Source organism: Marinobacter persicus, assembly GCF_900114155.1.
GTDB lineage: Bacteria > Pseudomonadota > Gammaproteobacteria > Pseudomonadales > Oleiphilaceae > Marinobacter > Marinobacter persicus.
On sequence record NZ_FOSC01000001.1, the window covers coordinates 345,368 to 401,329 of the forward strand.

55 protein-coding genes and 3 pseudogenes (2 of these 58 only partly in view) are annotated in these 55,962 nt (G+C 60.0%); 25 read left to right on the top strand and 33 right to left on the bottom strand.

What is annotated here, in order from left to right; all coding sequences use genetic code 11:
* The 3 genes and pseudogenes from BMZ63_RS01605 to BMZ63_RS15275 form a co-directional block, all read left to right on the top strand.
* Positions 1 to 461: the 3' portion of a fumarylacetoacetate hydrolase family protein gene (locus BMZ63_RS01605; protein ID WP_091700714.1), read on the top strand. 202 nt of this gene lie to the left of the window's left edge; only the last 461 of its 663 coding nucleotides appear in the window; its start codon lies off the left edge, out of view; it ends in the stop codon at positions 459 to 461.
* Positions 462 to 519: 58 nt separating this feature from the next.
* A complete protein-coding gene (locus tag BMZ63_RS01610) occupies positions 520 to 1,830 on the top strand; it encodes an ABC1 kinase family protein (protein WP_091700717.1) in 1,311 nt (436 codons plus the stop codon).
* 525 nt (positions 1,831 to 2,355) lie between these two features.
* Positions 2,356 to 2,469 (top strand): annotated as a pseudogene (locus BMZ63_RS15275) (hypothetical protein); the annotation flags it as partial.
* Here the strand turns inward: BMZ63_RS15275 and BMZ63_RS01615 are convergent.
* A pseudogene (locus BMZ63_RS01615) lies at positions 2,418 to 2,828 on the bottom strand (Sir2 family NAD-dependent protein deacetylase); the annotation flags it as partial. The pseudogenes BMZ63_RS15275 and BMZ63_RS01615 overlap by 52 nt on opposite strands.
* The gene (locus tag BMZ63_RS01620; RefSeq protein ID WP_091700722.1) at positions 2,828 to 4,231 is read right to left on the bottom strand and encodes an FAD-binding oxidoreductase; all 1,404 of its coding nucleotides are present in this window, start codon (positions 4,229 to 4,231) and stop codon (positions 2,828 to 2,830) included. The gene BMZ63_RS01620 and the pseudogene BMZ63_RS01615, both read right to left, overlap by 1 nt.
* 185 nt (positions 4,232 to 4,416) lie before the next feature.
* Here BMZ63_RS01620 and serA point away from each other — a divergent pair, with 185 nt between their 5' ends.
* Positions 4,417 to 5,646, top strand: a complete 1,230-nt coding sequence (gene serA, locus BMZ63_RS01625; RefSeq protein ID WP_091700725.1) for a phosphoglycerate dehydrogenase — start codon at positions 4,417 to 4,419, stop codon at positions 5,644 to 5,646.
* Positions 5,647 to 5,736: 90 nt separating this feature from the next.
* Here serA and BMZ63_RS01630 read toward each other — a convergent pair whose 3' ends face one another.
* The 6 genes from BMZ63_RS01630 to BMZ63_RS01655 are packed head-to-tail and all read right to left on the bottom strand — an operon-like array spanning position 5,737 to position 11,530.
* Positions 5,737 to 6,396 carry a YiaD family glycine zipper/OmpA-like lipoprotein gene (locus tag BMZ63_RS01630; RefSeq protein WP_091700728.1) on the bottom strand — a complete coding sequence of 220 codons (660 nt, stop codon included), beginning with the start codon at positions 6,394 to 6,396 and terminating at the stop codon, positions 5,737 to 5,739.
* On the bottom strand, positions 6,393 to 7,406 hold the full coding sequence (locus BMZ63_RS01635) for an alpha/beta hydrolase (RefSeq protein WP_091700731.1): 1,014 nt from the start codon (positions 7,404 to 7,406) through the stop codon (positions 6,393 to 6,395). Before BMZ63_RS01635 ends, BMZ63_RS01630 begins: the two co-directional genes overlap by 4 nt.
* 46 nt (positions 7,407 to 7,452) lie before the next feature.
* Positions 7,453 to 7,731 carry a GIY-YIG nuclease family protein gene (locus BMZ63_RS01640; protein ID WP_091700736.1) on the bottom strand — a complete coding sequence of 93 codons (279 nt, stop codon included), beginning with the start codon at positions 7,729 to 7,731 and terminating at the stop codon, positions 7,453 to 7,455.
* A complete protein-coding gene (locus BMZ63_RS01645; RefSeq protein WP_091700739.1) occupies positions 7,724 to 8,638 on the bottom strand; it encodes a DMT family transporter in 915 nt (304 codons plus the stop codon). The genes BMZ63_RS01640 and BMZ63_RS01645 overlap by 8 nt, the downstream gene beginning before the upstream one ends.
* Entirely contained in the window at positions 8,631 to 10,010 is a 1,380-nt protein-coding gene (locus BMZ63_RS01650) for a sigma-54-dependent transcriptional regulator (RefSeq protein WP_091700742.1), read from the bottom strand. The genes BMZ63_RS01645 and BMZ63_RS01650 overlap by 8 nt, the downstream gene beginning before the upstream one ends.
* On the bottom strand, positions 10,007 to 11,530 hold the full coding sequence (locus BMZ63_RS01655) for an ATP-binding protein (RefSeq protein ID WP_091700744.1): 1,524 nt from the start codon (positions 11,528 to 11,530) through the stop codon (positions 10,007 to 10,009). The genes BMZ63_RS01650 and BMZ63_RS01655 overlap by 4 nt, the downstream gene beginning before the upstream one ends.
* A gap of 173 nt (positions 11,531 to 11,703) precedes the next feature.
* Between BMZ63_RS01655 and BMZ63_RS01660 the strand changes: the two genes are divergently transcribed.
* Entirely contained in the window at positions 11,704 to 12,111 is a 408-nt protein-coding gene (locus BMZ63_RS01660) for a DUF4168 domain-containing protein (RefSeq protein WP_227663648.1), read from the top strand.
* A gap of 111 nt (positions 12,112 to 12,222) precedes the next feature.
* Entirely contained in the window at positions 12,223 to 13,287 is a 1,065-nt protein-coding gene (gene dctP / locus BMZ63_RS01665; RefSeq protein WP_091700747.1) for a TRAP transporter substrate-binding protein DctP, read from the top strand.
* A 9-nt stretch (positions 13,288 to 13,296) separates the two neighbouring features.
* On the opposite strand, the gene BMZ63_RS01670 is transcribed toward dctP, so the two are convergent.
* Genes BMZ63_RS01670 through BMZ63_RS01680 form a run of 3 tightly spaced genes read right to left on the bottom strand, consistent with a single transcriptional unit; the run spans position 13,297 to position 16,189 of the window.
* Positions 13,297 to 14,094 (bottom strand): mechanosensitive ion channel family protein, encoded by a 798-nt coding sequence (locus tag BMZ63_RS01670; protein WP_091700749.1) that lies wholly within the window; start codon positions 14,092 to 14,094, stop codon positions 13,297 to 13,299.
* A gap of 3 nt (positions 14,095 to 14,097) precedes the next feature.
* Positions 14,098 to 15,327, bottom strand: coding sequence for a hypothetical protein (locus BMZ63_RS01675; protein ID WP_091700752.1), 1,230 nt, complete (start codon positions 15,325 to 15,327; stop codon positions 14,098 to 14,100).
* Between the two features lie 19 nt (positions 15,328 to 15,346).
* Entirely contained in the window at positions 15,347 to 16,189 is an 843-nt protein-coding gene (locus BMZ63_RS01680) for a 23S rRNA (adenine(2030)-N(6))-methyltransferase RlmJ (protein WP_091700755.1), read from the bottom strand.
* A gap of 446 nt (positions 16,190 to 16,635) precedes the next feature.
* Between BMZ63_RS01680 and BMZ63_RS01685 the strand changes: the two genes are divergently transcribed.
* The 5 genes from BMZ63_RS01685 (at position 16,636) to BMZ63_RS01705 (ending at position 23,119) form a co-directional block, all read left to right on the top strand.
* The gene (locus BMZ63_RS01685; protein WP_091700758.1) at positions 16,636 to 17,937 is read left to right on the top strand and encodes an imelysin family protein; all 1,302 of its coding nucleotides are present in this window, start codon (positions 16,636 to 16,638) and stop codon (positions 17,935 to 17,937) included.
* A gap of 159 nt (positions 17,938 to 18,096) precedes the next feature.
* Positions 18,097 to 19,506: a di-heme oxidoreductase family protein gene (locus BMZ63_RS01690; protein WP_091700761.1), complete on the top strand. Its 1,410-nt coding sequence runs from the start codon at positions 18,097 to 18,099 to the stop codon at positions 19,504 to 19,506.
* 9 nt (positions 19,507 to 19,515) lie between these two features.
* Positions 19,516 to 20,568 (top strand): imelysin family protein, encoded by a 1,053-nt coding sequence (locus BMZ63_RS01695; RefSeq protein WP_091700764.1) that lies wholly within the window; start codon positions 19,516 to 19,518, stop codon positions 20,566 to 20,568.
* A 10-nt stretch (positions 20,569 to 20,578) separates the two neighbouring features.
* Positions 20,579 to 21,676 (top strand): DUF1513 domain-containing protein, encoded by a 1,098-nt coding sequence (locus BMZ63_RS01700; RefSeq protein WP_227663647.1) that lies wholly within the window; start codon positions 20,579 to 20,581, stop codon positions 21,674 to 21,676.
* A gap of 114 nt (positions 21,677 to 21,790) precedes the next feature.
* A complete protein-coding gene (locus BMZ63_RS01705) occupies positions 21,791 to 23,119 on the top strand; it encodes an MFS transporter (RefSeq protein WP_091700766.1) in 1,329 nt (442 codons plus the stop codon).
* Between the two features lie 61 nt (positions 23,120 to 23,180).
* Here BMZ63_RS01705 and BMZ63_RS01710 read toward each other — a convergent pair whose 3' ends face one another.
* Entirely contained in the window at positions 23,181 to 24,821 is a 1,641-nt protein-coding gene (locus BMZ63_RS01710; protein ID WP_091700769.1) for a methyl-accepting chemotaxis protein, read from the bottom strand.
* 167 nt (positions 24,822 to 24,988) lie between these two features.
* Positions 24,989 to 25,687: pseudogene (locus tag BMZ63_RS01715) on the bottom strand (acyl-CoA dehydrogenase C-terminal domain-containing protein); the annotation flags it as partial.
* Positions 25,688 to 26,347: 660 nt separating this feature from the next.
* Between BMZ63_RS01715 and BMZ63_RS01720 the strand changes: the two are divergent.
* From BMZ63_RS01720 to BMZ63_RS01745, 6 genes are read left to right on the top strand one after another with little or no spacing between them, the layout of a single operon-like run.
* Complete coding sequence (locus BMZ63_RS01720; RefSeq protein WP_091700774.1) at positions 26,348 to 29,149, top strand: monovalent cation/H+ antiporter subunit A; 2,802 nt, start codon at positions 26,348 to 26,350, stop codon at positions 29,147 to 29,149.
* A complete protein-coding gene (locus BMZ63_RS01725; RefSeq protein WP_091700777.1) occupies positions 29,149 to 29,520 on the top strand; it encodes a Na+/H+ antiporter subunit C in 372 nt (123 codons plus the stop codon). Before BMZ63_RS01720 ends, BMZ63_RS01725 begins: the two co-directional genes overlap by 1 nt.
* Positions 29,517 to 31,034, top strand: a complete 1,518-nt coding sequence (locus BMZ63_RS01730; RefSeq protein WP_091700780.1) for a monovalent cation/H+ antiporter subunit D — start codon at positions 29,517 to 29,519, stop codon at positions 31,032 to 31,034. Before BMZ63_RS01725 ends, BMZ63_RS01730 begins: the two co-directional genes overlap by 4 nt.
* Positions 31,034 to 31,522 (top strand): Na+/H+ antiporter subunit E, encoded by a 489-nt coding sequence (locus BMZ63_RS01735; RefSeq protein WP_091700783.1) that lies wholly within the window; start codon positions 31,034 to 31,036, stop codon positions 31,520 to 31,522. The genes BMZ63_RS01730 and BMZ63_RS01735 overlap by 1 nt, the downstream gene beginning before the upstream one ends.
* Positions 31,519 to 31,788, top strand: coding sequence for a K+/H+ antiporter subunit F (locus BMZ63_RS01740; protein ID WP_091700785.1), 270 nt, complete (start codon positions 31,519 to 31,521; stop codon positions 31,786 to 31,788). Before BMZ63_RS01735 ends, BMZ63_RS01740 begins: the two co-directional genes overlap by 4 nt.
* A gap of 16 nt (positions 31,789 to 31,804) precedes the next feature.
* Positions 31,805 to 32,137 (top strand): Na+/H+ antiporter subunit G, encoded by a 333-nt coding sequence (locus BMZ63_RS01745; protein WP_091700788.1) that lies wholly within the window; start codon positions 31,805 to 31,807, stop codon positions 32,135 to 32,137.
* Between the two features lie 7 nt (positions 32,138 to 32,144).
* Here BMZ63_RS01745 and BMZ63_RS01750 read toward each other — a convergent pair whose 3' ends face one another.
* The 6 genes from BMZ63_RS01750 to BMZ63_RS01775 all read right to left on the bottom strand — a co-directional run bounded on the left by BMZ63_RS01750 (position 32,145) and on the right by BMZ63_RS01775 (position 37,103).
* A complete protein-coding gene (locus BMZ63_RS01750) occupies positions 32,145 to 33,398 on the bottom strand; it encodes a D-amino acid dehydrogenase (RefSeq protein ID WP_091700791.1) in 1,254 nt (417 codons plus the stop codon).
* Between the two features lie 33 nt (positions 33,399 to 33,431).
* On the bottom strand, positions 33,432 to 33,803 hold the full coding sequence (locus BMZ63_RS01755; RefSeq protein ID WP_373296720.1) for a translation initiation factor Sui1: 372 nt from the start codon (positions 33,801 to 33,803) through the stop codon (positions 33,432 to 33,434).
* A 4-nt stretch (positions 33,804 to 33,807) separates the two neighbouring features.
* Positions 33,808 to 34,335 (bottom strand): DUF4136 domain-containing protein, encoded by a 528-nt coding sequence (locus tag BMZ63_RS01760; RefSeq protein WP_091700797.1) that lies wholly within the window; start codon positions 34,333 to 34,335, stop codon positions 33,808 to 33,810.
* A 116-nt stretch (positions 34,336 to 34,451) separates the two neighbouring features.
* The gene (locus tag BMZ63_RS01765) at positions 34,452 to 35,057 is read right to left on the bottom strand and encodes a YigZ family protein (RefSeq protein WP_091700799.1); all 606 of its coding nucleotides are present in this window, start codon (positions 35,055 to 35,057) and stop codon (positions 34,452 to 34,454) included.
* Between the two features lie 5 nt (positions 35,058 to 35,062).
* Positions 35,063 to 36,382: a sensor histidine kinase gene (locus tag BMZ63_RS01770; protein WP_091700802.1), complete on the bottom strand. Its 1,320-nt coding sequence runs from the start codon at positions 36,380 to 36,382 to the stop codon at positions 35,063 to 35,065.
* 34 nt (positions 36,383 to 36,416) lie between these two features.
* Positions 36,417 to 37,103 carry a response regulator transcription factor gene (locus tag BMZ63_RS01775; protein ID WP_091700805.1) on the bottom strand — a complete coding sequence of 229 codons (687 nt, stop codon included), beginning with the start codon at positions 37,101 to 37,103 and terminating at the stop codon, positions 36,417 to 36,419.
* A gap of 163 nt (positions 37,104 to 37,266) precedes the next feature.
* Here BMZ63_RS01775 and BMZ63_RS01780 point away from each other — a divergent pair, with 163 nt between their 5' ends.
* Together BMZ63_RS01780 and BMZ63_RS01785 are read left to right on the top strand one after the other, a co-directional pair.
* Positions 37,267 to 37,632 carry a hypothetical protein gene (locus tag BMZ63_RS01780; RefSeq protein ID WP_091700808.1) on the top strand — a complete coding sequence of 122 codons (366 nt, stop codon included), beginning with the start codon at positions 37,267 to 37,269 and terminating at the stop codon, positions 37,630 to 37,632.
* Positions 37,633 to 37,689: 57 nt separating this feature from the next.
* Complete coding sequence (locus BMZ63_RS01785) at positions 37,690 to 38,850, top strand: GNAT family N-acetyltransferase (protein ID WP_091700810.1); 1,161 nt, start codon at positions 37,690 to 37,692, stop codon at positions 38,848 to 38,850.
* Between the two features lie 237 nt (positions 38,851 to 39,087).
* On the opposite strand, the gene BMZ63_RS01790 is transcribed toward BMZ63_RS01785, so the two are convergent.
* From BMZ63_RS01790 to BMZ63_RS01820, 7 genes are all read right to left on the bottom strand, one after another.
* On the bottom strand, positions 39,088 to 40,410 hold the full coding sequence (locus BMZ63_RS01790) for a hypothetical protein (protein ID WP_091700813.1): 1,323 nt from the start codon (positions 40,408 to 40,410) through the stop codon (positions 39,088 to 39,090).
* An 85-nt stretch (positions 40,411 to 40,495) separates the two neighbouring features.
* Positions 40,496 to 40,807 carry an AzlD family protein gene (locus BMZ63_RS01795; RefSeq protein ID WP_091700815.1) on the bottom strand — a complete coding sequence of 104 codons (312 nt, stop codon included), beginning with the start codon at positions 40,805 to 40,807 and terminating at the stop codon, positions 40,496 to 40,498.
* Positions 40,797 to 41,546, bottom strand: coding sequence for an AzlC family ABC transporter permease (locus BMZ63_RS01800; protein WP_091700818.1), 750 nt, complete (start codon positions 41,544 to 41,546; stop codon positions 40,797 to 40,799). The genes BMZ63_RS01795 and BMZ63_RS01800 overlap by 11 nt, the downstream gene beginning before the upstream one ends.
* 48 nt (positions 41,547 to 41,594) lie before the next feature.
* Positions 41,595 to 42,497, bottom strand: a complete 903-nt coding sequence (locus BMZ63_RS01805; RefSeq protein ID WP_091700820.1) for an NAD-dependent protein deacetylase — start codon at positions 42,495 to 42,497, stop codon at positions 41,595 to 41,597.
* A 15-nt stretch (positions 42,498 to 42,512) separates the two neighbouring features.
* Positions 42,513 to 43,244, bottom strand: coding sequence for a polyamine aminopropyltransferase (locus BMZ63_RS01810; protein ID WP_091700822.1), 732 nt, complete (start codon positions 43,242 to 43,244; stop codon positions 42,513 to 42,515).
* Positions 43,245 to 43,418: 174 nt separating this feature from the next.
* Positions 43,419 to 43,988, bottom strand: a complete 570-nt coding sequence (locus tag BMZ63_RS01815; RefSeq protein ID WP_091700825.1) for a DUF1415 domain-containing protein — start codon at positions 43,986 to 43,988, stop codon at positions 43,419 to 43,421.
* A gap of 193 nt (positions 43,989 to 44,181) precedes the next feature.
* A complete protein-coding gene (locus BMZ63_RS01820) occupies positions 44,182 to 45,768 on the bottom strand; it encodes an ABC-F family ATPase (RefSeq protein WP_091700828.1) in 1,587 nt (528 codons plus the stop codon).
* 181 nt (positions 45,769 to 45,949) lie between these two features.
* On the opposite strand from BMZ63_RS01820, the gene BMZ63_RS01825 reads away from it, so the two are divergent.
* Entirely contained in the window at positions 45,950 to 46,228 is a 279-nt protein-coding gene (locus BMZ63_RS01825; protein WP_091700830.1) for a peptidylprolyl isomerase, read from the top strand.
* Positions 46,229 to 46,244: 16 nt separating this feature from the next.
* Here BMZ63_RS01825 and BMZ63_RS01830 read toward each other — a convergent pair whose 3' ends face one another.
* Positions 46,245 to 47,429: a M24 family metallopeptidase gene (locus BMZ63_RS01830; RefSeq protein WP_091700833.1), complete on the bottom strand. Its 1,185-nt coding sequence runs from the start codon at positions 47,427 to 47,429 to the stop codon at positions 46,245 to 46,247.
* A gap of 126 nt (positions 47,430 to 47,555) precedes the next feature.
* The gene (locus BMZ63_RS01835; RefSeq protein WP_091700835.1) at positions 47,556 to 48,455 is read right to left on the bottom strand and encodes a LysR family transcriptional regulator; all 900 of its coding nucleotides are present in this window, start codon (positions 48,453 to 48,455) and stop codon (positions 47,556 to 47,558) included.
* Between the two features lie 128 nt (positions 48,456 to 48,583).
* Between BMZ63_RS01835 and BMZ63_RS01840 the strand changes: the two genes are divergently transcribed.
* A complete protein-coding gene (locus tag BMZ63_RS01840; protein ID WP_091700838.1) occupies positions 48,584 to 48,778 on the top strand; it encodes a hypothetical protein in 195 nt (64 codons plus the stop codon).
* An 8-nt stretch (positions 48,779 to 48,786) separates the two neighbouring features.
* Here BMZ63_RS01840 and BMZ63_RS01845 read toward each other — a convergent pair whose 3' ends face one another.
* Positions 48,787 to 49,446 (bottom strand): protein-L-isoaspartate(D-aspartate) O-methyltransferase, encoded by a 660-nt coding sequence (locus BMZ63_RS01845; protein WP_177187007.1) that lies wholly within the window; start codon positions 49,444 to 49,446, stop codon positions 48,787 to 48,789.
* 94 nt (positions 49,447 to 49,540) lie between these two features.
* Complete coding sequence (locus BMZ63_RS01850) at positions 49,541 to 50,317, bottom strand: TSUP family transporter (protein WP_091700840.1); 777 nt, start codon at positions 50,315 to 50,317, stop codon at positions 49,541 to 49,543.
* A 62-nt stretch (positions 50,318 to 50,379) separates the two neighbouring features.
* Between BMZ63_RS01850 and BMZ63_RS01855 the strand changes: the two genes are divergently transcribed.
* Together BMZ63_RS01855 and BMZ63_RS01860 are read left to right on the top strand one after the other, a co-directional pair.
* Complete coding sequence (locus BMZ63_RS01855; protein WP_091700964.1) at positions 50,380 to 50,670, top strand: Rdx family protein; 291 nt, start codon at positions 50,380 to 50,382, stop codon at positions 50,668 to 50,670.
* Between the two features lie 77 nt (positions 50,671 to 50,747).
* Positions 50,748 to 51,287: a LysE family translocator gene (locus BMZ63_RS01860; RefSeq protein WP_244888366.1), complete on the top strand. Its 540-nt coding sequence runs from the start codon at positions 50,748 to 50,750 to the stop codon at positions 51,285 to 51,287.
* A 1,544-nt stretch (positions 51,288 to 52,831) separates the two neighbouring features.
* On the opposite strand, the gene BMZ63_RS01870 is transcribed toward BMZ63_RS01860, so the two are convergent.
* Entirely contained in the window at positions 52,832 to 53,566 is a 735-nt protein-coding gene (locus tag BMZ63_RS01870; protein WP_091700843.1) for a TVP38/TMEM64 family protein, read from the bottom strand.
* 155 nt (positions 53,567 to 53,721) lie between these two features.
* Between BMZ63_RS01870 and BMZ63_RS01875 the strand changes: the two genes are divergently transcribed.
* Complete coding sequence (locus BMZ63_RS01875; RefSeq protein WP_091700845.1) at positions 53,722 to 54,417, top strand: pseudouridine synthase; 696 nt, start codon at positions 53,722 to 53,724, stop codon at positions 54,415 to 54,417.
* Positions 54,418 to 54,461: 44 nt separating this feature from the next.
* On the opposite strand, the gene BMZ63_RS01880 is transcribed toward BMZ63_RS01875, so the two are convergent.
* Positions 54,462 to 54,917, bottom strand: coding sequence for a host attachment protein (locus BMZ63_RS01880; RefSeq protein ID WP_091700848.1), 456 nt, complete (start codon positions 54,915 to 54,917; stop codon positions 54,462 to 54,464).
* Positions 54,918 to 55,021: 104 nt separating this feature from the next.
* Positions 55,022 to 55,261: a TIGR02647 family protein gene (locus BMZ63_RS01885; RefSeq protein ID WP_091700851.1), complete on the bottom strand. Its 240-nt coding sequence runs from the start codon at positions 55,259 to 55,261 to the stop codon at positions 55,022 to 55,024.
* Between the two features lie 67 nt (positions 55,262 to 55,328).
* Here BMZ63_RS01885 and BMZ63_RS01890 point away from each other — a divergent pair, with 67 nt between their 5' ends.
* Positions 55,329 to 55,962: the 5' portion of a transglycosylase SLT domain-containing protein gene (locus BMZ63_RS01890; protein ID WP_218141209.1), read on the top strand. Its footprint extends 71 nt past the window's final position; 634 of the gene's 705 nt are visible here — the first part of the coding sequence; the start codon lies at positions 55,329 to 55,331; its stop codon lies off the right edge, out of view.

Below are 55,962 nucleotides of genomic sequence, written 5' to 3' on the forward strand. Positions count from 1 at the left end.
AGGTGCATTTCGAAACCGAGCTGGCGGTGCTGATCGGCCGCCCCCTGACCAACGCCTCCGCACGCGAGGTGGAAGCCGCCATTCTCGGCTACGGCCTGGCGCTGGACCTCACCCTGCGCGATGTCCAAAGTAAGCTGAAAGAAAAGGGCCACCCCTGGGAGCGCGCCAAGGCCTTCGATGGCGCCTGCCCCCTTTCGCCATTCGTAGCCGCCGAGAAACTGCCCGAGGGCAACATCCACTTCACCCTGGATGTAAACGGCCAACGCCAGCAAACCGGCGACACCGACGACATGCTCAACCCCATCGCCCCGCTCATCGCCCACATGAGCAAACAGTTCACCCTGGAGCCGGGTGACGTGGTGCTCACCGGCACCCCCAAGGGCGTAGGCCCGCTGGTGTCCGGTCAGACCCTGTCGCTGGAACTGGAAGACGTGCTGTTTGTGGAGACGCACGTGGTCTGAATGTCCGGTTCGTTCGCATAATTCCAGAGGCATTGAATCACTGGAGTTAGCGGGAGCCATGAGCCACAAACCGACCACCACACGCGCAGGCCGATTCTTCAAACTTGCCGGCACGACCGCGTCCATCGCCGGCCAGTACGCCAGCCAAAAGGCCCGGCGCGCCATCAACCGGGGCAACGCCGACAGCATTCGCACCGACAGCTACACCCGGATGGCCAACCAGCTCGCCGACACCCTGGGCGAAATGAAAGGCGCGGTAATGAAAGTTGGCCAGATCGCCTCGCAGACCCAGGACTTCCTGCCACCGGAGTTTTCCCGGGCACTGGAGCGCCTGCAAAAAGACGCCCCGCCCATGCCCTTTGAGATGATCCGCCGCCAGGTGGAAACGCAACTGGGCCAGAAACTGCCCGACCTGTTCGCCTGGTTCCAGGAAATGCCCTACGCGTCCGCCTCCATCGGCCAGGTGCATCGGGCCCGGTTGCACGACGGCACCGAAGTGATCGTCAAGGTCCAGTACCCCGGCGTGGACGAATCCTGCGACTCTGACCTGAAACAACTCCGGCTCACCCTGCGGCTCGGCGGCCTGCTGAAAATGCCCGAAGCAACCGTCGACCAGCTGTTCGAAGAAATACGGGTTCGATTGAAAGAAGAACTGGACTACGAGAACGAAGCCAACAACCTGCGCCTGTTCCGTGAACTGCACCAGGACCACCCCTGGGTGGTCATTCCCGCCCTGGTGGAAACCCACTCCAACCACCGCATCCTGACCCTGGAACTGGAAGAAGGCGACCACGTCAGTCAGATCACTCCGGACCGCTACAGCCAGGACACCATCAACCTCATCGGCCACCGCATATTCACCACCATGGCCGACCAGCTGTTCCGATTCGAGTGCATCCACGGCGACCCACACGCCGGCAACTTCGCCTTCCGCCCGGATGGCACGCTGGTGATCTACGATTTTGGTTGTGTGAAGAAACTCAAACCGGAGATCGTCACCGCCTACCGAAATGCCATCGTCTCGGCCCTGAACGAAGACTACCAAGCCCTGGACCGCTACCTGATCGACCTGGGAGCCCGCATCGAGGGTCAACCGGCGGTGGATGAGGCCTATTATGCGATGTGGAGGGATATGCTGATCACGCCTTTCCGAGGTGACGCACCCTATGATTTCGGTGCAGCGGATATTCACCAGCAAGTGGCGGCGCAAACGAAGACGGTTTTCGAGTACCTGGATTATTTCCAGCCGCCGGTGGAGACCATCTTCATCGACCGGATGATCGCGGGGCACTACTGGATGCTCAAGCGGCTTGGGGTTCAGGCGGCTTTTAGGGGTGACCTCGAGGGGTATCTCGAATTTGGGGGCTGAGTTCTGGCTTCCCCCGCCTCTTACTTTTGAGTACGGCCCTTCTTGGGTATGCCTTTCCAAAAACCGCTACAAGCACATCCATGTGCGCTTCTCTCAGGCCATCCATGGCCCTCAAAATTTTTGGAAAGGCATACCCAAGAAGGCCCTATGCTGAACTTTCAGGTACGTGGCGGTATACACACCATTTAATCGCGCCGGCGGGGGAGAACCTTCCAAAAATTTGTGGAGCCATGGATGGCGAAACAGAAGCGCCGCACCATTCTCCAGTAGTTTCGCATAGGCTCTTTGTGGGTAGGGCTTCCCAAAAATTTCGAAGGCCATGGATGGCCTGAGAGAAGCGCACATGGATGTGCTCGTAGCGGTTTTTGGGAAGCCCTACCCACAAAGAGCCGTACCCCAAAACAAGAGACAAGAAGAACAAGAAGCCAAACTCAAGGCAAAGAGGAAACAAACTCCCGAAGCCCCTCTGAGGCGCCCTTTCTGATCACCTCGGCACCCGTCACAGACGCCGGCTCTCCGGGGTCGATGACGGTAATGGGCACACCGGGGTTCACTTCATGCACCAGCCCGGCGGCCGGATACACCTGCAGGGAGGTGCCAACGATCAGCAGGCGATCGGCCTTGGCCACCACATCGGCGGCGGCCGCCAGCATGGGCACTTCCTCGCCGAACCAGACCACATGCGGGCGCAGCTGGGTGCCGCGTTCGTGCAGGTCGTCCACGTTCTGGGTGACCACCGTGACGCGGTAACGGTCTTCCAGTTCCGCCAGCAGGTGGTGGGCGTCGTTCGGCTTCGCATCCTGCAATTGACGCCGGCGCATGTTGTAGAAGCGCAGCACCAGCTCGGGGTCACGCTCGAAGGCCTCGGGCGTGGCCACGTCGTAGACGCTGTACTCTTCCCACAGGCCACCGTTGTCACGGAAAGTGGAAAGACCGCTTTCGGCGCTGATACCAGCGCCGGTCAGGATAACAATGTGTTCTTGCGAACGATCAGACATCAATCAAAGATTTTGCCCGGGTTCATGATGCGGTTGGGGTCGAACACCTGCTTGATGCCACGCAGGTAGGCGATTTCCGCCTCGCTGCGGGTGTAACGCAGGTAGTCCTTCTTGGTCATGCCCACGCCGTGCTCGGCGGAGACACTGCCTTCGTATTTCTCAACGATTTCGAATACCCACTTGTTCACCTGCTGGCACTTCTCAAAGAACTCTTCCTTCGGCATGTCCTCGGGTTTGAGGATGTTCAGGTGCAGGTTGCCGTCGCCAATGTGGCCGAACCAGATGATCTCGAAATCCGGGTAGTGTTCGGTCACCACGCTTTCGATTTCCTGCAGGAAGCCGGGCACGCGTGAAACCACCACGGAGATGTCGTTCTTGTAGGGCGTGCGCGGGGCGATGGACTCGGAAATACCTTCGCGCAGCATCCACAGGCTCTGCGCCTGGGTTTCGCTCTGGCTGATGACACCGTCGAGCACCCAGCCTTCTTCCATGCAGTGTTCAAACGCCTCCATGGCATCGTCCATCACCTGATCGGAGACGGCTTCGAATTCCAGCAGCGCATAGTACGGCGCCTCGGTCTCGAACGGTGCCTGCACCTGGCCATGGGCCAGAACATGCTGCATGGCCTGGTGGGAGAAGAACTCGTAGGCGGTCAGGTCCATCTTGTTCTGGAACGCCTTGAGCACATCCATGGTGTTTGTCAGGTCGTTCACGCCCAGCACCAGCACGGTCAGGTCATTGGGCTTGCGGGTCAGCTTCATGGTGGCTTCGGTGATGAAGCCCAGGGTGCCCTCGGCGCCGATGAACAGGTGGCGCAGGTCGTAGCCGGTGTTGTTCTTTTCCAGGTCTTTGTTCAGGTCCAGGATGTCGCCCTTGCCGGTGACCACTTTCAGGCCGGCGACCCAGTCGCGGCTCATGCCGTAGCGGATCACCTTGATGCCGCCGGCGTTGGTGGACAGGTTGCCACCCAGCTGGCTGGAGCCGGCGGAGGCGAAGTCCACCGGGTAGTAAAGATCATTCTCCTCGGCGAAATTCTGCAGCTGCTCGGTCACCACGCCCGCCTGGCAGCGAACGGTGCGGTCACTGGCGTTGAAGTCGACAATCTTGTTCATGTTGTCGAAGGCCACAACCACTTCACCATTGGCGGCCACCGCACCCGCGCTCAGGCCGGTGCGACCGCCGGAGGGCACCAGGGCTACCTGGTTCTCGTTGGCAAACTTCACCAGGGCCTGTACCTGCTCGGTGGTCTTGGGCAGCACGATGGCCAGGGGGGCCGGGGTGTGGATCTTGGTCCAGTCTTTGCCGTAGGTTTCCAGGTCGGCGGGGTCGGTCAACACCTTGCCCGGGTTGTCACCGGCGGAAACCAGTTGTTCGAGGGAAGCAATGATCGTTTCGGAATTCATGGATTCGCAATCTCGTCTGGGTTGGGCCGGCCCTGCCTGACGGCAATTCCGTGTTGATTCAGGTAAACCGGCGCGCTGTGAAAGTCTGCGTTTATGGTATCATATGCGCCCTGTTCTGTGAGCCAGCCCGACAAGCTCTGGCCACGGGGTCATTTCATGTGACAAAAGGTTCGGAAGCAAAGCCCATGTCAAATACGTCTCTCGAAAAGAGCAAAATCCGGATCCTGCTGCTGGAAGGCGTGCATCAATCTGCCATTGATACCCTGAATGCCGCAGGCTACACCAACATCGAGTACCTGACTCACTCCCTGGGTGAAGAAGAGCTGATCGAGAAGATCGAAGATGCCCACTTTATCGGCATCCGCTCACGCACCCAGTTGACTGAAAAAGTATTTGATGCCGCCAAGAAGCTGGTGGCGGTGGGCTGTTTCTGTATCGGCACCAACCAGGTGGACCTGCAGGCGGCCACCCGTCGTGGCATAGCCGTATTCAACGCGCCGTTCTCCAACACCCGTTCAGTAGCCGAGCTGGTGCTGGCGCAGGCTATCCTGCTGCTGCGTGGCGTTCCGGAAAAAAACGCCAAGGCCCACAATGGCGTGTGGATGAAATCCGCCAAGAACAGCTATGAAATTCGCGGCAAGAAGCTCGGCATCATTGGCTATGGCAACATCGGCACCCAGTTCAGTGTGCTTGCCGAGAGCCTGGGCATGGACGTGTATTACTACGACGTGGTTTCCAAGCTGTCCATTGGCAACGCCACCCAGGTGGGTTCCATGCAGGAATTGCTGAACATCGCTGATGTCGTGTCACTGCATGTACCCGAGACCCCGGCCACCAAATACATGTTCAAGGCCGAGCAGTTTGCGCAGATGAAGCCCGGCGCCATCTTCATGAATGCTTCCCGTGGCACCGTGGTGGACATCGACGCCCTGGCCGACGCCCTGCGCTCCGGCAAGCTGCTGGGCGCCGCCGTGGATGTATTCCCGGTTGAGCCCAAGTCGAACGACGAGGAGTTTGTCTCTCCGCTGCGCGAGTTCGACAACTGCATCCTGACCCCGCACGTGGGCGGCTCCACCATGGAAGCCCAGGAAAACATTGGCCGCGAAGTGGCGGAAAAGCTGGCCATGTACAGCGACAACGGCACTTCCGTTTCTTCCGTGAACTTCCCGGAAGTGGCGCTGCCGTCGCACCCGAACCAGCACCGCCTGCTGCACATCCACGAGAACATTCCGGGTGTCATGTCGGAGATGAACCAGGTGTTCTCGGAAAACCACATCAACGTGTGTGGCCAGTACCTGCAGACCAAGGAAGACATTGGCTATGTGGTGGTGGATGTCGACAAGGCCTATGGTGAGCTGGCCCTGGACAAGCTGCGCCAGGTGAAAGGCACCATTCGCTGCCGCGTTCTGTTCTGACAGACAGAACACCGCCGATAAAAAAACCGCAGGCCAAAACCTGCGGTTTTTTTGTTGCCTGCCCCCTGCCTACAACAGGGGCGGTATCGCTTACCTCTGCATGGGCACCAGAGTCAGTTCCACTCGACGGTTCTGCTCGCGACCGGAGGCGGTCTCGTTGGAAGCCACCGGGTAACGCTCGCCATAACCCACGGCGCGGGTGCGGCGTGGCTCGATACCCCGGTTCAGCAGAAAGTCACGGACCGAGGAGGCCCGGCGCTCACTGAGCAACTGGTTGTAGCTGTCGGAGCCCGTACTGTCGGTATGGCCCTCGATCTGGATGGTGGTTTTGTCAAATTCCTCCAGCACCAGCGCCACGGATTCCAGGGTATCCACAAACCCCGGGCGAATGCTGGACTGGTCCGTATCGAAAGTGATGTTACCCGGCATGACCAGCTCGATCTGGTCACCGTTGCGCACCACGCGCACGCCGGTGCCCTCCAGCTGCCGGCGCAACTGGGCCTCCTGGCGGTCCATGTAATAGCCGATACCGCCCCCCACGGCGGCGCCACTGGCAGCACCAATCAGCGCGCCCTTGCCACGGTCACTGCTGCTGGAAGTGGCCGCACCGACCGCCGCACCGCCAATCGCACCAATCACGCTGCCTTTTGTGGCGCTGGACACTTTCTCTTCCCCGGTATACGGGTCATAGGTCATGCAACCTGTCAGGCCCGTAGTGGCAATGGCAAATGCCAGAATGGTCTTTTTCACTGTCCGTCTCCTGTTGAGGAAATCTCCGAGAACGTCTCGATTACTGCCTGAAATACTTTTGACTGCAAAGGCCCGGCTTCGTTCACCAGATGGTGCCGGCCCTCGGGCAAGCGATAGGTTCTAACGCCTGCAAATTTGTTTCTGATAATCCGCAGGTTATGCCGCCAGTCCACGGTCAGGTCCTGCTCACCCTGAACCACGGTCACCGGGAAATCCACCGGTCGTGACGATTCAATATGCGGCACCCAGCGGCGCAATGCCGTGACCCAATCCACATGTACGGCACGGGCCTGCAAAGGATCATGCTCGCGCAGGAAACTCAGAAACCGCAGATCACCACTGTTCTCCGCGAACACCCGGCGCCACCGCTTCAAAAAGGGCTTCATGACTGAATGTAGCGCCTTTGCCCTTAACCAGCCAGCCGGGCGAATCAGCGGCGCCAGCAACACGACTTTTTTGAACGCTGAAGTTTTCCGGTCGTGGTGGTTGGATAACAGATAATCAATCAGAACGGCGCCTCCGGTGCTCTGGCCAACGGCAACCCAGGGGCCTCGCACTTTGCCCTTCGCCTTGGCCATAACACCGCTGAGCACTGCCTGGTATTCCAGAAAGCTGCCGATAGCCGCCGGCGTGCCACTGGAAAGCCCGTGCCCGGGCTGGTCGTAGGTGAGCACATCATAGCCGGCCGCCAGGCAGTGATCGATCAGCCGCGCATACAGCCCCACGTGATCAAAATAGCCGTGCAGGATAAACACCGTTGCCTTCACCCTGGCCCCTTCCGGGTGGCGAAAGTAGTGCACCATCACCTCGTGCTCATCAATACCGACGTAGCCCTGGCGGTAATCAACCCCGGGCTGGTCTTCCCAGATATCCAGGCCGTAAAACCGGCAGTAAGCCCGCATTTCCGGATCCAGTTCGGTGTTTTTTTCCGGTTCGAAGGGTTTCAGTCGTGCCAGCAGGCTTTGCCGGTCCCATTCCGGAACTTCAATGTTATCGGTCTTCCAGTACACGTAATGCCGCCACCTGTGACTGCTGTGAATTGATGATCATACTATGCTATTCCAACGCGCCAAGGCTCAGCTCGCCACGAACCAGGGCCTCTTTCCGGGCCCGTGGCCAACGCTTGACGCGCCACTCCAGCCTTGATGCCTGGCCACGGTCCCCGGCTGGCGCCTGAAAGGCCAGCGTCAACGGCCCCTTGCCACGCAAACTCCGGGCGCCTTTCGGGGCGCCGGCCTGGTGTTCGGCAAAGCGCCTCTGCACATCGGTGGTGATGCCGGTGTAGAGGCTGCCGCCGGCGGTCCGTACCAGATAAAGATACCACCCGTCAGCCATGCTCCAACTCCTGTTCCCGATGCCGGGTTTTGGTTTGCTGCAACCACAAACCACCCATGATCAGTACCAGCCCGATATAGGTGGACGGCAAAATCTTTTCGCCCAGGATGAAGTAGATAAATACCAGCGACAGAAATGGAGAGATAAAGATCAGATTGCTGACTTTAGAGGTATTTTCTGCCTTTTTCATCGCTTGCGACCAGAGCACGAAGGCCACACCCATTTCAAACACGCCAACGTAGACCGCAGCCGCAAGAGAGCCCCCGCCACCAGACACGAGAAAGTCCAGCCCGGCCGTCTGCCAACAGACCACCGCGATGACCGGCAGCCCAAAAAGGAAGTTCAGGAATAACCCCACCGTGGGGTCCCGGCTGTCGCGGGTGGCGATAATCCAGTAGCTGGCCCATATCACAGTACTGCCCAGTGCCAGCGCGACACCCACCGGGTCGGAGAAACTCAGGGCGGTCACTTGCCCCCGGGTGGCGATGACCACCACGCCGGCGTAACACACCAGCCCCGCCAGAATATCGAGCCCTCGCAGTTTCTGCCCCAGGAAAGGCACCGACAGATAAGCCAGCACCAGCGCCCAGGTATAGTTCAGGGGCTGGGCTTCCTGGGCCGGCAGGCGGTCAAAGGCACCGAACAGAAAGAAATAATACAGGCAGGGGTTAATCAGCCCCATACCCATGGACTGAAGATACTGGCGGCGGCTTAATTGAAAGGCCAGACGAAACCGACCCTGCCCGGCGAGAATCATTCCCATCACCAGCACCGAGGCACTGACCGCCACCAACAGCATCTGCACCGGCGCCAGATCTGCCAGTGCCAGCTTAAAGGCCGTGGCCACGGTAGACCAGAGCAACACCGTGGCCAGACCATAAAGCATGGCCTGCTTCTGGTCAGTCATGGTGCTGTCCCGCGTCCAGCCAGCGGTACAGGGTTCGCCGGTTGATGCCGAGTATCTGCGCCGCCCGCCGCTTGTTGCCATCCACCGCCGCCATTACCCGCTCCACATATTCCTTTTGCAGGGTTTCCAGGGTCGGCCATTGCGATATCTGTCCGGTGGCCGGGGCAAGACCGTCATCGACCGTTTGCCCCTGGCGCTTGCGAATACGCTCGGGCAGGTTCTCCGGCTGAATGGTGTCGCCCTCACAGAAGGTCACCGCCCGCTCAATGGCACTGGCCAGCTCCCGCACGTTTCCGGGAAACGGGTAGTCCTTCAGCACCTGCAGGGTCACCTCGCTGAATTTCACAAAGCCGCGATTATGGCGCCGGCACGCTTCCTTGAGAAACTGCATGGCCAGCAACTCCACATCTTCCCCCCGTTCTCGCAGGGGCGGCACCCGCAACGACAGGGTCTCCAGCCGGTAATACAGATCCTCCCGGAAATGTCCTTCCTCCACCGCTTTCATCAGATCCACATGGGTGGCAGCCAGGATGCGCACATCCACGGGCTCTTCATGGTCCGCCCCCACCGGCTTGATGGCGCCTTCCTGCAGCACCCGCAGCAGCTTCGCCTGCAGCGCCAGTGGCATCTCGCCAATCTCATCCAGCAACAGGGTGCCGCCATCGGCCTCGGCAAACAGACCCCGCCGGGCCTGGCGGGCACCGGTGAAAGCCCCCGCCTCGTGGCCGAAAAACTCGCTCTCCATCAATTCCGGTGGAATCCCGGCGCAGTTGACCGGCACAAACGCCTGCTCCGCCCGGTCACTCTGCCGGTGTATGGCCCGTGCCACCAGTTCCTTGCCGGTGCCGCTTTCACCGTTAATCAGAACCGCCGCGTGACTGCGGGCCACCTGACGGATCTCGGCCCGCAACCGTTCCATTTCCAGACTGTCGCCAACCAGGCCCAGGTTTGGGTCGCCTTGCTGCTGTGAACGAAACTCCGCCAGCTGCCGGCTCATGTCCGCCTGGGCCAGCAGGCGCCGGATTTTCAGGCGCAGATGATCGGTGGACAGTGGTTTGGTCAGAAAGTCATCCGCGCCGGCCTTCAGGGCCTCCACCGCCTGATCGACCGTGCCAAAGGCGGTAATGACGATAAACGGAATGCCCGGATACTCCGCCTGCTGGAACGCCAGCACCTGCATGCCGTCACCATCCGGCAGGCGCAGGTCGGAAACAATCAGCGCGGGTCGCCCGGCCCGGAGGCGATCCCGGGCTTCAGCCAGGCCCGCGGCACGGGTCACGGTAAAGCCGTCCGCTTCCAGCTCTTCGGCCAGGAGCTGACTAAGACTGCGGTCGTCTTCCACCAGCAAAATGGGAGTGGCTGGCTCGTTCATTCGACATTCTCCTTCGGCAGGAACAGGCTCATACGGCAGCCGCCCAGGGCACTGTCGCCCGCCTCCACACGCCCGTTATGTTCTTTCATCACGCTACTGACCACCGCCAGCCCCAGACCGGTGCCCTCACCCGCTGCCCGGGTACTGAAAAACGGCTCGAAAATCCGGTCACGGTCCTGCATTGCGATGCCTGGCCCATCGTCCTCGACCCGGATTTCCCAGCAATCGCCGGCATCCAGGATGCCGACTTCCAACCGGCCACGGGCCGCCTGACAGCCATTGCGAATAACGTTCAGGCAGGCCAGCCCCACCCGCAGGGGTTCGGCTCGCACCGGCATGGGCGCGGTATCGGCATCCAGTCCGCGGGTTTCGATATGGCAATCGGCGCAGCGAGGGTCCTCCACCGCCCTTTCCAGTACGTCCCTCAATACCGTGCCCAGGTCCAGCGGCCGGCGGGAATCCGGCACATGGCGAAAACAGTCCAGCAACTGCTGGATAATGGTGGTCATCCGCTGCACCTGGTGCTCAATATCCTGCAGGTGACGGGCCTGGTCGGGCGGCAGTTCCGCCCGGGCCAGAATGTGGGCCCGCCCCTGGATGACGTTCAGGGGCGCACCCAGCTCGTGGGCCACACCACCGGCCACCCGTCCGATGGCGGCGACTTTTTCCTGATATTCCAACTGCTCGGCCAACGCCCGTTCCCGGGCTATCCGGTCTTCAATTTCCGATTCCGCCTCCTCCATGCGCCGGCCCAGCTGGCGCACACCACGGTGGATCTGCCGTAACTCACCGGGGCCGGAGGGGGTATCCTGCAGCCGCCAGTGGCCTGGAGCGAGTTTATCCATCTGTTCCAGCAGACGGGTGACATGGCGGCCGATAGCGCCGTAGTGGCCCAGCACCACCACCAGGATGATGGTGATCGCCAGCACCGACCAGATGGCCACCGCCCACCAGCGGCTTGAAGCCAGCAAATCATGAAAATCACTGCGCTGGCGGGTAACCTGAAGCAAACCCCGAATACGCCCGTCTTCGGCCACCAGTGGTGTAAATTGCGAGAACACCGACTCGCCATCCACCTGGCGGAAGGTACCGCCCAGTTCCCCACTTGAAATAACCTGTTCCGCACTGGCGCTGTTGGTGACATCGGAATCCGCCACCCCCAGGCTTGCCACCCGGTTGCCGTCTTCGTCAAAAACCGAGGCCCCGGAAATTCGCCCTATCTTGAAAATGGATTTCAACGATTCCCCCAGCACCAGCTCATCATCGTCGGCCAGCGCCCGGGCAACAGGGCCGCTGACGGCGCGGGCCACCAGCTCCAGGTCTTCCTGCAGGCGCTCGTTCAGGTTCTCCTCAACCGCGCCCAGACCAATATAAATAGCGATGCCACTGAACAGCAGCAGCGGAATGACGATACTGAGCAACAACGTCAGTTGCAGTGAGCGCAGCAGCACTCCCAGGCGATGTCCGATAGCGGCCTCCGGGCTTGTTTCCGACAGGATGTCACACCTCTTTTGCCACATGTGGCATATCGCCACAACCTGTATTGCTTGATGTTAATGGCCAAAAACCCATAACCGACTGTTTTAAAAGAGATTAAAAACAAACGAAAACCTGGCACGGCACTTGTTAACTCTCTGGTGACGTTTAATGAATCCGGCATATCGCCGGCCAACGCAGACGGAGAATGTTGTCTATGAACCTGAACAAACTGCTTGTTTCCGCTACCGCATCCCTGGCACTTCTGGCAGCCGCACCCGCCATGGCCCAGCAGGACGGCCAGCAAGACCCGGCCGCTTCAGGGCAGGGTTCCAGCTACAGTGACCCGGCGGCTTCAGGCGCCCAGGACACCAACTTCAGTGATTCCGAGCTCCAGGATTTCATTCAGGCTCAGGAAGGTGTGATGGAAGTTCGTGAAGACTACATCGAACAGATCGAAGCAGCCGATTCCCAGGAAAAGGCTCAGGAACTGCAGATGGAGGCCAATGACAAGATGGTCGAGGTGATTGAAGAGATCGGTATGGATATTCCGACCTACAACTCCATCGCCACCGCCTACAGCAGTGAGCCGGAAGTCCGCGAGCGCATTGACTCCATGATGTAAGACTACCGGTTTACCGGTAATCCCCTAGCCCCGCTCCGGCGGGGTTTTTTATTTTGTGATACCTTTGCAATCAGATATCCGATTTGCCCGCCGACCGGAGCACTGATTGCCATGCCTAATGTCCCGAGCCTGTTCTGGCCCGTTCTTGCCGCTGTTATCCTGTTGCTGTCCGGTTGCTCGGATTCGTCAGACTCAGGTTCTGAAACCCAGGCCGGCGCCCCCGGGTACCCGGAAACCTGGCGGTTCGCACTGGAAGAAATTGAAGGCAGCGTACAACACGCCTATGCCAAGGCATTCCAGACCCGAATCCAGGAAGTGTCGGATGGCAACATCGAAGTGGAAGTGTTTCCCTACGGGTCACTGGGCACCTCCACCCAACTGACCGAGCTGACCCGCAACGGTTCGGTTAACCTGGCCTTCGCCTCGCCCGGGCACCTGGCCAACCAGGTACCGGAAACCGGCCTGTTCAACCTGCATTTTGTATTACCCGAGGATGAAGCACAGACCCGTCGCCTGCTGCAAAGCCCGGCGTTGCTGGCCGAGTTTGATCAGCCCTACCGCGATGCCGGTCTTCAGCTGCTAAGTCTCGTACCCGAAGGCTGGATGGCCTGGACCGCCAACAAACCACTGCGCACACCGCAGGACTTCGTGGATCTTCGCATACGCACCATGACCGCCGACATGGCGGCGGCGGCTTACCGGGCCTACGGGGCGCAGCCGGTCCAGACCCCCTACGCCCAGGTGTACAGTGATCTTCAACTGCATAAAATTCACGCCCAGACCAACCCGGTATTCGCCATCGAGGAAATGGGCTTCCACGAGGTGCAATCCACGCTGACCCTGCCCCGGGCTTCGCGCTTTATCTCATCGGTCATTGCCAACCCGGCGTGGTTCGAAAGCCTGGATGAGCGCGAACAGGAATGGCTGGCCACCACCATTCGTGATCTTTCCGGGAAGGCCTGGGAGATAGAAACGGAACTCAACCGGGACCGCCTGGAGCTGATGGTCGAACGGGGTGACCTCGAGGTTATTCGCCTGTCAGACGCCGAACGGCAGGCATTCCGTGAGGCCAGCCTGGGCACCCGTGACACCTACATCGAAAAAACCGGCGAACATGGCCGGGCCCTGCTTGAGCTGGTACTGGCCAGCGAACCGGCAGTCGACACCAGTCAGTAGGCAGGCGGATTATTCCCGCCGGGAACGGCACAACAGTTTCACGCCCTGCTCATGGCACACTTCCGACGCCCGGGCGGTCAGGTCCGAGATAAAACGCGTCTGGTCCCGGGGCTCGAGCGGATACCCCTTCAGACGATAACGCATCCCCTCTTCGGTGTCGGTCACCGCCACCACCACCGGCTGGTAGGTGCGGGTCAGCGGGCTGGTATAGATAACGTCCCGGAGCAACGCCTGCATCTGGGCCACATCGTGGTTCGGTTCCAGGAACAACTCGGCCACACACATCAGGTTGTGACTGCCATCGTTGCTGTTGGCCAGCAGGGTGTTCCACAAAACACCGTGGGGAACCACAATTACGGTGTCATCCAGGGTGACAATTTCCGCCGCCCGGATACCAATCGAGCGCACTTCGCCGTAGTAGCCATTGACCTCAATCCAGTCACCGGGCCTGTAAGGCATTTCATACAGCGTCACCAGGCCGGCGATCAGGCTGTTGATGTAATCCTTGAAAGCAAAACCGATGGCCAGCGCCAGGGCGCCAAAAATGGCCACCATGTTCTCGAATGACGGTTCCACCAGGATTGGCACGATCAGGATCACCGTCACCACAATGATCAGCAGCCGGGCCAGCGGCACCGTTGCCAGCAAATAGAGCCTGGGTTTTCCCGACAACTTTTCCGCCAGGGCCGAGGCCAGTTTCTGGATCAGCACAATCAGCACAGACGCAATAACAACCAGCGCAAATGCTTCCGCTACCGCCACCGAGCTGATGGATTCAAGCGCCTGCTGCAGACCGGATTCGTCCATAACCTACTCTCCAAACCCGTCCGCCGGATAACCGCGCGACAACAGGTACTTGCGCACCGCCGGATAGCCCAGCGGCGTGACATGAAAATACGTTCCGGTGTCCACCACCGTCACCAGTTCGGCACGCTGGCAGCGGCCCAGGGTAAGGTCGACCTCCCGGTGCGAGAGCCCGGTCACCAACGCCAGTTGCTCCTCGCTCAGACCTTCGTGCAGCAGCAGGGCATGCAGAACGTGGCTGGAATGCCGCCCCACGCTTTGCGGCACCGCCGGCAGGCTCAACTGGTCCAGCGGCGCCACCCAACAACCCGGCCCGGACGACGTAACAGCCTCAAGGTCGCCTTCGCTCTTCACATCATCACCTTCCGATTCAGCTTCTGGCCGCGCCCGCAAGGCCCGCCGCCAGATGGCCAGGGCAACGCCCGGGTTCCCCCGGGCCAGGCTCGCCAGGTCCTGGGCGAAACTGCTGTATTTGATTTGTCCGGCCTGCTCCGGCGCCGGCAGCACATACAGGCCATCATGGGTCATCCTGACGGTCAGCGACTGGCCTGTTTGCGACCGGGCCAGATGATCCAGCCAACGTACCAGTCGCTCTCCATCCAGTGGGGCCGGCGTAACCGGAGCAACAGGAAGCTCGGGCAGATAATTGGCCCAGAACTGCCAACACCAACTGGAACACCCGATCAAGCCAGTACCGGCCTTATCCGAGGCCAGCAGGGCAAACAACTCTTTTAACAGGGACAGCCCGGAGCGATGACGCAACCAGAAATCCGCCAGTTCAGGGATCACCCAATGGTCGCCTGACAGCTGCCGTTGCCACCAGCTGCGTGCGTCCTGTTCCGAAAGCAGCAGGTGATCCGGCGGTGTGATCACCCGGCGCCCACTGGCAGCCAGGGAGCGGGCCAGGCCGGAAAATGGCGGCACAACCAGAAAAGGCACAGACCGGCCCCGCAGGGCTTCACGGGTTTCAAGCTGCGCCAGAATTGCCCGGGTGACTTCGGCGGCATCGGGCGGGGGTGCATATTGGCGGAGCCGGTCAGGGGTCAACAAAGGCAGGTCATCGAGGCTGCGAAAGGCCTGTTCTTCCGGATGAATGCTGGCCCGCAGCTGGTCCAGAATATCCCTGACGCCCGTGCGCAGGGTTTTGCGGATGGATGTCTCCGGCGCCTGCCATTGCTCCAATGCAATCAACCCGCCGGGCAGGCAGGGATGTTCCTGATCGGTTTCCGTACTCAATGGCGTGACTCCTGAGAGGTTATTCGGGCACCAGCCAGTCCATGCTGGCCGACAGCCCCAGCCGCCGGGGCCCCTTGAGATCGTCCAGCATCGCGGCGAAGCGCTGGTCAAAACCCCAGGGTGGATTGACCACCAGCATGCCGGACCCAACCATGCCGCGCTCTGGCGGACTCTCAAGGCGCACCTCGCTGCGCAGTATCTTGCGAACGGGACCTTCGGCCAGCGTATCCAGCAACGGCTGTTCCAGCCCGTTCGCCATGACCGGATACCAGACAAGATAGACCCCGTGACGGCACTTCTGCCAGGCCTTCACCAATGTGTCGGCCACGGCCCGGTAGTCGTTTTTGATTTCATAGGAAGGATCAATCAGGGTCAGCAGCCTTGGCTGCGCTGGTGGCAGGCTCCTGAGCAGGCCCTTCAGGCCATCCTCACAACGCACCCTGACACCGGCCCGGGTGGCCCACTTCTCCAGCGCCCGGCCCTCGGATGGATGCAGCTCAAAGGCGGTTACCGAATCCCCGGGCCGGGAAAAATGAGCAAGCCAGGCCGGTGATCCCGGGTAATCCTCCAGCGGCCCGCCACCATTCCGGTTGTGGGCCTGGAGCACACTCAACATGGATTGCCAGTCAGGTGACTGCAAGGACTGTCGTTCAGACCAGAGCCGCTGCACACCGAGGTCCGATTCGGCGGTTTTTCGGGCCCGGTCACCGGCCAGGTCATACAGGGCACTGCCGGCGTGGGTGTCAAAACAGGCAATGGCCGATTTCTTGGCCTGCATCATCGCAAGCACCAGTATCAGCGCGGCGTGTTTCTGCACATCAGCAAAATTGCCGGCGTGAAAGGCGTGAAGGTAACTCAGCATAACGGGCTCCTGGCATCAGGGGCCTATTAAGCCGGACTCCGCCGTTCCTGACAACCAGCCGGCACCGGAAGGCCGATATCCTCACCGATCAGTCAGCGGCCTGGCCGCCCGGGGCACCAACATCATGACCTCGCCGCTTCCGACGTTTACCTCCGGCTCGCGTGCTCCTTGTCGACCGCTGCAGGGACTGCCAGGCGGCAAACACACTGCGGGGCGAACCGGCCAGATGGATGACTGAATCACTCATGGGACTTCCTCCGTTACATCACCACAATGACCAGAAACTAGCACGCACAAACGCTTTTGCAAATCATTCTCATTAAATTCTATAATTTTTTACCCCTGATTTGTCGGAAATCAATTCCACTTGCACAGCAGGGGTATTACAAGCAGAATACAAACGCTAATATTTATCATTACCATGAAAATCAAGAATGGAGTCTCCAATGACCAACCCGTTTCGCCCCGCGCCGCTGACGCTGGCCATCACTACTGCCACCATTCTGGCTGCAGGCTGCGCTCAGTCGCCCTCCTCGGCCCAGAACACACAACCGGCCACCAGGGCCAACGTTGTTGAGCACTACGCGGGCCTGGCCCATGCCAACTATGAAGATGCCCTGATCACCGCCCGGGCCCTGGACGAAGCCACCGACCAGCTGATCGCCAACCCCACCGATGCGAACCTGCAGGCCGCCAAGGAAGCCTGGCTGGCGGCCCGGGTGCCGTACCAGCAGAGCGAGGTATTCCGTTTTGGCAACGCCATCGTGGATGACTGGGAAGGTCAGCTGAACGCCTGGCCGCTGGACGAGGGCCTTATCGACTACGTCAAGCCGGACGAGTACCAGCACGAAATGGGCAACGCCGGCGCCACCGCCAACATTATTGCCAGCAACAGCGTTACGGTGGGCGGCGAAACCCTGGACGTGTCCACCCTGAGCCCGCAGCTGCTGGCCGACCTGAACGAAGTGGGCGGTTCCGAGGCCAACGTGGCCACCGGTTACCACGCCATCGAGTTCCTGCTCTGGGGCCAGGACCTGCACGGCTTTGACGCCGGCGCCGGCGAACGCCCGGTGACCGACTACGCCACCGGCGCGGACTGCACCAATGGCAATTGCGAGCGTCGTGGCGAGTATCTGGACGCGGTCACCGATCTGCTGGTGACCGACCTGGAGTGGATGGTGGCCCAGTGGGCGCCGGGCAAAGACGGCAACTATCGTGACCAGCTGACAGCGGCTGACGCCAGCCAGGGCATCCAGAAAATGCTGTTCGGCATGGGCTCCCTGTCACTGGGCGAGCTGGCCGGTGAGCGCATGAAAGTGGCTCTGGAAGCCAACTCCTACGAGGACGAGCACGACTGCTTCAGCGACAACACCCACAACTCCCATTACTACAATGGCCAGGGCATCCAGAACGTCTACACCGGTACCTACCGTCGCGTGGATGGTTCCCTGGTAACCGGCCCGTCCCTGTCTGATCTGGTGGAACAGGCCAACCCGGAACTGGACGCACGCCTGAACAGCCAGCTGGACGCCTCCATGGCCGCATTGCAAAAAATGAAAGCCCGCGCGGAAAGCAGTCAGGACCCAATGGCCTTCGATGAAATGATCGGGCCGGGCAACGCCGAAGGTGAGCAGATCATCACCAACAGCATCATGGCCCTGGTTGAGCAGACCGGCTCCATCGAGCAGGCCGCCCATGAGCTGGGCATCGCAGCCCTGTCTCCGGATGATGCCGGCCACGCGTTCTAAAAGCTGACATCAGCAATATCAGGCTACCGGGCCCCATGGTTCCCGGTAGCCTGAGCACCGGAACAAGCCATGGAAAGTCCACCCATAGCAAAACCTGATAAAAGAACGGGCGGGTTGCCTTTCCATGGCTTATTCATTTGCATGGCGAGTACTTAATAAATGAAACCACAGCTATTCATTTCCGCCCTTGCGCTGAGCGCGCTTTCCGGCGCGGTCCACGCCGACACCCACGCCGGTTACCCGATACAGACCACCCCCCAAACCGGCGGCGAGGGCACGGTGGAGCAATCCGACACCAACGCCTATTCCAGGCCCCAGGGCAACCTGTCCATGACCAAGCGGCTCGACTTCAGCGTAGGCAACAGTTTCTTCCGCAACCCCTGGGTGGAAGCACCGGCCAGCACCGACGCACGGGACGGCCTGGGCCCACTGTTCAACACCAATTCCTGCCAGGGCTGCCATATCAAGGACGGCCGGGGCCACCCACCGGCCATTGACCAGCCACCGGTGTCGCTTTTCCTGCGCCTGGCCGTTCCGGCAGACCCGGAGGCAGACGAGAAACTGCTGCGCACCCATGGCTTCAAGCCCGCGCCGGTGTATGGCAGCCAGTTGCAAACCGCAGCCCTGCCGGCCGCAAAACCGGAAGCCGACCTGCGGATTGAGTGGCAAACCGTCATCGATACCCTCGCCGACGGCACCGAGGTGGAACTGCGCAAACCGATCTATCACATTGAAAATCCCAACTACGGCCCCCTGCCCGAAGACCTTCTGACCTCCCCACGGGTGGCTCCACCGGTGATCGGCATGGGTCTGCTGGAAGCCATTCCCCAGGAAGACCTGGAAGCCAGGGTCGACCCGGAAGACCGTGATGGCGATGGCATTTCCGGTAAACAGAACCAGGTCTGGGATCTGGTCGCCGAAAAGACGGTGCCGGGCCGCTTTGGCTGGAAGGCCGCCGAGCCCAATGTGCACCAGCAGAACATGGGCGCCTTCGCCGGTGACATGGGGCTGACTTCATCGGTCAAGCCCGCCACCGATTGCACCCCGGCCCAGAACTGCGAACAATTTACCCACGGCGGGGAGCCGGAAGTGAGCGACAAGGTGGCCGATTTTGTCACCTTCTACGCCAAGACCCTGGCCGTGCCCGGTCGCCGGAACATGGGAGCCAGATCCGTGAGACACGGAGCGGAGCTGTTCAACGAAACCGGCTGCGCCGCCTGCCACACGCCCCGCCACCAGACCGGCGAGGTGGCGGACCGGCCGGATTTGAGCAACCAGACCATCTGGCCCTATACCGACCTGTTGCTGCACGATATGGGCCCGGCGCTGGCCGACGGCCGCGATGAATTCCTGGCCAACGGCAATGAGTGGCGCACACCGCCGCTCTGGGGCATCGGTTTGGCCCAAGTGGTCAACCCGCAAGCCGGATTCCTGCACGATGGCCGTGCCCGCACCCTGGAAGAGGCCATCCTCTGGCACGGCGGCGAAGCCCGGCCCGCCGCGGATCGATACCGCCAGATGCCGGCCGACGACCGCCAGGCGCTGCTTGATTTCCTGAACTCACTGTAAGGACAAAAGATGAAGCGACTGTCTCAAGCTGTTTTCCTGTCGATGACAGCCCTGGTGCTCAACGTGCAGGCAGCCGCGCCTGACAATGCCAGTGCACAGGCCGGTGAAAGAGCGAGGGAAATCTGGCATCAGCAGATCGAAGGGGGCTACCAGACCCTCAGTGAAAAAGCGGGCGAGTTTGCCGAGCACAGCCGCCACTGGTGTGCCGACCCCGCTACCGGAAGCCGCTCGGATGTAGAGCAGGCCTGGCAACAGGCATTCATGGCGTGGCAGGCCGTACGTTTTGTCGATTTCGGGCCAATCGAAACCGACAACCGGGCCTGGCAGCTCCAGTTCTGGCCGGACCCGAAAAACCTGATTGCCCGCAAGGCCCGCTACCTGCTGTCCGCCGATCAGGCGCCCACAACCGACACCATCGCCGGGGCCGGCGTGGCCGTGCAGGGTTTCCCCATGGCCGAGTACCTGCTGTTTGATGAGCCATTCAACCGTGGCGATCAGGCCCTGCCCGCCGAACGCAGCTGCCAGATGCTAACCGCCGTGGCCAGCCACATCGCCGCAAACAGTGAACAGCAACTGTCGGACTGGCGTGCCTTCGAAAAGCACTACATCGCCAGCGAGCAGTATCAGGACGCTAGCGTTCGCGCCGGCATGAACGCCCTGGAAATTCTGGAAGAGCGTCGCCTCGCCCAACCCATGGGCCTGCGCGGCACCGGCAAACGTTCCGCCTATGTCGCCGATGCCTGGCGCAGCGGCAAAAGCCTGGCCACGGTGGAAGCCACCGTCCGGGGCCTGAAAACCCACTATTTACCGGGCCTGGAACTGCTCCTCGAAAACAGCGGCCAGCCAGGGCTGGCTGACCGAATCCGGGGCCAGTTCAACGAGGTTCTGGAGAACTTTCCTGCCCTGGACACACCGATGGCGCCCCTGCTGGCCGATGACCGTGAGTTTTCCCGCCTGCAGGGTCTGTGGGTGGATGTGTCCCAGTTGACCACCCTGGTGAACGACCAGGCCGCCGTGGCCGTTGGCGTGGTGCGTGGCTTTAACTCCTCGGATGGCGACTGAGGCCACACCCATGATCCCGTTGAGCAGACGACAGCTTCTGAAAGCCGGATTGGCCGGCGGCCTGGCTGCCACACTGACCGGCTGCAGCCTCCTGCCCCGCAAGACCGGCACCCTGCCGGACCAGTACACCGGTGCCATTGGCCTGCCCGATGGTGGTTTTGGGGTGGGCGCTATAGACCGCCACGGCCATCTGCTTTGGCAGTCGCCAATGGCCAGCCGGGGCCACAGTGGCTGCAACCGCCCAGGCAACCAGGAAGTGGTTTTCTTTGAACGACGGCCGGGCCGGTCCTTCTACGTGATCAATGCCGGCACCGGGGCCCGCAAGCACCACATCCGCGCGGAGGCCGGCGAGCACTTTGTCGGCCACGGCGTGTTTTCCCCGGACGGCCGCTGGCTCTATGCCACCGGCAGCCGCTACGAGGAGGGTGAAGGCATCGTCACGGTGTACGATGCCGAAAACGGCTATCGCCGGACCAACACCTTCGACCTCAACGGCATTGGCCCGCACCAGCTCACGCTGCACGCGGACGGAGACACGCTGGTGATCGGTCTGGGCGGCATTCTCACTCACCCGGACTACGACCGCATCAAGCTCAACCTGCCCTCCATGGAGCCGGCGCTCATCCTGATGAACCGGAAAAACGGAGAGATCGTCGGACGCTTCCGCCCCGCCCACCATCACCAAAGCGCCCGCCATGTGGATGTCAGCGCCGGCGGCAAGATCTATGTTGCCTATCAGTACCAGGGGCCGCTGCACGAAATGCCACCGCTGCTGGCGCGGGTGGAAAATGGCCAGCTGCGCGAATACCGCTTTGATGACGATACCCAGGCCGGCCTGGCCAACTACATCGCCAGTGTCATCGCCCATCCCGAAAACGACCTGGTGGCCGCCGCCTCCCCCGTGGGCGGCACCGCCATTGTCTTTGAAGGCGCAAGCGGCAAACTGGTGTCGAAGGCCGGCATCCCTGACTGCGCCGGCATTCAGGCACTGGCCGGCGGCGACTTTCTGATCTCCTCGGGACGCGGGAAGCTCGTGCGGTTGGGGCGGGACAATCGTCCCCTGGAACTGGCCTCGTTGCCCGTTTACTGGGACCATCATCTGGTCTGACAGGAACAAAAGACCGTAACCCGTTGTTAATGGCTATAACCCGGGGCAGCCCGCCTTAAGAAAGCCCCGGGTTGCTGCTATGCTTGAGCGACTTTTTAACAGGAGGACAACGGTTTGCCAGCAACGGACCAGACAGACGCTCGCCGCAACCCCGCCGAACAACTGTACAACCTCATTGCCAACGAGGAAGACGCCCGGGTGTGCAAGGACATCCCGGAGGAGGCCTGCCGGGAAGTACCCAAAAACTTTTTCCTGATTCTGGCGGCGAACGTGCTTACCAAGCTCGGTGACCTGTTGATCAGCCCCAAGACGGTTTTGGCCTGGCTGATGAGCGCCGTGGGCGCGCCGGCACTGGTGGCCTGGCTGGTACCCATCCGCGAATCCGGCTCACTGGTCCCGCAAATGGTGATTGCCGCCTGGGTACGCCGCAAGCCGGTACGCAAGGGGTTCTGGGTTTTGGGCAGTTTCGGCCAGGCCGTCAGCGTGGCGGGCATGGCGGGCAGCATCTGGTTTCTGGACGGCTACGCCGCCGGTAGCGGCGTCATTGCTGCGTTAATCGTGTTCTCCCTGGCCCGGGGGTTCTGCTCGGTGGCGATGAAAGATGTGCAGGGCAAATGCATCCCCAAGACCCGCCGCGGCCGGCTGTCCGGTCTGGCCACCACCATCGGTGGCACCGCCACGGTGATCCTGACCGGCCTGCTGTTCTGGGATCGCGGCGACCCGACCCTGACCTTCTACACGGTACTGTTGTTGCTGGCGGCCGTGCTCTGGGTGGTGGCCGGCGTGCTGTTTGCCAATGTGGAGGAATACGAGGGCGAAACCGGCGGTGGCGGCAACGCCCTGACCGAAGCGTTGAAAAGCCTGACACTGCTGCGCGACGACGCGCCTTTCCGCCATTTCGTGATTACCCGGGCACTGCTGCTTTGCTCCGCTCTGGCCTCGCCCTATTTCGTGGTATTGGCCCAGCAGGAGTCGGACATTGGCTGGATGCTGGGCGTGTTTCTGCTGGCCAGCAGCCTGGCCAGTTCGCTCAGTGCCAGTTTCTGGGGCTGGGCCGCCGACACCTCCAGCCGCCGGGTGATGATTCGCGGAGCGGCCATGGCCAGTGGTATCTGCCTGCTGGTAGGCGTGCTGGCGTTAATCTTCGGCCCCGGGTTCGGTGGCGCCTGGTTTTATCCGCTCGCCTTTTTTGTGCTGAGCATCGCCCACGCCGGGGTGCGGCTGGGGCGCAAAACCTACCTGGTGGACATGGCCAGCGGTAACAAACGCACCGACTACACCGCCGTGAGCAATACCGTGATTGGTATTCTGCTGCTGGTGACCGGTGCATTCACTGCGGCCATTTCCATGGTTTCCGATATTGCCGTGATTCTGGTGCTTGGGCTAATGGGCCTGGCGGGCATGCTGAGCGCGGTACGGCTAAAGGAAGTAACCGAGGACTGAACAAGCGCCGGGCTGCGCCGAAGTCTCAAGGACCATTCAGCGCAGGAAACCAGCCTGCCTGTCAGTGGCCGGCCGGTGTGTAGCCAACCCGGAAACCACCCCAGTGCTTGCCGTTGACAAAGATGGGCACGGACATGTCGTGCATGATCTCACCGGTGTCGCGGCGATAGGTCTGTAGCAGCATGTCTTCGGTGTGGGTGCCACAACGGATACCCGTGCGGTCATTGAACAGGCGCTTGCTGCGGCTTTTCACCAGATCCACTTCACGGTTACCGGTGGGCGGGTTGGCAAATTCCCGGTTATGGGTGGGTACGTAACCGTCCGGCGCGCAGGCGATGGCAAACACGATGGCGTCGTGGGAATTCTTGATCGCTTCCTGGATCGCCGGGAAAACCTGATCGGTGTAGCGATCAAAACTGCTGGAGTACTGCTGGGGATCGGTGTTGGCAATCGGGTCCCGCTTCTTGTCGAACAGGGCGGACTCGCTCAGTTTGCCCTGCTCAATGGCCTGCTCGAACAGTTTGCCGATCTGCTCGGCGCCCGATTTGGCCTGCTCGTAGAACGGTCTGTGATAACTCTGTTTGCTGTTCAGGGCGAAAGCGGCGTTGGCCTTCTCGGCCAGCACCATGAGTTTGTTGGCCTGATCCGCCAGCGAGGCCACGCTGCTGTCACTTTCGGAAATGTGATCCTTGACCGTCTCGATGGCATTGAACACCTGCCCCAGGCTCTGTTCGTTGGCCTGGTCGATTTCCGCGATGCGCGCCACCTGCTCCTGCACCCGATCCGACTGGTCGCGGATCTGGTCCAGCTGGCCGCCCACGCTTTCCACCGAGGCCAGGCCTTCTTCCACGCTCTTGGCCAGATTCTCAATACGCGAAACAATCAGGGTGGTGTCGTTCTGGATCTCTTCCAGGGTCTCGGCCACTTCGCCGGTGGCCTGGGCGGTACGGCCGGCCAGTTGCCGGACTTCGTCGGCCACCACGGCAAAACCACGGCCCTGTTCACCGGCCCGGGCCGCCTCGATGGCCGCGTTCAGCGCCAGCAGGTTGGTCTGTTCTGCGATACCCTGAATCGTGGTGGTCACGCCCTGAATCTTGGTGGACTTGTCGTTCAGTTCCTGAATCAGGCGCAGGTTTTCACTGGATTGTTCGTGCACCACCCGTACGCTGTCGATGGCGGAGGTCAGCGCCTGACGGCCCTGCACACTCACTTCCCGGTTTTGCATAGCCATGGTGGCGGCATTGGTGGCCTGCTCGGACGATTCGTGTACCGACTCGGTAATACGGCCGGCGTGGTCAGCCATCTGGCCGGTTTCTTCCACCTGCTGATCCAGGCGTTTTTTCACCTGATCAGCGGCGTAAGCCACCTCGGCGGCGGAAATGGCGTTCTGATCAGCACTGTCGGAGAGGGTATCAATCAGCGCACGACCGGCGCCGGCGTCAGCCAGCAGCTGTTCAAAACGGGCATACAGGGGATGGTCTTCCGGCAAGGTGCGGTCATTAAGCTGCTCCAGCGCCTTCCGTGCCGGGGCCAGCACCCTCATGACCAGATAACCGACGGTCAGCACCAGACCTGCTATCAGGCCAAGCGTTAAAGAAACTGCGTCCAGGCCAACCAGCGGCGCGGCAAACGCACAAACCACAACCAGTATGACCGCAGCAACCAGACCGAAGACTGTTGCAGCACGATTGATTAAACCCATGGTGCCCTCGTCGTTATCTTTGCTTAATGCAAGTATTTATTATTTCAGGCCGGATTCGAGACTAATGAAATGACAAAAGTTAATAACTCATACTTTAGTGTAAAAAATTCATCCACATCCGGCCGGACTATACTGGATAACGGCGCCGGTGCCATTTTCTTGAGCCATTAAAACCATTCTGGCTGCATGTTAAGGCAGGTATCGTCCTGATTACGCAACAACACCAGGTCCTGCGCCACCCGGGGCAGTTCCCGGTGGAAGAAATGCTGGGCGGCCTGCAATTTTCCCCGGTAGAAATGCCTGTCCGGATCGGAGACAGCCACCGGCAGGGCCCTGGCCGCCACATTTGCCTGCCGCAACCACATCCACGCCACCGTAATGTGGCCAAACAGGCGCAGGTAATTCTGACTGTTGGCCAATACCCGGCGGGCGTGGCCGTCCATCAACGATTGCCCGAGGCTCTGGGTAACCCGGACCGCCTGCTGCAGGGTTTCACTCAACGACAACGCCCATTGCTGGCACAGCCCCGAGCCTGCCGCCTGCAGATCGTCCTGCATTCGCTGCATCAATAACTGAAGCCCCTGGCTTTGAGCGTGCCAGACCTGCCGACCAAGCAGATCCTGTGCGGCGGAACGGGCTCGCTGCTGGGCTTCGCGGTCACCAGGAAGGTTCTGCGCCGACCAGCCGGCAATGACCGGTGCCAGCAGCCCGAACAGACTGTCAGCCTCGGCACGACGATCCGCATCCGGGTGTTCGCTTTGCTCGGTTAACAGGTCGGCGCCGTAAAGACACAGGGCCAGACCTCCTTCACAGGCGGCTTTTTGTGCCAGCAATGCACAGCGGACATCCGCCCGGGCAATCAATGGCTCCAGAGACTCTTCCCGCTCCGGGTTGTCCGAGGCCACCGACTGGTAATGCTCCCGCGCCCAGGCCAGCGATTCCACATAGTCGGTGTACTGACGCGCCACCAGGCTGAAGCCCCGGGCCAGCGGCTGGCTGGCCATGCGGTCGGCGGCGGCGTAGATCTCTTCCAGGGCATCCCCGGATTGCCGGGTTTGCACCAGCAAACTGTCAGCCAGCACTTCTCGAAGCTGGAATTCAAGGTCTCGGCGGTCCAGTGCAGTGGCAGTCATTAATTCAGTCTCCTTTAATCCGGGCAGCAAGAGCGTCTCACAGCGGAGGGCTGGTGGAAAGCCGGAATTTTCGCCGAAAACATAGAGAAAGGTCGCAACATTACTTGACCTTGGTCACGTTGTACGTATTATCGACTACCCAGTTTATTCAACGGAGCAACCATGACCGCGAGGTCCACCGGCTGCACACATTTTCCCGAGCTACTGCTGACGGATGACATTGTCCGACAGCGGGGACGCCTGCCCTACTTCCCGGATCCACCCCTCAAGGCCTGATCCACCACAACCCCCTTTGGCCTGATGCACTGTGCATACGGCAAGCACAGGGCTAAACTCTGTCTGCGCTTTATATGCTGACAACCCACGCAAACGAACACCGATAACGAGGTCGCGATGTCGCTACCGCTGGTTGTATTTTTGCCTTTTCTGGGGGCTATAGCCGCACCCCTGTTTGCCCAGGGTGGGCGCACGGCAATAGCCATTGCCTCTTCCGTACCTGCATTGATTGCCCTCGCGGCCCTGTTTCCACATTGGGAAACCCTGGCAGATGGCGGCACGGTATTGTTCGCCAAGGAATGGCTGCCGGCCATCGGTATTTCATTTACCTTCCGGCTCGACGGCCTCGCCCTGCTGTTTTCCCTGCTGATTCTGATCATCGGCCTGCTGATCATTCTCTACGCCCGCTACTACCTCAAAAAGGGCGAGAACATCGGCAAGTTCTACGCCCTGCTACTGTGCTTCAAGGGCTCGATGCTGGGCATTGTGCTGTCTGGCAATCTCCTGCTGATGGTGATTTTCTGGGAGTTAACCAGCATTACCTCGTTCCTGCTGATCAGTTTCTGGAATCACAAACAGGACGCCCGCCGGGGCGCACGCATGGCGCTGGCCGTGACGGGTGGTGGCGGTCTGGCCCTGCTGGCCGGCATTCTGATCATCGGCAATATTGTTGGCAGCTTTGAGCTGGACGACGTGCTGGCCGCCGGGGATGTCATCAAGGCCCACGCCATGTACCCGGTGGCGCTGACCCTGGTATTGCTGGGTGCCTTTACCAAATCGGCACAGTTCCCGTTCCACTTCTGGCTGCCCCATGCCATGCAGGCGCCAACCCCGGTCTCGGCCTACCTGCACTCGGCCACCATGGTAAAAGCGGGTGTATTCCTGATGGCACGCCTGTACCCGGCGCTGGCGGGTACCGAGTTGTGGTTCTACATGGTCAGCTTTACCGGTATGGCCACGTTGCTGATTGGCGCCTACGTAGCCATGTTCAAGCACGACCTGAAAGGCCTGCTGGCGCATTCAACCGTCAGCCATCTGGGTCTGATCACCCTGCTGTTCGGTATGGGAACCGAACTGTCTGCAGTGGCGGCGGTCTTCCACATTATCAACCACGCCACGTTCAAGGCCTCGCTGTTCATGGCCGCCGGCATTATTGATCATGAAACCGGCACACGTGATATGCGTCGTCTCAACGGGCTGTGGCGCTACATGCCCCACACCGCCACCCTGGCCATGGTAGCGGCGGCATCCATGGCCGGTGTGCCGCTGATGAATGGTTTCCTGAGCAAGGAAATGTTCTTCGCTGAATCCCTGAAGGTAAACCTTCCGGGTGCCATGGCCTGGCTGCTGCCAGTCGGCGCAACCGCGGCCGGCATCTTTGCCGTGGCCTATTCCGCGCGCTTTATCCACGACGTATTTTTCAACGGCAAACCCACCAACCTGCCGGTTTACCCACCTCACGAGCCACCGCGTTACATGAAAATACCGGTGGAGATTCTGGTGTTCGCCTGTCTGATGGTGGGCATGTTCCCGGCCTTCTCGGTCGGGCCGCTGCTCTATTCCGCCTCTTACGCCACCCTGGGTGGCGCTGTTCCGGACTACCACCTGGCCATCCTGCATGGCTTCAACCTGCCACTGATGATGAGCGTGGCGGCGTTTGTCGGTGGCCTGCTGATGTACAGCCAGCGGCAGAAATTTTTCGCCTTCCACGCCCGCTTCAAGGAAATTGACGAAAAAGCGGTGTTCGAGAACGTTGTCACCTGGCTGGTGAATCAGGCCCACCGCTTTACGTCGCTGGTGGAAAACGGCTCTTTGCAGCGTTATGCCATGTTGCTGGTTGTCAGTGTCATTGCCGTGGCTATCGTACCGCTGGCCCAACTCGGCCTGTTCATTGGCGAGTCCGGCCTGTCACCGGTGGACTGGCCAACCGGCATTGCCGCCGCCGTCTTGATCGTCAGCGCGATTGGCGCCGCCATGGGGCATCGAGAGCGTTTTTCCGCTCTGGTACTGCTGAGTGTGGTCGGCCTGGTGGTGGCCCTGGCATTCGCCCGCTTCTCGGCACCGGATCTGGCCATGACCCAACTGTCGGTTGAAACCGTCACCATTGTATTGCTGATGCTGGCCTTGTTTTACATGCCATCCTGGACACCGATCGAAAGCGGCTCGAACCACCGGATTCGGGATGTCATCCTGGCGCTGATTGCCGGCGTGGGAATGACCCTGGTCACCCTGGCCATGCTCACCCAGCCGTTTACCTCCATTTCCGAGTTTTTCCTGGAAAACAGTAAAACCGGAGGTGGCGGCACCAACGTGGTGAACGTCATTCTGGTGGATTTCCGTGGCTTCGATACCCTGGGTGAGATCACCGTGCTAGCCATTGCCGCACTGGGGATTTACGCCATGCTCAAAGACACCGCCCTGACACCACCACCCAGCGACGGCCAGGGACATGCCTGGACCCGCGATGCCCATCCGCTGATGCTCAAGCAGCTGGCACGGCCACTGCTGCCCCTGGCCCTGATGGTGTCAGCCTATATTTTCCTGCGTGGTCACAACCTGCCAGGCGGCGGTTTCATTGCCGGGCTGATTACCTCGGTGGCGCTGGTAGTCCAGTACATTGCCTGCGGCATGTCCTGGACCCAGGACCGTATCAGCATCAAATATCACAACGTCATCGGCCTGGGTCTGCTGTTTGCCACACTGGCCGGCGTGGGCAGTTTTGTCTTCGGTTATCCGTTCCTGACGTCCACCTTCGAGTATCTGAAGTGGCCGGTGGTCGGCAAATTCGAAATTGCCTCCGCCATTGTCTTTGACCTGGGCGTGTACCTGGCGGTGATCGGCGCCACCCTGCTGGCCCTGGTCAGCATTGGCCGGCTGTCCCCCCACTCGGCGATCAAGAGTCCGCAGGAGAAAGCATAATGGAACTGGTTTTTGCTTTAGTCATCGGCACCCTGACCGCAACCGGGGTCTATCTGTTGCTGCGTGCCCGCACCTTTCCGGTGGTGATGGGGCTGACGCTGCTGTCCTACGGGGTCAACCTGTTCCTGTTCTCGTCTGGCCGCCTGGCGACCGGTGAACAGCCTATTCTGGGCACCGCAGACTCCTACTCGGATCCCCTGCCCCAGGCTCTGGTACTGACGGCCATTGTCATCGGCTTCGCCATGACCGCCTTTGTCGTGGTGTTGTCACTGCGCAATCTGGCGGACAACGACGATGATCACGTTGACGGCACCCAGCCGAAGCAGCCAGACATCGACGTGCAGGATGAAGAGGAGATTACCGGCAAATGAATCATTGGCTTACTGCACCCATCCTGATTCCGTTGCTTGGCGGTATCCTGCAAACCTTTATGGGGTACGCCCCCATTCCTCTGCGCCGCACCCTGGCAGTGGCCACCACGGTACTGCTGGTGGCTGCCTCGTTCATTCTGCTGTCCCTGGCCACCGACGACGCTTACCGGGTCTATGCCTTCGGTAACTGGCAGCCACCTTTCGGGATTGTGCTTGTACTGGATCGTCTGGCCGCGCTGATGCTGGTGATGACCTCGGTACTGGCCCTGTTCTGCCACATTTATTCGCTGGGCGGCGCAGACCAGGGCAATCGTCAGTTCCATACCCTGTTCCTGTTCCAGTTGATGGGCCTGAACATTGCGTTTCTGACCGGAGATCTGTTCAACCTGTTCGTTGCCTTCGAAGTACTGCTGATTGCTTCCTACGGTCTGTTGATGCACGGCGGCGGCACTGTGCGCACCGTGCCGGGGCTGCATTATGTTGTGCTGAACCTGGCTGGCTCGGCGATTTTCCTGATCAGTGTCGGCATGATCTACAGCGTCACCGGCACTCTCAACATGGCCGACCTGGCGGTGAAGGTACCGCAGGTCGCCGACGAGAATCTGAACATTGTTCAGGCAGGCGGCATGATGTTACTGGTGGTCTTTGCCCTGAAAGCCGCCATCCTGCCCCTGTGCTTCTGGCTGCCCAAAGCCTACGGTAACGCCACCGCACCCGTGGCCGCCCTGTTTGCCGTGATGACCAAGGTCGGCATTTACGCCATTATCCGGGTGTATCTGCTGGTGTTTGGTGACAACGCCGGCCCACTGGCCAACCTCGGCATGGACTGGCTGTTTCCGCTGGCGCTGATTACCCTGGCCATGGGCGTTATCGGCGCGCTGGGCGCCAACAACCTGCGCTCACTGATTGCCTGGCAGGTGATTATCTCGGTGGGCACCTTGCTGGCTCCCATTGCCCTGGGTTCCCAGGCCGGTATTTCAGCCGCCCTGTTTTACATGCTCAGCACCACCTGGACCGTGGGCGGCCTGTTCCTGGTCGCCAACCTGATTGCCGGCCAACGTGGTGGCGCCGCCGACTACATCATCACGGCGCCGAAAATGCATCACCGTCGCCTTCTGGGCGTACTGTTCATGCTCGGCGCGGTGGCCGCCGCCGGGTTGCCGCCATTGAGTGGTTTTCTTGGCAAAGTGCTGATTCTCAAGTCGGTGGATTCCGGCGTGCCCATGGCCTGGCTGTGGGGTGTGCTTCTGGTGGGCAGTTTCCTGACCATTCTTGCCTACAGCCGTGCCGGCAGCATCGTGTTCTGGCGCACCATCGATGGTCACGTGGATGCACGGGAGTCGCTGTCCGGCACGACCGCCGTCGCCGCCGCCCTGCTGACGGCCCTGAGCGTTGTGATTGTGGCACTGGCCAACCCGATCAACGCCTACACGGAAGCCACTGCCGCACAGTTGCTGGACACCTCAGCCTACCTTGAAATACTGAAGGCCCCGATGGCCGGGGAGGAGAACTGATGCTTGCCCGTATAGGATTCCCGCAGCCCTGGCTCAGCCTGCTGCTGTTCATTACCTGGCAGTTGCTGAGCGATGGCATTTCCGGTGGCAGCGTGGTGCTGGGCCTGATACTGGCCTGGGCCATTCCCCGCATCACCTACGGTTTCTGGCCGGAGCCTCCCGGCTTCGTAAACGCCTGGCGCATGCCGGTGTACCTGGCAATTGTGCTGTGGGACATCGTGCTTGCCAGCTTTTCGGTGGCGAAACTGATCCTCAGCCCGCGCAAACCGCGCCCGGCGTTTATCTGCTACCCGCTGCAACTGGAGCATCCGCTGGCCATCTCCATTCTGGCAAGCACCATATCCCTGACCCCCGGCACCGTCAGTGCCGATGTCAGCGACGACCAGAAACTGCTGTTGATCCATGCCCTTGACGCGGAAGATAACCAGGCAGTGATCGACAGCATCCACAATCGTTACGAAAAGCCCCTGATGGAGATGTTCAAGTGATCACCATCGCTCTGTATGCCACCATTGCCATGGTCGTTTTGGCGGCCTTGCTGAACATGTTTCGCCTGCTCAAAGGGCCCGATGCTCCCGACCGGGTACTGGCACTAGATACGCTCTATATCAATGCCATTGCCCTGATCATTCTGGTGGGCATTACTCTGGGGACCCGAATGTATCTGGAATCGGCCCTGCTGATTGCGGTCATGGGGTTTGTCGGCACCGTGGCCATGGCCAAGTATCTCAAGCGCGGCAGCGTGATCGAGTAGCCGCAGGAGGAATGTTATGAGTGAGGTAACCGAATATATTATCGCCGGCCTGCTGCTTCTTGGTGGCGCCTTTTCGCTGATCGGCGCCCTGGGGCTGGCGCGCCTGCCGGATTTCTTCACCCGTCTGCATGGCCCGACCAAGGCCACCACCCTGGGTGTGGGCGCGATCATGCTCAGTTCGGTGATTTATTTTTCCAACAGCGGGGAAGGTCTGGGCGTCGCGGAAATCCTGATTACCGTGTTCCTGTTTCTGACTGCGCCGGTCAGTGCCAATATGCTGGCCAAGGCGGCCATGCACATTGGCGTTTCACCCATGGATGGCACTCGCGGCAACCCGTGGGATCAATAAACACCGGTTAAACGCCCGAGAAGGTAAACTCCACCCCGGGCCGCCGCCCCTCGACAATGTCCGCCAGCGCCGCGGCCGAACCACAGGAATGGGTCCACCCCAGGGTGCCGTGGCCGGTATTCAGGTACAGATTGGTGAAGTGGCTTTTGCCGATATAGGGCACATTGGAGGGAGTGGTCGGGCGCAGCCCGGTCCAGAACTCGGCCTGATCCCAGTAACCGGCCTCCGGCATCATCTCTGCCGCCCGGCGGACGATCGCCCGACACCGGGTTTCATTCAGGGTGCGGGTATAGCCGTTCAACTCAGCAGTGCCCGCCACCCGCATGCGATCGCCCAGCCGTGAATACACCAGTTTGTATTCGTCGTCGGTCAGGCTCACGTTGAAGGCGGCCTCGGGATTCTTCACCGGTACGGTGATGGAGTAGCCCTTGGCCGGATAAATGTTCAGGAACATGCCCAGCTTGCGGGCCAGCACGGCACTGAAACTGCCCAGACTGAGCACATAGCTGTCTGAACGCAGGGTCTGGTGCCTGCCTTCCTGCAATACACGCACACCCAGAATCCGGTCACCGGCTCTCTCGAAATCCAGCACTTCAGTGCCGTAGATAAACTCAACACCCGCCTGCTGACAACGTTCAGCCAGCGCCTGGGTGAATTTCCGGGCATCTCCGCTTTCGTCGTCGGCGGTGTAGGTGGCGCCCACAATGCGGTCGCGAGCCGGTGCCAGGGCCGGCTCCAGTTCCACGGCGCGGTCCGCATCAATGACCTGCCGGTCGCAACCAAGATCACGCATGATGCGCGCGGGTTCCTGGGCCCCGTCAAACTCCGCTTCGTTGGTGTAGAAGTGCAGGATGCCTTTTTCCAGGTGGTCGTATTCAATACCGGTTTCCGCCCGCAGCGCCTGCAGTTGGCAACGACTGTAGGTGCCCAGGTTGACCATCTGGCGAATGTTATGGGCAGCCTTCGCCGAGGTGCATTGAGTCAGGAAGGACAATCCCCACCGCCACTGATAGAGGTCCGCTTTCGGGCGGTAGAGCAGCGGGGCGTCCGGCTTGAACAGCCACTTCAGGATTTTCGCCGGGGCGGAGGGGTTGGCCCAGGGCTCGGCGTGGGACACGGAAATCTGCCCGCCGTTGGCGTAACTGGTTTCCAGGGCCGAGTGGTTCTGGCGGTCCACCACGGTTACCTCATGCCCCTGTTTTTGCAGATACCAGGCCGTGGTTATACCCACAACCCCTGCACCCATTACCAGTATCCGCATGCTTGCCTCGCTCGTTGTTATCGGTTGAGTTGATCAGCCGCCAGCCCGTTTGACCGTCCAGCCCTTTTGCTCCAGCAGGGGCACCAGAATGTCCCTCTGGTCGCCCTGGATCTCCACTACGCCGTCTTTGACGGTGCCGCCGGTGCCGCACTTGCCCTTCAATACCTTGGCGTAGGCTTTCAGTTCCTTTTCCGCCAGCGGGATACCGGTAATCAGGGTCACGCCCTTGCCTTTGCGCCCCTTGGTTTCCCGGCTGACCCGGACAATGCCATCACCTTTCGGTGCGGTATCCTGCCCACAGGTGCAATCATCCACCGGATTCCGGCATTCCGGGCACATGCGCCCCTGTTCCGTGGAAAACACCAGCCCGCCTTTTTTCTTCATTGCCACGATTGCGCTCCGTATTGCCTTAATTCATGCCCGGAGGGTATTGGGAAAACATGTCCGCGACAACCTCATCAATCACCTTACGACGGGTGTCCGGCGACTGGTTTTCCGTCAGGTAGCGGCGTGCCGCGGCCTGCCAGACCACTTCACCGGTTTGCCGGTCGGCGAAGCGCAACACCAGCTTGCCCTCGGTGATCTCCCGCACCGGCGGCGGCGCGGCAATGCCCCAGCCGAAGTTGCCGTGGCCGAAACCCAATCCCAGTCCGACACCGGTCTGCTCCAGACGATCCTCCTCCACAATACGCCAGTCCACCAGCAGGTCGGCTTCTTGTTCGGGCACCTCCGCCATGGCCTTCAGCCGGAATTCCCGACGTACCGCATTACGCACGCGACGGTCGTCCAGGGAGGTGAATTCGCTTTCGTCGTCTGTCGGGGCGAAAGCCCAGGTCTGGTAGTTACTGAAGACCACTGCCGAATTGTAATCAGTCACACTGCTGGCCGCACAGCCGGTCAGCACCGCGGCGGCTAATATCAGAAGCAAAATACGCATGGCTCTTCTCCTGCCAATGGCACCAGTGTTCCGGAACCGGTCCCGGTAACACGCTGTTGAAACAATGCCGTACCGACAGTATACGTTCTGGCAACAGCGCCGGCTTGTGTACCGGGTCAGTTTTCGAGACGGTAATCCAGTTTGCGGGCTTCGCAGAAGGCGATAAATTCGTCGGTTGATGTTTCCGGCAACAAGACTGTTGCCTGCACGCCTGAACCATAACCAATGTGTTCCACCACACCCTGGTTTTGCTCGCACCAGTGGCGCAGCGGCTGCTCATCGGCAAAATCCAGACTGACCTGTACCTGAGAGAGACTCTGCTGGACCTCCCGCTCCACTTCCGATAACACACTTTCTGCCGCGCCGGCGTAGGCACGAACCAGGCCGCCGGCACCAAGTTTGATGCCGCCAAAATAGCGGATCACGATCACCAGCACATCCCCCATGTCCTTGTGCTGGATCACGTTCAGAATAGGCTTGCCGGCGGTACCGGAAGGCTCTCCGTCATCGTTCATGGCCGCCTCGGCGGCGGACCCCGGCCGGCCTATCTGGTACCCCCAGCAAACATGCCGGGCATCCGGAAAGTCCCGGTGCGCCCGGGCCACATACTCACGCACCTCGTCGCGGCTGCTGACGGGGTAAACCCTGGCAATGAACCGGCTTTTCTTTATTTCCGTTTCCCGCTCAAGAAACCCGGCGGGGATGGGGTAATCATTACTCATACAGGTTAACCATTAATAAAGACCGGCAATGAAATCGAGACCTGCAGGCCCCCTTCCACACGATTGCTGGCTTCAATGTGACCATCGTGGGCGTTGATGATGTCCCGACTGATCGCCAGGCCCAGACCCCAGCCCTTGCCACCGCGTGACTGGTCGGCGCGGAAAAACGGCTCAAACAACTGGCCAAGCAGTTCATCCGACACGCCCGGGCCTTCATCGGCGACGGTCAGTCGGATTTGTTCATCGCCTCGCTGCACATCAATATGTACCGACTTGCCCGGCGGCGTGTGGTCGAGGGCGTTCTGCAGCACGTTGTCGAAGGCCCGCTGCAACAATCCGGCATCACCCAGCACGACGGCGGTTTTGCTGTCTTCCGAGGCGGTCAGTTTGCAGTCCACGCCCCGATGTTCGGCATAATCCGCGCCATCTCGCAACACCCGGTTCATCAGCATCAGCGGTTTGACCGGCTCGCGCTCAATGTCCCCGCCGCGTTCGGACACCCGGTAAAGCGCAAGGATCTGGCCGGTCATGGCTTCCAGGCGTTCATTCTGGCTCAGGATACTGGCCATCAGTTCGGGGTCGGCACCACCATCGCTGGCCAGCTCGATCGCCACTCGCTGGCGCGCCAGCGGCGTGCGCAAATCATGGGAGATGTCCCGCAACAGATGATTTTGCCGGTCCAGCAACTGGCACAGGCGGTCAGTCATGGCGTTAAACGCCGTTGCCAGCTGCCCCACCTCGTCGCGGCGTTTGGCGATGCGCTCCGGCACCCGCAGTTGGGTATCGCCTCCGGCAATGCTGCGAGCGGTCGTTTCCATGTGCCGGAGCGGCCGGGAAACCATGCGGGCAATCCACCAGCAGGCCAGGGAGATCAGCACGAACGCAAGCGCCATTTCCACAAAGCGGAACAGCCTTGGATCAAGCCAGCCTTCCCCGCCCATGCGCGGCCAGGCGACCAACTGGTAGTTATCGTCCAGCTCGATCAACGCGGGCTTGTGGGAGTACCAGCCCGACGATTTCAGGCGTTCCCGAATACCCCTGGGCAAGCGATGGTGACCCTGCTCTTTTTCGATCAGCATCAGGTGCAGGTCCAGCCGTTCACCCTCACCACGTAAATGCCGCCAGGCCGCACCCCGGCTTTCCCGCTGGCGAATATCCAGCGCTTCAGCACCGATTTCCTGCAGGCCCACCTGCCGCTCGATGGACTGGCGTTCGCGGTCCAGCAAATACCGGGTGGCCAGGTTGCTGGCTATCACGGTTACCGCCATGGCCAGCCAGATGGACAGGAAGATGCGCCAGAACAGCGGTAGCATGAATCGTTTCATTCCTCGGGCACTCTTGAATCAACAAACCAAAAATTTAAACCGGTATACGGTAGCTGTATCCCAATCCCCGCACGGTTTCGATGCGGGGAGGATCGTCGTTGCCCAGCTTTTTGCGCAGATTGCTGATGTGCATGTCCAGCGTACGGTCGTAGGCTTCCAGCCGGCGCCCCAGCGCCCACTGCATGAGGTCGGACTTGCGCACCACGCTCCCGGCCCGGGCCAGCAACACCTGCAGAACTTCGTATTCGGTGGCGGTCAGCTCCAGTGGCGTGCCGTTCTGGTATACCCGCCGCTGGGCCGGCTCCACCCGCAAGTCGCCATATACCCGGGGATCGTCCACCTTCGTTTTCCGGTCCCAGGCAATACGCCGCAACAGGGCCTGCAGGCGAGCCACCAGTTCCCGGGGGTTGCAGGGTTTCGGAATATAGTCGTCCGCCCCCACCTCAAAACCGACGATGCGATCGGTTTCATCGCCCCGGGCGGTCAGCAGGATCACCGGCAGATGGGTTTTGCCCCGCAATTCGCGCAGCACATCCAGGCCATTAATGTCTGGCAGCATGATGTCCAGCACCACGATGTCGCAATCCTGCCCGAGCGCCAGTGCCAGGCCATCCTGCCCGTTGGCCGCTTGCCGTACCGAGAAGCCCTGGCCGTCCAGATAACGGGCCAGCAGTTGCCTGAGTTCGTCATCATCTTCAACCAGCAATACCCGATTATGCATGCGTTTCTCCCTGCTCAATCCGGGGCCAGTCTATCATGTATGGAAGAAAGGCCTGTCTGGGCGGTTTTTCTTTACCGAACCTTTACACCAGGCTGACACTGACTGACCCGGTTCCGGCGTACCATGGCAACCATCGATAGACAAAACCAGTGAGGTACGAACCATGAAACGCAATGCATCTGTAATAACCGCCGGCCTTTTGACTGCGGCACTGATGGCCGCCAGCCCGTTTGCTCTGGCCGATCATCATGGCAAGAACAAGCAGGGTGGCAAGTGGGACAAACAGGAAATGTGTGAAAATTTCCGTGAGGGTAAAGGCCCGTTTAATCGCGAGGAGCGCCGGGAGGCGATGGAAGAACGCCGCGCCGAGATGGCCGACCGCCTGAAGCTGACGGACGAGCAGCGTGAAATCTGGGCGCAGATGCACGCGGAGCAGCGGGAAAAGTACCAGCAGCGCATGCAACAGTGGCAGGAAAAAATGGAACAGCGCTGCGGTGAAAACAGTGACCGGGGCAACAACCGGAAGTGATCAACCCGCGGGTTCTGTCGTAAGGTAGGGCAACCCTTTACCGAGTCGTCGCCCGATATGACAGTACCCGCATCAACTGGAATCACCCTGGAAACCTGCAGCCGCATTGCCGATATCCCGGAGCCGGTGTGGCGGAGGCTGGCCGGCAGGGGCAACCCGTTCCTCCGATATGAGTTCTTTCAGGCGCTGGAGGAATCCGGCTGCATCAACACGGCAACCGGCTGGACGCCCAGCTACCTGGTGTTTCGCGTGGCGGGCGATATCCGTGGCGTGGCACCGGCTTTTCTGAAAAGCCATTCCCGGGGCGAATACGTGTTTGACTGGAGCTGGGCGGACGCCTACGAACGTTACGGCCTGCCCTACTACCCGAAGCTTTTGCTGGCCATTCCCTTTACCCCATCCCGGGGACCTCGTTTGTTGCTGGACCCTGAACTAAGAGCCCGGCTCACGCCGGACATCCTGCACAATTTGCTGGATGAGACCACCCGGCAGACGGGTGCTCATTCCTGGCATCTGTTGTTTCCCGACGCGGAAGATCAACAGCTACTGGCCCATGATCAGGAACTACACCGAATAGGTTGCCAGTTTCACTGGCATGACCATGGCTACCGGAATTTCAATGATTTTCTCGCGGCGCTGACCTCCCGCAAGCGCAAGTCGATCCGAAAGGAGCGTCGGCAGGTGGCCGAACAGGGCATCACCTTTCGCCGATTTCACGGCCTCGATATCCCGGATCATGTGCTTTCGGCTTTTTATGTGTTTTATCAGGCGACTTATTTCAAGCGCGGCCAGCGGCCATATCTGAACAGGGCATTCTTTGAACTTTTGAGGGAGCGGTTGCCGGAGCACTTGCATGTGGTTATGGCGGTGCACGAGGGTGAGATGATTGCCGGTGCGCTGTTTCTGGCGGGTGAGACGACGCTGTACGGGCGCTATTGGGGCTGCCTGGAGGAGTACAGTCATCTGCATTTCGAGACCTGTTATTACCAGGGTATCGAGCTGGCTCTGGAGCTGGGGTTGCAGCATTTTGATGCCGGGGCTCAGGGGGAGCATAAGCTGGTGCGGGGGTTTGAGCCGGTGATTACGCATTCCTGGCATGGGGTGCAGCATCCGGGGTTTCGGGAGGCTATTGCTGATTTTACGGTTGAAGAGGCGGAGCATGTGCGGGCTTATTTTGAGGAGGCCAAAACGCTCTTACCTTTCCGACGTGAGGGATAGTTTCCTTATAACAACAAGACGGCCAGTGTTTGGGGGTGTCTCCCAAAAACCGCTACGAGCACATCCTTGTGCGCTTATTTCAGGCCATCCATGGCCTTCAAAATTTTTGGGAGACACCCCCAAACACTGACCTGATTTGTGCCAAGCCTTTAGGCTCACCGTTCCCTGGTATGCATCACAATGCCTATGCTCAGCAATGAGATTACCAACGAACACGACTGAAAACGCGAACTATCCTCACAGCTTGGCAAACTCCAGATACCGGCTGGCCGCCTGCTTCTTCTCGTCCTGGCTGTTGAGCATTTCCAACCGTAGCCGGTCAATCAGGTTCATGTAGTCATCCAGCGGGGACTTTTTCTCGCCATTCGGCTTTCCGGCTTCCAGAAATTCTTTCTGCTGCTGGCGAATGTCTTCGAGTTTTTCCAGCGCTTTTTCGATGGCGGCGATCCGGGCATCGGTTCGGCCGTTGCCATCGGAGTTGCCATTGCTCTGACGACCGGCACCGGTCACTCCCAGTGAGGTTTCCACCGGCGGAACGGTTTCAGTGTTCTGCTCTGCCAGGTCCAGTTCTTCAAGGGTGCGCACTTCGCCGTCGGTGGTCAGGTAGATGCCGGACGCTTTAATCTGGCCAAGCGGCACGCCCTGTGGGTTGGTGAGGGTGAAGCGGTCCTGGGCGCTGTCGACATACAGCGCCTGCACACCGACGTCTTTCAGGGAGCGCAGTTCTTCGTCGCCTTCGGCGGTTTGTACCCAGACCTGGAGTTGGGAGAAGATGTCGTCGTTGGCATCGATCCAGCGGTTGCCGTCGTCGTCGAATGCGGCCAGTTCGCTGAAACCGGAGCCGCTTTTCGGGCCGAACAGTTCGCTGCCGTTGTCCACTTTGCCGTTGCCGTTTCGGTCAAACACCAGGTATCCGCTGCCGCTGCCCAGGCTGGCGAATTCTCCGGTTTTGCCATCGCCGTTCATATCGAACTCAAACAGGCTGTCGGTGAGCTGTGCGGTGGTTGAGCCGAAGTTGATCACCAGGGGATCGGTCATGGGCCGTTCCTGGATTTGCACCAGTTCGGAATACTCGTAGCTGCGCGACTGGGATTGGCGCAGCGACAGGGTGAAGTCGATGCTTTCGCCGTTTTCCAGGGTAATGCTGCCACTGGATGCAAAGCTGCGGGTTTCGCTTTCGGAGTAGAACAGGTATTGCCCCGCCTGAACGCTGACGCTGGCCTGGGGTTCTGCGACGGTATCGCCGCCCAGCGCAGCTCGGCTGACGGTCAGGGCCTGCTGGCCGAGCAGGAACAGCTCGGAGGACTGTTCGACGAATTCGGCGCTGGTGTAGCTGGCGGTGCGGTCGTTGCACTGCACCTGGCTGGAGCTGCTGAAGGCAAGCTGTTCCTGGCTGCTGTAGTGGTAAGCCGCCTGGCGGAACAGGGAGCGCTGGCTGGCACCGGTTTGCGCTTCTTGCGAGGCCGGGGCCTGTTGGCGGATGCGCAACTGGCTGGCGTCCATCGCCGATACCTGGCGGGTGCTGTTCTGGGTGAAGGAAATCTGGCTGGAAGCAATCATGGCGCTGGGACCTCAACTCATTTGCGAGCTTATCGGCCTCACCCCGGATTACTTGAGCAATTTGTGATCAAATCAATTCAAGGGCTTAGAGGAAGTAGCGCACCGCCGCAGCCGCAATCAAACCGGCACTGATCGCCGGCAGTGGCTTGCGCAACGCCAGCATGGTCAGGCCGGTAGCCACCAGTGCGGCCAGGGCACCCAGATCGCCTTCTACCGCCATGGGCACGATGATGGCGATCAGCACGGAGCTGGCCATGGTGTTGATGAAGCTTTCCACCCGGGGACTGATGGGCACGAAGGACATCAGGAACACGCCGCCGAAGCGGGTGACCAGAGTCACCAGTGCCATGATGGCGATCAGGCCAAGGATACCGGCGGAGGTGGTTTCAATGGCCATCGGCGGTATCCTCCTGTTTTTCACCGGCGGTCTTGCCAGGGGATTCCAGCCAGAAGAAACCGATAGCACCGCCGGCCAGCGCCCCGACAACCACGTGCATGTTCGGCGGCAACCACTTCCAGGCGGCCAGTGACGCGCTGCCGGCGACCAGCCAGGCCACCAGTACCCGAGGGGATTTCTTGCCGCCCAGGGCCATGGCCAGCAGGAAACAGCCCAGCACCATGTCCAGCCCGAAGGCTTTCGGGTTCTGCATCAGCCCGCCGAAATACACACCCAGCGCGGTACCAATCATCCACGCCAGCCAGATCACCAGACCACCGCCGATGATCACTTCCAGGTTCCGCTTACCGCTCTGGTATTCCTGCGCCGCCACCGCCCAGTTGGCATCGGTCAATACCAGCAGCAATCCGTAACGTTTGCCGGGGGACACATCCCGGAGCATGGGGTACAACGAGGCGCCCATCAGCAAATGGCGGGAGTTAATCGCGAACACCACGGCGATCATGGGTAACACGGAGATTTCCGGCCCCCACATATCCAGTACCGCAAACTGTGAAGCTCCGGCGAAAACCGTGCTGCTCATCAGCAACGATTGCAGAGGAGAAAGCCCGGTCTGCGCAGCCGCCAGGCCGAAGGCAGCACCAAACGCCATGACGAAAAACGAAATGGGGAGCAAACGAAAAAATTCCGCGCGCACCCTGTGCGGCTGGAACTGATATGGATAGTGGGCTAATGGCATCGGGTAAAGCTAGGCGCCCTGCCTCCAAATACGAATAGGCAATAACCCCTACAGGCACGCCACCGTGGTTTTAAGGGTTTCACCAATACGCGCGTTGAGTTTCAAATCGACCAGCTTTTCGGCCCGGGTACGCCCGAGGTTCAGGGTGGCAATCGGCTTTTGCCAGTCGTGAGCATAGCGACAGAAACGGAGGCCGGAATACACCATCAGGGAGGAGCCAATCACCAACAGGCCGTCACTGTGCCTGAGGGTATCCAGGGCGGAATAAACCCGTTCTTTGGGGACAAAATCCCCGAAAAACACCACATCCGGCTTCAGGATACCGGCACACTTAGGGCAGTCGGCTGGCCGGAAGTCGGAAAAATCCACATCCAGATCGGCATCACCATCCGGCGCGGTTTCCGCCGTGTAATGTTCAAAGCCGGGATTGAGCTGGGCGCAGCGATCGTGCACCTGATCACGCGGGCAGCGATACCCGCAGCTCATGCACACCACCTCATCGGCCCGGCCATGCAGATCGGTGACGGCGTGTGTGCCGGCTTTCTGGTGCAGGCGGTCCACGTTCTGGGTGACCACCAGCGCACTGTGATTCAACAGCTCCAGATCCGAGATGTAGTGGTGAGCCGGATTCGGCGTGGCGGTCCGCATCACCGGCCAGCCAATCAGGCTTCGGCCCCAATAGCGCTGGCGGGTCTGGAAGCTTTCCATGAAATCGTTGTGCTGCACCGGCTGCTTGCGCTTCCAGGCGCCATCACCATCACGGTAATCGGGAATGCCGGAATCGGTGCTCACACCCGCACCGGTGAGAACCATCAGGCGCGGGTAGCGATGGATAAACTCCGCCAGCCGCTCGCCCGCCTGCTCTGGCTCGAGCAGGACCGGCGGCCGCTCCGGCTCGGGCAGTCGCTGGCTGGCACTGAACGGACGGCTTCGGTGGGCAACTGAAGGCATACGAGCTCCGGCTTATCAGCCCGGTTTCCGGGCCACGTACACGGTGTTGAACGATTCCCGATTCTGGAACGGATTGAAGAAGGATACGACATGGCAGTCAACATCGATGAACACATCCCGAAGTTCAGCCATGAATTCATCATCTTCACCCTCGTTGGACCACATGGCAAACACGCCACGGGGTTTGAGCTGCCGGGCCATTAGGGCCAGATTTTCAGCTGTGTAGAAACTGGCGTTGGAGTCGTGCAGCAGAGCCCGGGGCGAATGGTCTATATCGAGCAGGATGGCGTCGAAACGTTTACCGGGCGCGTCGGGGTCAAAACCGCCAGCGGCGGGATCGGCCACGGCCATGTCGAAAAAGCTGCCGTGCACGTAGCGGCTGCGGAGATCGTTATTCAGTTCCTGGCCGAGAGGTACAAACTCACGCTCGTGCCAGCTGATCACCGGCTTCAGGTATTCGACGACCAGCAGTTCGGCCACCCGCTCATGCTTCAGGGCTGCCACGGCGGTGTAGCCCAGGCCCAGGCCGCCCACCACCACGCTCAGGTTGTCGCCTTCGGTGGCTTGCAGGCCAATGTCGGAGAGGGCAATTTCCGCGTCCACAAACATGCTGGACATGAGAAACTCTTCGCCGAGTTTCACCTCAAAGATGTCCCGGGCGCCGAGAGCCGGGATTTTGCGGCGGCGGAGGGTAATCTCGCCGATTTCGGAGGGCTGGCTGTCAATTTGTTCGAAGAGTAGTCCCATTTGAGGCTCACTGTTCAGTTACATTCAAAAGGAGATAGAGAACTTTGGTGATATGGAGTCATTGGGGATGGGTTTCCAAAAAGCGCTCCTGGCGGCCCATCCTTGGGTCGCTTATGCTCCGGCATCCATGCCTCCGCAAATTTTTGGAAACCCATCCCCAATGACTCCGACCGGCTACTCCCCTGCTCTCCCGGAGTTAGCAGCCTCGAAGCACGAATGAAGTATCGCCTTCATTTTGTCGGCGCCCAGCTCATCCATCAATTCAATATTCCGCTGCGGAATCCCCTCCACATCCGGATAGCTCTCAATAGCCCTTTCCAGGCTGGCTTCCCGCAGCAAATGCAACATCGGGTACGGCGACCGGTTGGTGTAATTCTCCGCCGCATCCGGATCGGTATCGGCAAACTGGTAGTCCGGGTGGAAACTGGCAATCTGGAAAACACCCTCCAGCTCCAGATACGCCAGCAAGCCGTCGGTCACGTCCAGAAATTCATTGTAGGCCGAAAAGTCCTGCAGCACCTGCGGGTGCACCAGCAACGTGGTCTCAATCTCCGGCTCATCGTTCAAACGCTGCAGCTCTTCATGCACCGCCTGAACCAACTCATCTTCGGTTTCGGCGCTTGACACCACAAACCGCACCCGGTCACGAACCAACTCCCGTTTGGCGAACGGGCACAGGTTGTAGCCAACTACTACGTCTTCGACCCACTTACGGGTTGCGTTCACAATCTGAGATTCACTCACAATAGGTGCCTTTTGTTTTTCCTGAGTACCACTCTGAAGTCAGAGCGTGGGTGTGGGTGGGGTCTTCCAAAAATTTGCGGAGCCATGGATGGCGGAGCATAAGCGCCACAGGGATGTGCCGCAGGAGCGCTTTTTGGAAGACCCCACCCACACCCACGCCAGCACCCAAGTCATTATCAGTTCGAGCTCAAGGTTAAAAATACCCCTGACTCCGAAGATAATCATCATAAGACCCACTGAAGTCCGTAATCCCATCAGACTTCAACTCAATAATCCGCGTCGCCAAAGAAGACACAAACTCCCGGTCGTGACTGACAAAAATCAGCGTCCCCGGATAATTCTCCAGCGCCAGGTTCAGCGCCTCGATGGACTCCATATCCAGGTGGTTCGTCGGCTCGTCCATCAGCATCACGTTGGGCTTCTGCAGAATCAGCTTACCAAACAGCATGCGCCCCTGCTCGCCCCCGGAAATCACCTTCACCGATTTGCCGATGTCATCACCCGAGAACAACATCCGCCCCAGCGTGCCACGCACCAGCTGCTCACCACCGGTGGTCCACTGCGACATCCAGTCGGTCAGGGTCTCGTCGGCGGCGAAATCCGCCGTGTGGTCCTGGGCAAAGTAGCCAACGCGGGCGCTGTCGGTCCACTTCACCTCGCCGCTGTCAGGCTCGTAGGCACCGGCCAGGCACTGCAGCAAGGTGGTTTTGCCAATGCCGTTCGGGCCGATGATCGCCACCCGCTCGCCGGCTTCAATCTGCAGGTCCAGGTTGTCGAACAGCGGCTCCCCGTCAAAGCCCTTGGTCAACCCTTTCAGCGTCACCGCCTGGCGATGCAGCTTCTTTTCCTGCTCAAAGCGAATGAAGGGGCTGACCCGGCTCGAAGGCTTTACCTCCTCCAGCTGGATCTTGTCGATCTGGCGGGCACGGGACGTGGCCTGCTTGGCTTTTGACGCATTCGCCGAGAAACGGCTGACGAACTGCTGCAGCTCGGCAATCTGAGCCTTCTTCTTGGCGTTGTCTGCCATCATGCGCTCACGGGCCTGGGTGGCAGCGGTCATGTACTCGTCGTAGTTGCCGGGGAACAGGCGCAATTCACCGTAATCAAGGTCCGCCATGTGCGTGCATACGCTGTTCAGGAAATGACGGTCGTGGGAGATGATGATCATGGTGCTGTTCCGGGCCACCAGAATGCTTTCCAGCCAGCGGATGGTGTTGATGTCCAGATGGTTGGTGGGCTCATCCAGCAGCAGTACGTCCGGGTCGGAAAACAACGCCTGGGCCAGCAGCACACGCAGCTTCCAGCCCGGCGCCAGGGCGCTCATGGGGCCATTGTGTTCTTCCAGCGGGATTTCCAGGCCCAGCAGCAACTCGCCGGCCCGGGAATCGGCGGTATAACCGTCCATTTCGGCGAACTGCACTTCCAGGTCCGCCACGGCCATGCCGTCTTCCTCGCTCATTTCCGCCAGCGAGTAGATCCGGTCCCGCTCCTGTTTTACCTGCCAGAGCTCTTCATGGCCCATGATTACCGTGTCCAGCACGGTGCAGTCTTCGTAGGCAAACTGGTCCTGGCGTAATTTGCCCAGACGGGTATTGGGTTCGAGCATGACCTGCCCTGCCGAAGGCTCCAGGTCACCCCCAAGGATTTTCATCAGGGTGGATTTTCCGCAACCGTTGGCCCCGATCAGGCCGTAGCGGTTGCCATTGCCAAACTTGGCGGAAACGTTTTCAAACAGGGGCGCGGCCCCGAACTGCATAGTGATATTGGCGGTGGAAATCAAGAAAGGAACCTGTCTGCGTGAGGCCGGCCGGTCGCCGGCAAAAAGAAAGGCGGCATTGTACAGATTTGTCAATGCGACTGTGAGACGGCAGAAACACGGATAAAAGCACTTGCCTCCCGGTCGATGTCAGGGCAGCATTCCGTTCTCGTATTTCGACTCACTCAAAACAGGACCAACAACTATGACACTAGCAAGTGCACGTCACATTCTGGTTGACACCGAAACCAAATGCGTGGAGTTGAAACAAGCCATCGAAGGCGGCCAAAGCTTTGCCGAAGTCGCCCGGCAGCACTCTTCGTGCCCGTCCGGCATGAGAGGCGGAGACCTGGGCTCCTTTGGCCGGGGCCAGATGGTACCGGAATTTGACGAAGCCGTGTTCAACAGTGACCTGAACACCGTGATCGGGCCGGTCAAAACCCAGTTCGGTTATCATCTGCTGGAAGTGACCGCCCGCGACTGATTCTGCGGCCTGGCCTTCAGGAGTCGATAGTCCAGGGATTTTGGGTAATCGGCTCCGCCCCACTCTCCGTGACCACAATGGTCTCGCTGCATCCGATACCCCACTGACCCGGCACCCGCAGACAGATCGGCAGGTGGAATACCATGCCCGCCCTGAACTCGGTATCGCCACCCCGGGCGATAAACCCGGAACCTTCCACCCAGGACGGCGGAAACTGGGCGCCCACGGTGTACCCGAAGACCCCCGAGAAAAACACCCGATCGGCCACAGGCTGCATAGCCCCTTCCGCCGCACGGGCGGCATCGTCAAACGAAGCTCCCGGGCGAACGGAGGCGAGCAACGCATCCACCACACTCCGGCAGCCATCGTGCACCCGACGCATCTCATCCGTCGGCTGTCCACCGGCAACCACGGTTTGCATCATGGGAGCCGTGTACCGATACCAGGCCGAACCGAATTCAAGGAAGACGGGATCACCTTTCCCGATGCGGGTACGCCGGTGGTTGCAATGGATGAAGCTGCTGCGCATGCCGGTGGTGACGATCGGCTGCATGCTCATGAACTCACTGCCAGCCTCAAGCAGGGCTCGCGCACCTTCCGCGGCTATGTCGTTATCGGTCACGCCCGGCTCGATCACCGCCCGGGCGGCCTTCAGGCCAGCCGCCGTAATGCGGGCGCTTTCCCGAAGGTAGTCCAGTTCCGCCGGGGATTTAACAATACGAATGCGTTTGAGCAGGCCGTTGGCGGGGACAAAATGCACCGAAGGCAAGCGTTTTCTCAGGCCATCCAGCACGCCGGTGCGTAAAGACCCGTGCCAGGCGTCGACCGCAACCGTTTCCGTGCCCGTGGCCAGCGCCTCCACCAGTGGGTCCAGCACATCCTCGACGCCTTCCCAGCGATAGCCGCTGATCTGCCCGACCCGGGTGGTGGTCAACGCGGGCCCCATCTCGATGGAGGGCACTTGCAGCAACAGGTTGTCCGGGGTCACCACCAGGGCCACATGCACAGACACTTCAAACGTGCCGTAGCCGGTCAGGTAGAAAATGTCCGACGGGTCGGTGACCAGTAAGGCATCAACCCCCTCGACGTCCATGCGCTGCCGTACCCGGTTCAGGCGCTGACGGTACTCGGCTTCAGGAAACGGACATTCCACGCCCCGGAACCGGGGCGACAGGGCACTTCGGTACGCATTGAAATCCATGGCAGCTCTCCTGGGCAAGACACAAGCGGCCCGGCGACCACTCCGCCGGCTTGATGCCGTCTCTATCACTTCAAGGAGACTGGACCGAAAATCCCGTTTGTACAAATTTCCGGCGCTGGCACCCTGTTAAAGGGTGCCACTGATTTCAATGGCAGACTCCAGCGCCTGCAGCCGCTCCACCAGAAACTCCATCACCAGCCGCACTCTCGCCATTTGCTGGGTGTCCTGGTTGACGTGTAACCACAAATCCACGCTCTCCCCTTCCAGCGGATCAGACAACCGGCGCAGCTCTTTGGCGGGCTCCCCCAGGTAACAGGGCAACACGGCAAGACCGGCACCCGCCCTGGCCAGGGCATGCATGGATTGCAGGCTGTTGCAGCGAATGGCCGAGGTCACGTTTTTCAGGTGCTTGCGGTACCAGCGCCCGGTCGCCAGGTGACTGAAGGTTTCGTCCGGCACAATCCAGGTGCAGCCTTCGGGATGGTTCTCCACATCCATATTACGGTTACGCCGACAGTACTTGGCCGCGCCGTAAACCGCCGATTCTATGGCGGCAATACGCTCGCCCTCCAGCGTGGCCTGGGGCTTGTTCTCGGGCCGTAGCGTCAAATCCGCTTCCCGGTGGCTCAGGTTGGCCACGTCGTTATCCGTCAACACCTCCAGTTCAATGTCCGGATACTCACGCACCAGTTCCGTCAGAATCGGGCTGAGTAGCTCGTTCAGCATGGCGTCTTCGGCGGCAATACGAACCTTGCCCACCGGCGCGCCGTCCTGGCCAACCAGCTTGCGCTCCAGGTTGTCCATATCGGTGGCCAGACGCTCGGCCTCCCGGAACGCCATTTCTCCCACCGGAGTCAGCTGTAACCCGTTCTGATTTCGTTCAAAAAACTGCACACCCAACTGCTCTTCCATCTGGTCGAGCCGTCGCAACACCGTGGTTTGGTGCACACCCAGTATTTCACCGGCTTTGGCAAGCGTTCCGCCTATTGCCAGAGCCCTTATATATCGAAGATAATCCCAGTCCATAATCACTGCATATTTGCAACGAGGGTACGGATTTTAACGTATTCAAGCTGCAAAAAAGAATCCTTAGAATAGTGTGTAAATTAAGGGTAGATGACTAATTAATCCACCAGATGAAGGAGGAAGGCGCTATGACTCAGAAGCATATCGCAACCGTAAACCCGCTGCCGTCCACCATCCTCCACAACAGTGTTGAGGTCAGGCGCCAGTATACCCGTGCTGCTGCAAAGCAGGCGGTGCAGTTTATCAGTCGCAAGGTAAGAATTTTCAACCGCAGAGCGGCCGAAGTGGCTCACGATATGCCACAAATGCAGGGCGGGGTTTAAACACCCCCTCAGCTCCACCCCTCCTGTCCCAGGAGGGGTACGAATCTCACGTCACAGTATTCCTTCCGGTCAAACCGTTGGTCGGAACGCCGTGTTATGCACAACAGGCGCTGCAAACCATGTTCCTGCCCGACAGGAATCACCAGCCGACCACCCACGCTCAGTTGCTCTTTCAAAGCATCCGGTACCGCCGGTGCGCCTGCGGCAACACAAATGCCGTCAAACGGTGCCGCTTCCGGCCACCCCAGTGAACCATCGCCACAACGCACACGCACCTGGGAGAACCCCGCATCGCGCAGGTTGTTCTCGGCCTGGCGGGCCAGCTCGGGAATTTTTTCCATGGAAAAGACTTCCAGCGCCATGCAGGCCAGCACCGCTGCCGCGTAGCCGGAACCGGTACCAATATCCAGCACCCGTTCACGTCCTTTGAGCTCCAGTGCCTCGGCCATCAGGGCAACGATGTAAGGTTGTGAAATGGTCTGTCCCTGCCCGATCGGCAGTGGATGGTCGTCGTACGCTTCATGGCGCAGGTGTTCGGGCACAAACAATTCCCGGGGCACGCGGCCCATGGCGCGAAGCACTCGCTGGTCGGTAATGCCCCGCCTGACCAGTTGGTCTTGCACCATCAGGTTTCGCAGCGCCCCATAATCCCGTGATGGTTCCCGCATGACAGACCTCCGCGGTTACAAACCATTACAAAACACTCTTTCTGTACGATGGCACTCTTTGTGAATTCTGTCTATTTTTCGATCACCCCGCCAATCAGATCAGACTGCTCACCAGCCCGATACTGCTGACCACCAACAGCACACTTCCCAAAACCCGGAAAAACAGGCTGGTTTCCGCCCGCAACATCCGCTCGTGCACATAAAGACCAATCACATGCCCGACAGCGGCGGCCGGCAACAGCCACAGGTGATGAACCAACTGCAGATCCACGCCCACCCAGACAAACGCACCCAGCTTGATCAACACCAGAATAAACCAGAGTACAAACAGCGAATCACGCAGTTTCTCTTTAGGCAGGTGCTGGGCAGCCACAGCGATAATCAACGGTGCGCCGATCAGGGACGTGCCACTGATATAACCGCCGAGCATCAGGAACAGAATATCAATGGCCTTGCTGCCACTGCGAAACGGCCGATTGATGATGTAGGAGACCGAATAAAGCGCCACAATGACAAAAATAATGGCACTAAGTATCTGATTAGGCAGGGTGAAAAGACCGATCACGCCCACCATTTTCGGCACGATCAGAATGGCCATCAGACGCCCGATATAGTGCCAGTCCACGGTTCCTTCACGCGGGCCATGGTCCGGGGCGGCTGCCTTCCGGTTGTTCATCCACACGGTCAGCGAAGAGAAAATCAACAGGTGCACAGCAATGATCGGCAAAAACACCAGCGGCTCATCCAGCACCAACAACAGAAAGGGCAGCGACAACACGGCGCCACCAAAGCCAAGCCCGGAACGGACAAAACCGCTCCACACAAAAATCAGTGCAATGAGGATATACTGGACAACGGACAGATCGGCCATAACATACCGGGTCTTCTGGAAAAGCTGCACACAATACCATAATGGAGGAGGTCACCGCCGGCATGCCCAACAAGATCGACATTCACTATTGCACCGGTTGCCGCTGGCTGCTGCGCTCGGCGTGGATGGCGCAGGAACTGCTGACCACCTTCGAAGGCGACATTAACGAACTCAGCCTGCACCCCGGCACCGGCGGCATTTTCGAAATTTACGTGAACGGCGAGCGCATCTGGTCACGTAAGGACGATGGCGGTTTTCCCGAGATCAAGCAGCTGAAACAGCTGGTACGCGACCAGATTGATCCGCAGCGCTCACTGGGCCATTCGGATACAGACTCAAGGACATCCCGATGACACTCGCCACCTGGATGACCATCGTCACTATTTGCATTCTCGGCGCGCTATCGCCGGGCCCCTCCCTGGCTCTGGTCATGAAACAGACACTGGCAGGCGGCCGCCGTAACGGAGTGGTAACAGCCCTGGCACATGGTCTGGGTGTGGGCATTTATGCGTTTCTCAGCATCCTGGGCCTGGCCGCCATTATTACCGCCTCACCCACCGCCTTTGCCATTTTGCAGTGGGGTGGTGCCGGATATCTGGCCTGGCTGGGCGTAAAGGGGTTGCTGGCAAAAACCGGCAGCAACAATGAACTGACTGAAGCGCCCTCCAGTAAAAGTGCAGCGCGGGATGGCTTCCTGATCGCCTTCCTGAACCCGAAAATCGCCGTGTTCTTCCTGGCCCTGTTCAGCCAGGTGGTTGGCACCGACACCAGCCTGCTGGCCAAATTCGGTTATGCAGCCACCGCACTGGTTATCGATACCGGCTGGTACCTGATGGTGGCCTGGCTGTTCTCCAACCCTCGCTGGCTGGATGCCCTCAAGCAACGTGCGGTGTGGTTCGAACGGGTATTCGGCGCGGTACTGGTGGGCCTGGCCGGCCGACTGGTGGTGGGAATTATGAACGGGCGGTAGAGCCACCGCCCGGGAAAATGCCCGTGCTCCCACGGTGAACTCGTCGCTGGCCTTTTTGTCCAGCGACTCAAACAGGTCGGCGGCGGCCCGCAGGCCGGCAATGCCCCAGAAGTCATCCCAGTAATAATAATCGTTGGGCCCCAGGTGCTCAGCGCTGAAGCCGGCGGGTAAAAGGCCCGCGTGGGGCTGTTCCAGATGGTCGCTGAGCCGCTTTTTCAGAATCCAGCGCGCCCCTTTCGCCACCGGCTCATGCCAGCTGTCGGGCAACGGAGTACCAGTCAGCTCATGATAGCGTTTGAGTATCCACAACACCTCGCCATTGGCATCCCACTCCCCCTCCTGGGAGCGGAAATAGCCGTTTTTCAATTGCCGGTCAGGAAATTGCGCCAGTGCCCGTTCCGCTCTGTCGGTCATACCGGCACATAAAAGCGCATGGATAATGAAGGCGGCATCCCGGAACCAGAAGCGCTTATAGGTATACGGCCCCGGGTAAACATCTTCCGGTGAGTGCAGCACCAGGGACCGAATGGCCGAATCGTAAAGAAACTGCCAGTGGTCATCCGGGCACTCGAGCCGTGCATGGCCCTGCAAGGCCTTCTGCCAGCCATCGGAAGGAAGCTTCTCAGCCCCCTCATGGGATAGCGGCACGGTAACCGTAAGCTCCGATACCTCGTTGGCCCTGAGCGGGAACAACGCGGCGGCCGTTACCATTCCGACATCACACCGGCCCTCGGCCTGATCGTCCTTGTCCTGCAAGTGAATGCGCACATCGCCCTCGTGATAATCCGAAACATGGTGATGTTCCGCCGGCCGGCTGAAGGTTACCGCAGGCCTGCCATCAACCACCCAGTGATCCCGGCCCGTGCTCAGCGTCACCCGGTTGATGAAACTGATGCCTTCGGGATTGGCGGGGCGAAGCGACAACACCAGCGAACCGGCAACCTCAGAACGGGCCTGCAGCACCATCTGGCAGAAGGGTTTGCCATTTTCCACCACAACCCGGGCACGACTGGTGAGCGAGAGACCATCCGTGGCGGATTCGGTCACAACGCAGACACCTTCATCGTCCAGCTCATACTTCTGCCGGCTTGAGCGACAACGCGAGGGCAGCAGGCAACGACCATCGTCCGCCAGCACCCAGCCATCCAGGGACCAGCCATCGTACCAGGGCGTCAGCAGGCCCCGGGGGTCCACAATCGGAAGCTCGTCCAGATCCGGCTGGCCAATAGCGGTCCAGTTGCGGTTACTCAGGTTGATGTGGGTAATCGAGAAAGCCCTGGGAATGAAAGCCGGGTCACCGGGATCGAACTGACGCTCGACCCAGTAGGGCCAGACCCAATCCAGATTATGCTGAATGACCCGGCTGTTGATCAGGCCCCGGGCATGAAAGACCACACCGGCCCGCAACAGCTCAATCGGCTCGCCGACTTCAGACGGCTGGGCAAAACTGTGCAGCTTGCCCAACAGGGCAATCGGGTCCAGAAAGCCATGTCGCTTCGCCGCACGCTTGACCAGGTAACGCCAGGGGAGCCAGTTCATCCAATTCATTGGTTCGCTTCCTCTTCGGTTGGTTCGGTCTCCACCTTGTAACGGGCCAACGCCCGACGTGCCAGGCGGTTGAGAAACACCACCGCCAACACGGTGCCGACGAATCCTGCGCCATAAATGGCCCATTCCAGGGGTGTTCGTCCGGTCTCGCGAACACCAAGCGTAGAGAGATCAGCGGCCAGGGAACCGAGGTAAACGTTGTGCAGGGAAAAGGGAATAACACCAATGAAAGTGCCCACGACAAAGCCGCGAAACGAAAAACTGGTGAGACCGAACAAGAAATTCGATAATTTGCCAGGAAAAAACGGGATCAACCGAGTCAGGAGCACAATCTTCCAGCCATGCGGCGCCATCTCGTTGCTCACCACCGACAGCCGCGCACGGCCCCGGATATAGACACTGGCATGATCCCCGAGAACATGCCGGGCAACCAGAAACGCAATCGCCGAACCAATGGTGGTGCCCACCACCACATACACCGTGCCTTCGAGAACGCCGAACACGAACCCGGCCCCGGTGGTCAGCAGCACGCCCGGCAACAGCAACACCATCGCCAGCGCCATGACACCGATGAACAAAGCCGCCGCCCACAGGCCCTGAGTGTCGAACCAGCGCAACAACTCCACCACCTGCTGGTGCACACCAAAGGCGTACAACAGCCCCACAATCAGCCCGACACCCGCGATACTGCCGCCCATCCAGAGGATGGGAGACTTCTTCCAGCGATTCATAGTCCCACCCTAACGAGTGAACGCCTGATGGCTCAAAAAACCAAGGATCATCCTTGAAGTCTGGCTCAATTGACGGACAAAGCTTCACGTTTCGCCGTATCATTCATCCCGTTGAAGTACCCTACGGTCAACCCACGACATAGTTCAGATCCGCCATGAAGCTCTCACGTATCCTCAGCAATCAGAACGGTATCAGCCGCAAACAGGCGAACGCCCTGATTGCCGGAGGCCGGGTGAAGATCAATGGCCAACCCTGCCGGGCCCCGGCAGCGGATGTGGACCGGTTTTCAACGGTCATGGTCGACCAAGACGTTGTCCAGGCCGGCGAGGCAGAGCACTATCTGATGCTGAACAAGCCCGCCGGCTACCTGAGCGCAACAGTGGACGCCCAGCACCCGACCGTGCTTGAGCTGATCGCCCCGGAGTTACGCCACCACCTGCATATTGCCGGTCGCCTGGACCGAAGCAGTACCGGCCTGCTCATCCTCACCAATAACGGACTCTGGTCCCGGAAACTCACGGAGCCTGCGATCAAAATCCCCAAGGTGTACCGGGTACTCACCGCAAAGCCACTCAGCCCGGAAACCGAAACACGGTTTGCCAATGGCATATGGTTCGAATTCGAGGGCCTGACAACATCTCCGGCACAACTTGAGCGCCTGGGGGAGCGGGAAGCACGGGTCACCATCTACGAAGGCCGGTACCACCAGATCAAGCGGATGTTTCACGCCGTGGGAAACCGGGTCAAAGCCCTGCACAGGGAACGGATGGGGGAAATTGAGCTGGATAATGACTTGTCTTCAGGCAGCTACCGAAGTCTTACCGCAGGGGAGATCCGGTCCATTGAATAGAGCCTGCGGCACCCACCGCAGGCTGACTGAAAAACCGCGCGTGGCTACAGCTCCAGGTGCCGGGTGATCGATACAGCGTCCTGGCTCACAAGATCCTTGTCGATGGATTTGAGAACCGTCGCCATGCACTCCTTACCAAGATGATGCCGCAACACCCCCAGGAACTTTGGTGGTGCCACCAGCACCAGGTTATCAAACCGGCCCTCGTGGTGGGCTTTTTTCAGGTACTCCCCCAGTTCACGGGCGAAGCGGGCATTTTCCGGGTCTTCGTCCGTTTCACGATCGTAGGTCTGGTAACCGCCCGCCCCGCTGTGATTGCTGCCCGGCCGGTCGGTATAGATATCCGAATCCCTCTGCCGGCCCTCCTTGTGGGGATGATCCAGAATTTCCTCGATGCTTCTGACGGGGGTTTTTGCCTTGAAAAACCGGGCCATGGCGCTATCCGCCACCAGAATATAGAGCTTCTTTGGAGCTAGGGGATTCTCGTCGCGCCTCGTCATTATCTGCCCTCCATGTTTTTGCAGGCTGTAATGAAACGATAGCACCACTGCGGGGGGCGTCAAAAACAAAGCTCAAACGCCCCTTTACGCATACGCGGACGGGATTATTCGCCGGACAGCAGCGATTGCAGCTTTTGCGTCAATTCAACGGCCTCGCACCCCAGCGGGGTCAGATAGCCGCCGTCTTTCTGACTGATCAGCCCCTTGCTGAACAGGGCCTGTGCGGCCTGAACGGTTTCCGGGGCGGCGGAGTGCTCATGAACCTTGATACCCTCCTGAGTGGAGGTGGATGGGAACTGCGACAACAAATTGAGTTCTGCAAGGTGATTTGGCGAGAACGGCATGGCACACTCCTGAGTGCTAGATATGGAACCTCAGAGCATAACCACAAACCGGAAGCCCTGACCAGCAATGAAGCGTACTGTTTACACTGTTTTCAGCCCTGTTTTGATCCTGATGGCCTTTGGCGCGGCCCACCTCGCCCATGCCGATGGCATCAAACGCATTGAGCATTCCGACGGAACGGTTGAATTCACCAACGTGGGTAACAGCAAACAGGCCCGCCCCTCGACCCGGAACGAGACCGTGTATCGCTACACCGACGAGCAAGGGGTAGTCTCCTACAGCAACCAGAAACCCGAAACCCGGGATTTCGACGTCATACGCTTTCATTGCTACGCCTGTGACCCGGACTCCACGGTGGACTGGCACAACACACCGCTTTATACCAGCAGCTACCGGAACGAAATCACCACCGCCGCCCGGGAATACGGTGTCGACCCCGCACTGGTGCGTGCAGTGATCCACGCCGAATCCGCCTTCGACCCGGACGCCCTCTCCCCGGTCGGCGCCCAGGGCCTGATGCAACTGATGCCCGGCACCGCCAAAGAACTGGGGGTAAGCCGCCCGTTTGAAGCCCGGGAAAACATCCGTGGCGGCGCCAACTATCTATCGCAGATGCTTGACCGCTTTGGCGGCGACATTCGCCTGGCCACCGCTGCCTACAACGCCGGCCCGGGTGCTGTCAGCCGCTACAAGGGCGTAC

What these genes read in the sequence shown, in the direction of transcription:
- BMZ63_RS01860 (WP_244888366.1), top strand. Translation starts at nt 50,748, where the DNA reads ATGAAACAGACACTGGCAGGCGGCCGCCGTAACGGAGTGGTAACAGCC.
- BMZ63_RS01670 (WP_091700749.1), bottom strand. Translation starts at nt 14,094, where the DNA reads ATGGACGAATCCGGTCTGCAGCAGGCGCTTGAATCCATCAGCTCGGTG.
- BMZ63_RS01875 (WP_091700845.1), top strand. Translation starts at nt 53,722, where the DNA reads ATGAAGCTCTCACGTATCCTCAGCAATCAGAACGGTATCAGCCGCAAA.
- BMZ63_RS01770 (WP_091700802.1), bottom strand. Translation starts at nt 36,382, where the DNA reads ATGAAACGATTCATGCTACCGCTGTTCTGGCGCATCTTCCTGTCCATC.
- BMZ63_RS01830 (WP_091700833.1), bottom strand. Translation starts at nt 47,429, where the DNA reads ATGGATTTCAATGCGTACCGAAGTGCCCTGTCGCCCCGGTTCCGGGGC.
- BMZ63_RS01835 (WP_091700835.1), bottom strand. Translation starts at nt 48,455, where the DNA reads ATGGACTGGGATTATCTTCGATATATAAGGGCTCTGGCAATAGGCGGA.
- BMZ63_RS01785 (WP_091700810.1), top strand. Translation starts at nt 37,690, where the DNA reads ATGACAGTACCCGCATCAACTGGAATCACCCTGGAAACCTGCAGCCGC.
- BMZ63_RS01620 (WP_091700722.1), bottom strand. Translation starts at nt 4,231, where the DNA reads ATGAATTCCGAAACGATCATTGCTTCCCTCGAACAACTGGTTTCCGCC.
- BMZ63_RS01720 (WP_091700774.1), top strand. Translation starts at nt 26,348, where the DNA reads ATGTCGCTACCGCTGGTTGTATTTTTGCCTTTTCTGGGGGCTATAGCC.
- BMZ63_RS01640 (WP_091700736.1), bottom strand. Translation starts at nt 7,731, where the DNA reads ATGGCTGACGGGTGGTATCTTTATCTGGTACGGACCGCCGGCGGCAGC.
- BMZ63_RS01725 (WP_091700777.1), top strand. Translation starts at nt 29,149, where the DNA reads ATGGAACTGGTTTTTGCTTTAGTCATCGGCACCCTGACCGCAACCGGG.
- BMZ63_RS01850 (WP_091700840.1), bottom strand. Translation starts at nt 50,317, where the DNA reads ATGGCCGATCTGTCCGTTGTCCAGTATATCCTCATTGCACTGATTTTT.
- BMZ63_RS01800 (WP_091700818.1), bottom strand. Translation starts at nt 41,546, where the DNA reads ATGCCATTAGCCCACTATCCATATCAGTTCCAGCCGCACAGGGTGCGC.
- BMZ63_RS01690 (WP_091700761.1), top strand. Translation starts at nt 18,097, where the DNA reads ATGAAACCACAGCTATTCATTTCCGCCCTTGCGCTGAGCGCGCTTTCC.
- BMZ63_RS01610 (WP_091700717.1), top strand. Translation starts at nt 520, where the DNA reads ATGAGCCACAAACCGACCACCACACGCGCAGGCCGATTCTTCAAACTT.
- BMZ63_RS01650 (WP_091700742.1), bottom strand. Translation starts at nt 10,010, where the DNA reads ATGAACGAGCCAGCCACTCCCATTTTGCTGGTGGAAGACGACCGCAGT.
- serA (WP_091700725.1), top strand. Translation starts at nt 4,417, where the DNA reads ATGTCAAATACGTCTCTCGAAAAGAGCAAAATCCGGATCCTGCTGCTG.
- BMZ63_RS01840 (WP_091700838.1), top strand. Translation starts at nt 48,584, where the DNA reads ATGACTCAGAAGCATATCGCAACCGTAAACCCGCTGCCGTCCACCATC.
- BMZ63_RS01810 (WP_091700822.1), bottom strand. Translation starts at nt 43,244, where the DNA reads ATGGGACTACTCTTCGAACAAATTGACAGCCAGCCCTCCGAAATCGGC.
- BMZ63_RS01700 (WP_227663647.1), top strand. Translation starts at nt 20,579, where the DNA reads ATGATCCCGTTGAGCAGACGACAGCTTCTGAAAGCCGGATTGGCCGGC.
- BMZ63_RS01855 (WP_091700964.1), top strand. Translation starts at nt 50,380, where the DNA reads ATGCCCAACAAGATCGACATTCACTATTGCACCGGTTGCCGCTGGCTG.
- BMZ63_RS01825 (WP_091700830.1), top strand. Translation starts at nt 45,950, where the DNA reads ATGACACTAGCAAGTGCACGTCACATTCTGGTTGACACCGAAACCAAA.
- BMZ63_RS01880 (WP_091700848.1), bottom strand. Translation starts at nt 54,917, where the DNA reads ATGACGAGGCGCGACGAGAATCCCCTAGCTCCAAAGAAGCTCTATATT.
- BMZ63_RS01695 (WP_091700764.1), top strand. Translation starts at nt 19,516, where the DNA reads ATGAAGCGACTGTCTCAAGCTGTTTTCCTGTCGATGACAGCCCTGGTG.
- BMZ63_RS01645 (WP_091700739.1), bottom strand. Translation starts at nt 8,638, where the DNA reads ATGACTGACCAGAAGCAGGCCATGCTTTATGGTCTGGCCACGGTGTTG.
- BMZ63_RS01805 (WP_091700820.1), bottom strand. Translation starts at nt 42,497, where the DNA reads ATGCCTTCAGTTGCCCACCGAAGCCGTCCGTTCAGTGCCAGCCAGCGA.
- BMZ63_RS01680 (WP_091700755.1), bottom strand. Translation starts at nt 16,189, where the DNA reads ATGCTGAGTTACCTTCACGCCTTTCACGCCGGCAATTTTGCTGATGTG.
- BMZ63_RS01765 (WP_091700799.1), bottom strand. Translation starts at nt 35,057, where the DNA reads ATGAGTAATGATTACCCCATCCCCGCCGGGTTTCTTGAGCGGGAAACG.
- BMZ63_RS01795 (WP_091700815.1), bottom strand. Translation starts at nt 40,807, where the DNA reads ATGGCCATTGAAACCACCTCCGCCGGTATCCTTGGCCTGATCGCCATC.
- BMZ63_RS01745 (WP_091700788.1), top strand. Translation starts at nt 31,805, where the DNA reads ATGAGTGAGGTAACCGAATATATTATCGCCGGCCTGCTGCTTCTTGGT.
- BMZ63_RS01710 (WP_091700769.1), bottom strand. Translation starts at nt 24,821, where the DNA reads ATGGGTTTAATCAATCGTGCTGCAACAGTCTTCGGTCTGGTTGCTGCG.
- BMZ63_RS01790 (WP_091700813.1), bottom strand. Translation starts at nt 40,410, where the DNA reads ATGATTGCTTCCAGCCAGATTTCCTTCACCCAGAACAGCACCCGCCAG.
- BMZ63_RS01760 (WP_091700797.1), bottom strand. Translation starts at nt 34,335, where the DNA reads ATGCGTATTTTGCTTCTGATATTAGCCGCCGCGGTGCTGACCGGCTGT.
- BMZ63_RS01685 (WP_091700758.1), top strand. Translation starts at nt 16,636, where the DNA reads ATGACCAACCCGTTTCGCCCCGCGCCGCTGACGCTGGCCATCACTACT.
- BMZ63_RS01730 (WP_091700780.1), top strand. Translation starts at nt 29,517, where the DNA reads ATGAATCATTGGCTTACTGCACCCATCCTGATTCCGTTGCTTGGCGGT.
- BMZ63_RS01885 (WP_091700851.1), bottom strand. Translation starts at nt 55,261, where the DNA reads ATGCCGTTCTCGCCAAATCACCTTGCAGAACTCAATTTGTTGTCGCAG.
- dctP (WP_091700747.1), top strand. Translation starts at nt 12,223, where the DNA reads ATGCCTAATGTCCCGAGCCTGTTCTGGCCCGTTCTTGCCGCTGTTATC.
- BMZ63_RS01775 (WP_091700805.1), bottom strand. Translation starts at nt 37,103, where the DNA reads ATGCATAATCGGGTATTGCTGGTTGAAGATGATGACGAACTCAGGCAA.
- BMZ63_RS01870 (WP_091700843.1), bottom strand. Translation starts at nt 53,566, where the DNA reads ATGAATCGCTGGAAGAAGTCTCCCATCCTCTGGATGGGCGGCAGTATC.
- BMZ63_RS01660 (WP_227663648.1), top strand. Translation starts at nt 11,704, where the DNA reads ATGAACCTGAACAAACTGCTTGTTTCCGCTACCGCATCCCTGGCACTT.
- BMZ63_RS01735 (WP_091700783.1), top strand. Translation starts at nt 31,034, where the DNA reads ATGCTTGCCCGTATAGGATTCCCGCAGCCCTGGCTCAGCCTGCTGCTG.
- BMZ63_RS01780 (WP_091700808.1), top strand. Translation starts at nt 37,267, where the DNA reads ATGAAACGCAATGCATCTGTAATAACCGCCGGCCTTTTGACTGCGGCA.
- BMZ63_RS01750 (WP_091700791.1), bottom strand. Translation starts at nt 33,398, where the DNA reads ATGCGGATACTGGTAATGGGTGCAGGGGTTGTGGGTATAACCACGGCC.
- BMZ63_RS01845 (WP_177187007.1), bottom strand. Translation starts at nt 49,446, where the DNA reads ATGCGGGAACCATCACGGGATTATGGGGCGCTGCGAAACCTGATGGTG.
- BMZ63_RS01655 (WP_091700744.1), bottom strand. Translation starts at nt 11,530, where the DNA reads ATGTGGCAAAAGAGGTGTGACATCCTGTCGGAAACAAGCCCGGAGGCC.